48 protein-coding genes and 1 pseudogene (1 of these 49 running past the window's edge) are annotated in these 57,671 nt (G+C 47.7%); 8 read left to right on the top strand and 41 right to left on the bottom strand.

Annotated elements, in window-relative coordinates; all coding sequences use genetic code 11:
- The 6 genes from LKD23_RS06545 to LKD23_RS06520 all read right to left on the bottom strand — a co-directional run.
- On the bottom strand, nucleotides 1-238 hold the start of the coding sequence (locus LKD23_RS06545; protein ID WP_489705729.1) for a glycosyltransferase family 4 protein. It extends 608 nt beyond the left edge of the window; only the first 238 of its 846 coding nucleotides appear in the window; the start codon lies at nucleotides 236-238; its stop codon lies beyond the left edge, outside the window.
- A 43-nt stretch (nucleotides 239-281) separates the two neighbouring features.
- A complete protein-coding gene (locus LKD23_RS06540; RefSeq protein ID WP_227620962.1) occupies nucleotides 282-1,295 on the bottom strand; it encodes a hypothetical protein in 1,014 nt (337 codons plus the stop codon).
- Nucleotides 1,296-1,449: 154 nt separating this feature from the next.
- Nucleotides 1,450-1,887 carry a hypothetical protein gene (locus LKD23_RS06535; protein ID WP_227620961.1) on the bottom strand — a complete coding sequence of 146 codons (438 nt, stop codon included), beginning with the start codon at nucleotides 1,885-1,887 and terminating at the stop codon, nucleotides 1,450-1,452.
- A 50-nt stretch (nucleotides 1,888-1,937) separates the two neighbouring features.
- Nucleotides 1,938-2,642 carry an integrase gene (locus LKD23_RS06530; protein WP_227620960.1) on the bottom strand — a complete coding sequence of 235 codons (705 nt, stop codon included), beginning with the start codon at nucleotides 2,640-2,642 and terminating at the stop codon, nucleotides 1,938-1,940.
- Nucleotides 2,635-4,476 (bottom strand): recombinase family protein, encoded by a 1,842-nt coding sequence (locus tag LKD23_RS06525; protein ID WP_227620959.1) that lies wholly within the window; start codon nucleotides 4,474-4,476, stop codon nucleotides 2,635-2,637. The genes LKD23_RS06530 and LKD23_RS06525 overlap by 8 nt, the downstream gene beginning before the upstream one ends.
- Nucleotides 4,477-4,486: 10 nt before the next feature.
- Complete coding sequence (locus LKD23_RS06520; RefSeq protein WP_176932291.1) at nucleotides 4,487-5,464, bottom strand: AAA family ATPase; 978 nt, start codon at nucleotides 5,462-5,464, stop codon at nucleotides 4,487-4,489.
- A 250-nt stretch (nucleotides 5,465-5,714) separates the two neighbouring features.
- On the opposite strand from LKD23_RS06520, the gene LKD23_RS06515 reads away from it, so the two are divergent.
- Entirely contained in the window at nucleotides 5,715-6,056 is a 342-nt protein-coding gene (locus tag LKD23_RS06515; RefSeq protein ID WP_227620958.1) for a helix-turn-helix domain-containing protein, read from the top strand.
- A 197-nt stretch (nucleotides 6,057-6,253) separates the two neighbouring features.
- Here LKD23_RS06515 and LKD23_RS06510 read toward each other — a convergent pair whose 3' ends face one another.
- From LKD23_RS06510 to LKD23_RS06490, 5 genes are all read right to left on the bottom strand, one after another.
- The gene (locus LKD23_RS06510) at nucleotides 6,254-7,849 is read right to left on the bottom strand and encodes a recombinase family protein (protein ID WP_227620957.1); all 1,596 of its coding nucleotides are present in this window, start codon (nucleotides 7,847-7,849) and stop codon (nucleotides 6,254-6,256) included.
- Nucleotides 7,842-9,533, bottom strand: coding sequence for a recombinase family protein (locus LKD23_RS06505; RefSeq protein ID WP_227620956.1), 1,692 nt, complete (start codon nucleotides 9,531-9,533; stop codon nucleotides 7,842-7,844). Before LKD23_RS06505 ends, LKD23_RS06510 begins: the two co-directional genes overlap by 8 nt.
- Complete coding sequence (locus tag LKD23_RS06500; RefSeq protein ID WP_227620955.1) at nucleotides 9,517-11,046, bottom strand: recombinase family protein; 1,530 nt, start codon at nucleotides 11,044-11,046, stop codon at nucleotides 9,517-9,519. The genes LKD23_RS06505 and LKD23_RS06500 overlap by 17 nt, the downstream gene beginning before the upstream one ends.
- Nucleotides 11,043-12,692, bottom strand: a complete 1,650-nt coding sequence (locus tag LKD23_RS06495) for a recombinase family protein (RefSeq protein ID WP_227620954.1) — start codon at nucleotides 12,690-12,692, stop codon at nucleotides 11,043-11,045. Before LKD23_RS06495 ends, LKD23_RS06500 begins: the two co-directional genes overlap by 4 nt.
- Before the next feature lie 171 nt (nucleotides 12,693-12,863).
- Nucleotides 12,864-13,142 carry a DUF6870 family protein gene (locus tag LKD23_RS06490; protein ID WP_227620953.1) on the bottom strand — a complete coding sequence of 93 codons (279 nt, stop codon included), beginning with the start codon at nucleotides 13,140-13,142 and terminating at the stop codon, nucleotides 12,864-12,866.
- A 398-nt stretch (nucleotides 13,143-13,540) separates the two neighbouring features.
- Here LKD23_RS06490 and LKD23_RS06485 point away from each other — a divergent pair, with 398 nt between their 5' ends.
- The gene (locus tag LKD23_RS06485) at nucleotides 13,541-13,939 is read left to right on the top strand and encodes a plasmid mobilization protein (protein WP_118595978.1); all 399 of its coding nucleotides are present in this window, start codon (nucleotides 13,541-13,543) and stop codon (nucleotides 13,937-13,939) included.
- The gene (locus LKD23_RS06480) at nucleotides 13,902-15,506 is read left to right on the top strand and encodes a relaxase/mobilization nuclease domain-containing protein (RefSeq protein ID WP_227620952.1); all 1,605 of its coding nucleotides are present in this window, start codon (nucleotides 13,902-13,904) and stop codon (nucleotides 15,504-15,506) included. Before LKD23_RS06485 ends, LKD23_RS06480 begins: the two co-directional genes overlap by 38 nt.
- A gap of 45 nt (nucleotides 15,507-15,551) precedes the next feature.
- Here LKD23_RS06480 and LKD23_RS06475 read toward each other — a convergent pair whose 3' ends face one another.
- The 13 genes from LKD23_RS06475 to LKD23_RS06405 form a co-directional block, all read right to left on the bottom strand.
- Nucleotides 15,552-15,737, bottom strand: coding sequence for a hypothetical protein (locus tag LKD23_RS06475; protein ID WP_227620951.1), 186 nt, complete (start codon nucleotides 15,735-15,737; stop codon nucleotides 15,552-15,554).
- A 17-nt stretch (nucleotides 15,738-15,754) separates the two neighbouring features.
- Nucleotides 15,755-16,594: a nucleotidyl transferase AbiEii/AbiGii toxin family protein gene (locus LKD23_RS06470; protein WP_227620950.1), complete on the bottom strand. Its 840-nt coding sequence runs from the start codon at nucleotides 16,592-16,594 to the stop codon at nucleotides 15,755-15,757.
- 52 nt (nucleotides 16,595-16,646) lie between these two features.
- The gene (locus LKD23_RS06465) at nucleotides 16,647-17,285 is read right to left on the bottom strand and encodes a DUF6088 family protein (RefSeq protein ID WP_118629388.1); all 639 of its coding nucleotides are present in this window, start codon (nucleotides 17,283-17,285) and stop codon (nucleotides 16,647-16,649) included.
- Between the two features lie 151 nt (nucleotides 17,286-17,436).
- A complete protein-coding gene (locus tag LKD23_RS06460; RefSeq protein WP_227620949.1) occupies nucleotides 17,437-18,201 on the bottom strand; it encodes a DUF4316 domain-containing protein in 765 nt (254 codons plus the stop codon).
- Between the two features lie 17 nt (nucleotides 18,202-18,218).
- Complete coding sequence (locus LKD23_RS06455) at nucleotides 18,219-18,458, bottom strand: transposon-transfer assisting family protein (protein WP_227620948.1); 240 nt, start codon at nucleotides 18,456-18,458, stop codon at nucleotides 18,219-18,221.
- On the bottom strand, nucleotides 18,455-22,717 hold the full coding sequence (locus LKD23_RS06450) for a DUF3849 domain-containing protein (protein ID WP_227620947.1): 4,263 nt from the start codon (nucleotides 22,715-22,717) through the stop codon (nucleotides 18,455-18,457). Before LKD23_RS06450 ends, LKD23_RS06455 begins: the two co-directional genes overlap by 4 nt.
- Nucleotides 22,718-22,784: 67 nt before the next feature.
- A complete protein-coding gene (locus tag LKD23_RS13035) occupies nucleotides 22,785-32,111 on the bottom strand; it encodes a helicase-like domain-containing protein (protein ID WP_255668144.1) in 9,327 nt (3,108 codons plus the stop codon).
- Between the two features lie 11 nt (nucleotides 32,112-32,122).
- Complete coding sequence (locus LKD23_RS06430) at nucleotides 32,123-33,961, bottom strand: DNA topoisomerase (protein WP_227620944.1); 1,839 nt, start codon at nucleotides 33,959-33,961, stop codon at nucleotides 32,123-32,125.
- Nucleotides 33,894-35,519 carry a recombinase family protein gene (locus LKD23_RS06425; protein WP_223383313.1) on the bottom strand — a complete coding sequence of 542 codons (1,626 nt, stop codon included), beginning with the start codon at nucleotides 35,517-35,519 and terminating at the stop codon, nucleotides 33,894-33,896. Before LKD23_RS06425 ends, LKD23_RS06430 begins: the two co-directional genes overlap by 68 nt.
- A 93-nt stretch (nucleotides 35,520-35,612) precedes the next feature.
- The gene (locus LKD23_RS06420) at nucleotides 35,613-35,795 is read right to left on the bottom strand and encodes a hypothetical protein (RefSeq protein ID WP_005945116.1); all 183 of its coding nucleotides are present in this window, start codon (nucleotides 35,793-35,795) and stop codon (nucleotides 35,613-35,615) included.
- A 227-nt stretch (nucleotides 35,796-36,022) separates the two neighbouring features.
- Nucleotides 36,023-36,262: a replication initiator protein A gene (locus LKD23_RS06415; protein ID WP_005945119.1), complete on the bottom strand. Its 240-nt coding sequence runs from the start codon at nucleotides 36,260-36,262 to the stop codon at nucleotides 36,023-36,025.
- An 898-nt stretch (nucleotides 36,263-37,160) separates the two neighbouring features.
- Entirely contained in the window at nucleotides 37,161-38,738 is a 1,578-nt protein-coding gene (gene mobQ, locus LKD23_RS06410) for a MobQ family relaxase (protein ID WP_044954172.1), read from the bottom strand.
- 269 nt (nucleotides 38,739-39,007) lie between these two features.
- Nucleotides 39,008-39,325 (bottom strand): DUF3847 domain-containing protein, encoded by a 318-nt coding sequence (locus LKD23_RS06405; protein WP_316541617.1) that lies wholly within the window; start codon nucleotides 39,323-39,325, stop codon nucleotides 39,008-39,010.
- Between the two features lie 86 nt (nucleotides 39,326-39,411).
- Here LKD23_RS06405 and LKD23_RS06400 point away from each other — a divergent pair, with 86 nt between their 5' ends.
- The 5 genes from LKD23_RS06400 (at nucleotide 39,412) to LKD23_RS06380 (ending at nucleotide 42,465) form a co-directional block, all read left to right on the top strand.
- Complete coding sequence (locus LKD23_RS06400) at nucleotides 39,412-39,951, top strand: RNA polymerase sigma factor (protein ID WP_223383315.1); 540 nt, start codon at nucleotides 39,412-39,414, stop codon at nucleotides 39,949-39,951.
- Nucleotides 39,944-40,639: a DUF4367 domain-containing protein gene (locus LKD23_RS06395; protein ID WP_005924698.1), complete on the top strand. Its 696-nt coding sequence runs from the start codon at nucleotides 39,944-39,946 to the stop codon at nucleotides 40,637-40,639. The genes LKD23_RS06400 and LKD23_RS06395 overlap by 8 nt, the downstream gene beginning before the upstream one ends.
- A 165-nt stretch (nucleotides 40,640-40,804) precedes the next feature.
- On the top strand, nucleotides 40,805-41,197 hold the full coding sequence (locus tag LKD23_RS06390; RefSeq protein ID WP_227620943.1) for a hypothetical protein: 393 nt from the start codon (nucleotides 40,805-40,807) through the stop codon (nucleotides 41,195-41,197).
- 156 nt (nucleotides 41,198-41,353) lie between these two features.
- Entirely contained in the window at nucleotides 41,354-41,746 is a 393-nt protein-coding gene (locus LKD23_RS06385; RefSeq protein ID WP_227620942.1) for a hypothetical protein, read from the top strand.
- Nucleotides 41,747-41,757: 11 nt separating this feature from the next.
- Nucleotides 41,758-42,465 (top strand): hypothetical protein, encoded by a 708-nt coding sequence (locus LKD23_RS06380; RefSeq protein ID WP_015536562.1) that lies wholly within the window; start codon nucleotides 41,758-41,760, stop codon nucleotides 42,463-42,465.
- Between the two features lie 447 nt (nucleotides 42,466-42,912).
- Here the strand turns inward: LKD23_RS06380 and LKD23_RS06375 are convergent, their stop codons facing one another.
- The 17 genes and pseudogenes from LKD23_RS06375 to LKD23_RS06295 form a co-directional block, all read right to left on the bottom strand.
- Entirely contained in the window at nucleotides 42,913-43,194 is a 282-nt protein-coding gene (locus LKD23_RS06375) for a DUF6061 family protein (RefSeq protein WP_015536560.1), read from the bottom strand.
- Nucleotides 43,195-43,280: 86 nt separating this feature from the next.
- A complete protein-coding gene (locus tag LKD23_RS06370) occupies nucleotides 43,281-43,601 on the bottom strand; it encodes a toprim domain-containing protein (RefSeq protein WP_349138471.1) in 321 nt (106 codons plus the stop codon).
- 90 nt (nucleotides 43,602-43,691) lie between these two features.
- On the bottom strand, nucleotides 43,692-44,324 hold the full coding sequence (locus LKD23_RS06365) for a CD1107 family mobile element protein (protein WP_227620941.1): 633 nt from the start codon (nucleotides 44,322-44,324) through the stop codon (nucleotides 43,692-43,694).
- Nucleotides 44,317-44,598, bottom strand: a complete 282-nt coding sequence (locus LKD23_RS06360) for a DUF4315 family protein (RefSeq protein WP_097776613.1) — start codon at nucleotides 44,596-44,598, stop codon at nucleotides 44,317-44,319. Before LKD23_RS06360 ends, LKD23_RS06365 begins: the two co-directional genes overlap by 8 nt.
- A 19-nt stretch (nucleotides 44,599-44,617) precedes the next feature.
- Nucleotides 44,618-46,639 (bottom strand): C40 family peptidase, encoded by a 2,022-nt coding sequence (locus LKD23_RS06355; protein ID WP_227620940.1) that lies wholly within the window; start codon nucleotides 46,637-46,639, stop codon nucleotides 44,618-44,620.
- Between the two features lie 28 nt (nucleotides 46,640-46,667).
- Nucleotides 46,668-46,988 carry a hypothetical protein gene (locus tag LKD23_RS06350; protein ID WP_227620939.1) on the bottom strand — a complete coding sequence of 107 codons (321 nt, stop codon included), beginning with the start codon at nucleotides 46,986-46,988 and terminating at the stop codon, nucleotides 46,668-46,670.
- Nucleotides 46,985-49,372, bottom strand: coding sequence for a VirB4-like conjugal transfer ATPase, CD1110 family (locus LKD23_RS06345; protein WP_255668149.1), 2,388 nt, complete (start codon nucleotides 49,370-49,372; stop codon nucleotides 46,985-46,987). The genes LKD23_RS06350 and LKD23_RS06345 overlap by 4 nt, the downstream gene beginning before the upstream one ends.
- A gap of 7 nt (nucleotides 49,373-49,379) precedes the next feature.
- Nucleotides 49,380-49,757, bottom strand: coding sequence for a PrgI family protein (locus LKD23_RS06340; protein ID WP_097776609.1), 378 nt, complete (start codon nucleotides 49,755-49,757; stop codon nucleotides 49,380-49,382).
- A 79-nt stretch (nucleotides 49,758-49,836) separates the two neighbouring features.
- A complete protein-coding gene (locus tag LKD23_RS06335; RefSeq protein ID WP_336308449.1) occupies nucleotides 49,837-50,673 on the bottom strand; it encodes a VirB6/TrbL-like conjugal transfer protein, CD1112 family in 837 nt (278 codons plus the stop codon).
- 64 nt (nucleotides 50,674-50,737) lie between these two features.
- Nucleotides 50,738-50,821: pseudogene (locus LKD23_RS06330) on the bottom strand (Maff2 family mobile element protein); the annotation flags it as partial.
- Between the two features lie 91 nt (nucleotides 50,822-50,912).
- Nucleotides 50,913-52,583 carry a recombinase family protein gene (locus tag LKD23_RS06325; RefSeq protein ID WP_005335872.1) on the bottom strand — a complete coding sequence of 557 codons (1,671 nt, stop codon included), beginning with the start codon at nucleotides 52,581-52,583 and terminating at the stop codon, nucleotides 50,913-50,915.
- On the bottom strand, nucleotides 52,584-52,781 hold the full coding sequence (locus LKD23_RS06320; RefSeq protein WP_007047419.1) for a hypothetical protein: 198 nt from the start codon (nucleotides 52,779-52,781) through the stop codon (nucleotides 52,584-52,586).
- Between the two features lie 241 nt (nucleotides 52,782-53,022).
- Nucleotides 53,023-54,360, bottom strand: a complete 1,338-nt coding sequence (locus LKD23_RS06315) for a virulence-associated E family protein (RefSeq protein ID WP_227620938.1) — start codon at nucleotides 54,358-54,360, stop codon at nucleotides 53,023-53,025.
- Nucleotides 54,329-54,973, bottom strand: coding sequence for a CHC2 zinc finger domain-containing protein (locus tag LKD23_RS06310; protein WP_002595104.1), 645 nt, complete (start codon nucleotides 54,971-54,973; stop codon nucleotides 54,329-54,331). Before LKD23_RS06310 ends, LKD23_RS06315 begins: the two co-directional genes overlap by 32 nt.
- 66 nt (nucleotides 54,974-55,039) lie before the next feature.
- Nucleotides 55,040-56,620 (bottom strand): MobQ family relaxase, encoded by a 1,581-nt coding sequence (gene mobQ / locus LKD23_RS06305; protein ID WP_227620982.1) that lies wholly within the window; start codon nucleotides 56,618-56,620, stop codon nucleotides 55,040-55,042.
- A 103-nt stretch (nucleotides 56,621-56,723) separates the two neighbouring features.
- Nucleotides 56,724-57,140 (bottom strand): hypothetical protein, encoded by a 417-nt coding sequence (locus tag LKD23_RS06300; protein WP_002595106.1) that lies wholly within the window; start codon nucleotides 57,138-57,140, stop codon nucleotides 56,724-56,726.
- A gap of 2 nt (nucleotides 57,141-57,142) precedes the next feature.
- Nucleotides 57,143-57,340 carry a helix-turn-helix transcriptional regulator gene (locus LKD23_RS06295; protein WP_002595107.1) on the bottom strand — a complete coding sequence of 66 codons (198 nt, stop codon included), beginning with the start codon at nucleotides 57,338-57,340 and terminating at the stop codon, nucleotides 57,143-57,145.
- Nucleotides 57,341-57,671 lie beyond the last annotated feature (331 nt).

The following is a 57,671-nucleotide window of genomic DNA, read 5'->3' as shown; positions in this document are numbered from 1 at the left end:
TGCCATGGACGGTAACTACAACTCTTTTCCCAAACATCTTCGGCAGCCATGCAAAGAACGCCGGCCCTTCGGCATGGATGTGCACCACATCGTATTTTCCAAATGCACTATAAAGTGCCGCAAATGCGGAGGAGCTGACTGCCGCAAGTCCCCCTGATGTCAAGATAGGGACAAAAAATTTCTCAAAAAAGCAAAAAAATAAGCCCCACAAGGCTTTTCTGACAATTCTTTGAATCATCAGAGCCTTGTAGGGCTATCCGTTATCTTATACTATTTTGTTTTCACACTGCCTGTAATGGGGTGTTCTCCATTGTTTCCTTAAACTGCTCAACTGTCATTTTCGCTTTTGCCGCAGCACGCTCCAGCGGTAAATCACCCTCTCGAACAAGCTGAACCAGCATCCGAATCTCGCCAATTCCGATGCCTTCGATTCTGCCTTCCTGACGGCCTTCTTCACGACCTTCGGCTCTTACGCCTTGACTAAGATTGCACACTTCAAGCACCTCTCTTTCCAGTTCTTCGCTCATTGCAACGCCAAACTCTTCTTCCAGAATCTTCTTTTTCTCAGAACCTGATCTTGTGGAAGATAACAGCACTTCCATAAATTTCAGGATTCCCTTATGATTCTCTGTCCCTGGCTTGCCTAAACAAATCATTACGACACTCATCAAATCGTAGTTTTCGGTTTCTTCCTGCGCTTCTCCAATCAACTGTTCCGGTTTAATGGAGTACCGGGTAAGCGTGTTTTCAAAACCATCTGACGGCTGGGTACAAATCCAAATCGAATAGACCTTACGAATTTTCCCGTATTCGGATTTTGTAAAAATCGGGCCGTGCTGTGCAGAAATCATTCTGCTACAATAATAGATTGCCCGTTTCGTCAATGGGTATCCCGGCTTGAATTTTGTCTGTGCTTCCACATTGATAATCAGACGAATGACTTCTTCCTGTTCTGTGCTGTCCGCAGATTTCGGTGCGATTGCGTCAAAGCGAACATCGTAGAACAATGTTCCCTCGGTCAGCGTAGAATCCTCGTTGTTACTGCCCTTGATTACATCTGTTGACTTTTTGGGTCTGTTCGTATCATCGACATGAACACCAACAGAACCAACCTCCGGGGTTCCCTCGATGTATTTCGCAACAATATCATCTACGGTGCAATCGCTGTATTCATTCACACAGCCTTTCATGATCTGTGCCAGAATCTGTTTGTTTGCCAACAGCTTTTTCGCTGTTCTGTCATATCTCGAATCATACTCTGTCTGATCTATCGTGTGGGCAAGCTGATTTTCCATCGGCATTCACTTCCTCGCAGTAGATTCAACAAGAGCGTAAACTCTCCTATTGTGTTTCCATCTTACCATAATTCACCGCCCACATCAAGCGACTAACTGTAAACTTTTCTTGCGTGGAGTTGTCCATATTATTGCATTCTTCGCCACTGTTATATCATGGACAACTAATTATTCTAGAACCAACTGATGTAAGATTCACATTTTCAGTCAGCACTCTCCCGTTTTCTATCTGCATCGCATCCGTTATCTTAAACGAAACAAGCCGCTGCTGTGGAAAAGCTCTTCCGAGCAGCCGATAGGACATTTTCTTATCCCACCCAGAATCCCCGTAAATCATGCGAACCAATGCCATACACTTGATTTCACCGCTATTGGATTCATCCGGCTTTCCCACACGATGCGCTCCTGATTCTTCTGCTCCACACGCCTGTACAGCTATCTGTTTCATTTTGCGATTATACAGAAACCGATAGTGTGACGGCCATTCTAACGCTTCCAGCGTTTTTCTGAAGACCGTGATTCGTCCCTCTTCCTCGCAGAAACTCATGCCAAGTCCTGCCTGTTGCTCCGTTTTCTGTTCTGTTTTCTGCATACTGCTCACCTCCCGCAAATGGACAGACTATTCCCTTGTGCAACCGACAATTAGTCCTTTCCAGCTTCAGGAACGATCTTTCCTGTCAGAATCCCCATTGACACATACCCATCCATTTGCTGGACTTCAGATTCTTTTCGGTGTTCTTCCACAGGCACGCCAAAAGTTCCCACAATATCATCTGGGTAGAATCCTTTGCGGCTATCCACAGGTTTTGTTGCTGCAACATTATCCTGCGAATCTGCTGCATTCTTTTTTCTTCTCTGTCCTTCATGGAAAATTTCTGGCACAAGAAGATCAAAAACATACAAAGTTTCACCCTCAAATGTAATCCTGTACCCTAACATTTTATATCGGCACTCGCTGTCCCATCCCATTTCCTGATAAACTAAAGTCGCAAATGGCTTGCAGGACATCTTCCGGCTTTTGCGCTTATCCGGTTTTGCCACGCACCAACGCAGAGCGTCCTTGTCATTTTCATCACACCCACGAACAACGATACGCTTCAAATCATTGTTGAACATGACATGAACGTAGACCACATCCTCCAGCCCTGTGATACAGGCTGTATTGAATGTGATACTATCTTTACGAATCACGATTGCCGGGTCACGCAGATGGGCGAACAGTTCCTTTCGCACGACCTGGTAGCCATCATACGAAAAGGCACTTTCCAGTTCTTCCGCCCGTGCGTCTCTATCATCCTGCACAATCTGCTCCTCTGGCGGCATGATTGTTGTATTTTCTTCATTCATCTATATCAGTCCATCCTTCCATTATCTTCTCCGCTTCATGAAGCAGTTTATTTAGACTTTCTGCCGTAAATGTGTTCATTTCCTCTATCTCCGACGCAGGACGAAATACATCCCAGTTTCCTGCATAATTCTCCTGCCGTAAGATACCCACCTGCGCAATACTTGTAATCGGCTGTCCAAATGTTCCAGCCCACTCTGGTGGGAAAATGTAAATCTTCTTTTTGACCGTTTCGCCCTCATCTTCTTCGGCGCTTTCCTTTGGAGGCAGAACGATTTCTTCCACTTTAATCATTTCCGGCTCATCAAAGGCAAACAGCATCATTTTGTTATCACCCTGCTCCAAAAACTGACCACGGAACCGATAACGCAAATCCTCATCCCACTCCATGATGTCAAATAAAGCCTTTGCAAGTCCACGACATCCCAGAGTGCTGGCGCACCAGCGTCCCTCTTTCAGTCTGCCCCAACGTATAGCGTTTGGATTATTCTTGTCACAAGGGCGAATGGCAATGCAGCGGTCAACAGAATTTAACAGCAGCTCCACATATTCCACATTTTCAAACTTTTTTAAGCAAGCTGTGTTAAATCGCAATCGTCCATTAGAAATCGTCATGGCCGGATTCTGCATGGTAGAAAAATACTGCGCCCTGACTACTTCATAGCCCGTCAGATCAAGACGCTTTTTCACATCCGCAGTAACAGCAGCATCCGGTTCTTTCATCACGCTTTCAGAGGCTTCCCGGTATTCTTCTGCCGAAAAGCCTGTCCAATCCTTATCAAAAGGCACATATCCTCGCAAAATCCCATCTTCAACCACGCTTAACACGGGCAAGGGTCTGTTTTTCTTTGAATAATTGCGGGATGCCCGCAGATGATTGGCTGCATTGAAAACTTCTCTGGAAACAATGGCTTCATGGTGATTTTTCTGCCTGTACTGTGTTCGGTCATTATTGTTTTTCTTTGATTTATGTGTCAAAAAGTTCGGTGTAAAGGTCTTTCTTGCCAGTACATCACCACAATGGCGCTCATTTGCCAGAACACCTGCAAGTGTACCGGGATTCCACTCCACACGCCCCAGCTTCGTCTTACGGCTATACTCCATCAAAAGGGTTGCAATTTCCGTAAGCGAATATCCATTCAGGTACAGGTAGTAAATCACCTTTACTGTCTGCGCTTCCTCCGGGTTAATTACAAGGTTGCCTTCCTCGTCTTTATCGTATCCAAGCAATGCAGGGGTCAGGAACAAGCCACGGCTGAACCGCCGATCAATCGACCAGTTCATAATGATGGATTTGGAATGCGATTCTTCCTCTGCCACAGATGCCAGAATCGTCAGAATCATGCGTCCATTGCTGTCCAGCGTATAGATATTGTCTGCTTCAAATTTCACACCCACAGGCGGATTCAGATTTTTCAGAAGTTCAATCACAGAGAGGCAATCAACGATATTTCGAGCGAAACGGGCAATGGATTTTGTAAGAACGAGGTCAATCTTGCCTGCCTTGCAGTCCTCAATCAACTGTTGCATCCCTTTCCGGTGTTCCAGAGATGTGCCGCTGATGCCCTCATCCGCATAGATTCCAACAAATACCCATCCCGGCTGTGCCTGAATATAATCCGTATAATAGTTTTTCTGAAGTTCATACGAAGAAGTCTGTTCATCATTATCGGTAGAAACACGGATATATGCTGCCACACGCCGAATCACAGAACTTGTTTCCAGATCCTCTATGATTTTGGCGGGAATGACCTCCAATTCCGATATATCTACCCCCTTATAGCGGTCTCTGATTTTTTGCTTACGGTCTACTGCTTCTACTTCACCGGTAATCATGTACTTTTCCTCATTCTCCCGTATGGATGCTCCAATACCACTGTCGCATCTTCCGATAACTTCGGATACCGAGTTCTTTCTTCGTATTTTCTGCGGTTCTGCGGCTGATTCCTTCATCTTTCATCCGCATATAGATTTCTCTTGCTCTCATATCGCCATCAGAAAGCAACTTTTTTATCAGATATGCTGCCTTTTCTGTTTTTGACTCAAATTCTGGCACTTCCGTTTGTTCCGATGAAACGAATGTGCTCTTGCACTCCAACCATTGAAACCCCATCTCTGCTGTTATAGAAAACCGAATTTCTCCATCAGACGGAGCCAAACTGTTTTTTATCTGCCGGACAATACGAATATCTGTATCTTCCTGGTCACGCTCCACCTGCAAAACACTTCGCGCAGCAGCAACCACATCTATGCTGCCAAGGCTTCGGTACAAACCTTTCGTTCCCTCTTTCTTATTGAGATGACCAATCAGCACAATGGCACAATCATATACTGAAGCCCACATTCCGAGACGCTGCATCAGTTTTCTGGCTCTCCCTGCAATCTGAAGGTCAGAATCACTTCCTAAATACGCCTGAATCGGGTCTATAACTACAAGCCGTGGGCGAAATTCAATGATTGCCTGACGGATACGCTCATCATCCAACGTTAGGCCACTGTATGTTTCTTCATTGATAAAAGCTACTTTTCTACAATCTGCGCCGCATCTTTCCAGTCTGGGTTTAATGGTATCTGATACTCCATCTTCCGAACACTGGTAGATAATCCTTTGCGGCATCCCAACAGGCTTTCCATCCGGTGTTTTCCCACCCTTAGAAAGTTCCGCAATCAGATTCATCATCATGGTTGACTTTCCATCGCCGGGATCGCCTTGCAGCAATGTTATCTTTCCCACTGCAATGAATGGATACCACAACCAGTGAACAGAAGTTGCCTGCACATCACTATATAATGTAAGAATTCTTTTTTCTACCTTGTCCGCCATTGTCTTTCCTTCCTATTTGCAGTCTTTTCCTACCTCTATTATAAAGCATTCGTTGCGTTTTGACTGCTACCCATCAGGTAGCATGAGTTGCCTTTTGCTACCCAGTAGGTAGCAAAACAGCCTAAGACCACAGAGCAGCTAGCAGTGTGTCCCTTTGCGGTCTTAGAACCTTTGATATAGAGTTGCTCTACCTACCATCATGCGAGATAATTGTACTGCCTTATGCGGGGAATCATAAGGAGAGAAGCACATGTCTATTGATTATAGAACTTTGGGCAAGCGCATTTCAAATGCTCGAAAACAAGCTGGTATCACACAGGAGGCTCTGGGAGAGCAGCTTAACATGACACGAAAACATATTAGCGTAATTGAATCCGCTATCAAACGCCCAAGTCTTGATGCATTGGTTGATATTGCCAATGCTCTTGACGTATCGACTGATGATTTGCTGGTAGATAGTTTGATACACTCGACTTCAACCTCAAATTCCGAAATTCACCGTCTTCTCTTGGACTGCAATGAAATCGAACAGGAAATTCTCACTCGGATGGTAAGAGAGATGAAAGCAATACTGTACGGTTTGGGAATCTGATTTTGTAACCCGCTGATCATATAACAAAAAATCCCGCATAAGCCACAGCTGCACTTCGGATTACACCGGGGTGCTGTCTGTGGCTTATGCGGGCAAAGCCATTCCTACGGAATGAAATGCCCGCCTGATCGAGAAGATTTGCGAATCCTCTCAACCAGACGGGCATTCTTTTTGCTCACCTCGCTGTTTCTATGCGGTTATGCGCCATACTTTTCCAATGCTCTCCGAATCACATCCTCACAGTTAAACTCAACTTTCATCGTTTGATCGTCATACAGATAAACCATGCTGACAAAGGCATCCACACATTCCTTGGTCAGACCGCCTATGTATGTTTTTTGACTTGCCTGCTTTGTCAGGCTGCGGATTTCCTCATCCAGTTCATCTGCGGTTTCCTGCTCTTCCTCTTCTATACGAATCTTCTCTTGCAAATCTGCCAGCTTTTCCCCCAGTCCTTTTTTCTTTTCCAGATATTCATTGCGGGTCAGAATCCCATCTGCATACGATTCATAGAGTTTAATTTGCTCTGCCCGAATCATTTCTGCCTGCTTTTCCAAGTCCTCAATGTCTATGCAGCGCACCGTGATAGACTGCTTTTCCTGCATTCCCTGATTTACCACATCCAGTGCATAGAACACAGTTTTTATCGCACGAGCCACTTTTGCGTTCACCGAATATTCTCTATAATAGCCGCCGTAGCATTTAGAGAACTTTCCTGCCGCCCTTTTATAGCCGCAACAGAAAACCATTTCCCCATACTGCTTTTCGTGCCGAAGCTGCCGTTTGCAGTTTCCGCAGCAAATCTTCCCTTTTAAGGCGAAATCATCGCCTACCTTATACTGAATTGGGGTTACGTTACGGATTGCTTTCTGCGCCTGATAGTATTCATCTTTCGTCACAATGGCCTCATGTGCATTTTCTGCAATGATCCACTTGTCCTCCGGGAGTGTCCGAATTGATGTAGTGTTTACGTCAATTTTCTTTCTTCTCCCCATAACCAACGCACCAGTGTATTCATACCGTCTAAGGATTCTCCACACGATTGCCGCGTTCCATAACATTTCACTGTCCGGGGCAATAATAGGATTGCTGCCCATCAGCAGATTCTTTCGTTTCGCATACAATCCCGGCGTAGGAAGATTTAATTCGTTCATGCCGTAGGCGATCTGCGTTGTATTGCGGCCGGACAATGCTAATTCAAATACTTTTTTCACGCAGGGTGCTGCCTCCGGGTCAATCTCCCACCGCTGCCCACCTTTCTTGTTCCACACATATCCAAAAGGGACATTCGTGCAGGTGGCTTTCCCGTTCTTCCAGTTCGTTTCCAGAGCAGCCCGAATCTTTTTCGCAATATCCCGGCTATACATATTATTCACCAGATTGCTGACCGCCACTTCGATTCCCGGTGTTCCGTTGTTCAGTTTCATGCTGTCAAAGGAATTATTCACAGCAATAAACCGAACTCCCATCAACGGAAAAATCTGTTCAATGTAATCGCCAACACCGATATAGTCACGACCAAGGCGGGATAAATCCTTTACCATGATGACTTTTATATCGCCCTGCTTCAAATCCACGATCATTTTCTGAAAAGCCGGACGATTAAAATTTGTTCCAGTATAGCCATCATCTACATATTCTACAATCTCGCCAAACAAATCTTCCTGCTTCCCAATGTAATCGTGGAGCAGCATCCGTTGGTTCTCAATGCTGTTACTTTCATCCTTGCTGCCTTTTTTCAAATCTCCGTCTGCCAATGATAAGCGGAGATAGATTGCAATTTTATCATTCATTCTGAACCTCCGACATGATTGCAAGCACTTCCTGATAGGGGTCGCTGCACTTAAATTCGACCTCCACAGAATTGTCCATTCCTACATAGATTCTCTTGATAAGTTCATGCACCAGTTCTTCATCAAATTCATTTTGATTCAGAATCCCGCGCATCCGCTCCATCTGCGCATCGCAGATTTTGATTCTTTTTTCCAGTTCCAATGCACGTTGACGCTGCTTTTGCAGTTCATGTTCCAACCGCTGCTTTTCTGCTATGTAGTGTTCCTTTAGCTGACTGTATTCATCTTCGTCCAGAATTTCAGCTTTATAGTCCTCATATAAGCGCAACCGCCGTTCTTCAGCTTCCTGAATCCGAAACAGGATAGAGTTTTCTTTCATTTTGATGGAACGAGCCGAATCCAGATTGCTGCTGCGCATCATGTCTTTTACCAGCTTTTCTTCTTCACACATGGTAGACACCAGATGATGAATCTGATCCATCGCCACCATCATCAGCATTTTCTCCGGCACCGCATGATAGGCGCAGGGAGTCGTGTTCTTCTTTCTTTTGCAAATGAACACTCCATAGTGCGTTTCTTTCACCGTACCATGCACTCTCCGTTCAAACGTCATGTTGCGTCTGCAGCAGCCACAGTAAACCATTCCTGAGAGATGGTTATAACACTTTTCTCTGGTTGCCTTGGAACGAGCCATCGCCATTTCCCGTTTTTCCTTATTCTGTTCCCGCCGTGCCTGCACTTTTTCAAAATCCGATTTCAGAATGATTGCTTCATGCGCGTTTTCAACAATATGCCATTCCTTCTTTTCCACTGGATGGAGGCCAATCCCTTTGTATGATGCAGTTTGCGTTTTTCCAGATACCAGTTCTCCAATATAGGCACTGCTGTTTAAAATACGAAGAACCGTACTGGGGTGCCATTTATTATAGGTAGGGTCATCTCCCTCATGTAATTTGCGATTCAGCCGTTCGTTCGGCCTTGCTACTTCTAAAAATTCCAACCTGCGGGCAATTTCGTTTGTACTCACTCCTGCAAGATACCATTGATAGATCAGTTTGACCCACTTCGCATCCTCAGTCGCTTCAAGCTTATTTCCCTGTTGGTTCAACTGATAGCCATACGGTGTACACCACGATGTAGGGATTCCCTTCTCGCGGCGCATCTGGTAACTAAGGCTGATTTTCTTTGAAATGTCCTTCGCGTACAAGCTGTTTACCATGTTCTTGATGGGAACCGCAAGACTATCCACATCCGACTGCCGGATGTTGTCAAAATCATCGTTGATGGCGATAAAACGAACATGGAGCATCGGGAAAATAGTTTCCAGATAGCTTCCCGTTTCGATATAGTCACGACCAAATCGAGATAAGTCCTTCACTACGATGCACTGAATTTTGCCTGTCCGTATATCCTGCATCATACGCTCAAATTCTGGTCGGTCAAAACGTGTTCCCGTAAAACCATTGTCTGCATAGGTATCGGTCAGCGTCAGTTCCGGGTTTTCCCTGATATAATTATGAATTTGCAAAATCTGTGTGTGCAGGGAATCTTCTGTTTCATGCCCGCCGTTCTCAACCGACAGCCGCGCATACGCTGCCGTGCGCAGAAGTTCTTTTTCGTTTTGCTGTACGGCCTCCTGCACAGCAGCCTGCGGCATCATATTCTTTCTACTCTTTCTTGCCATTACAATCTTCCTCTCCGTTGTTCAGCCATTCTTCCGGGAAGAATCTCTTCCACTCACTTTCTTGTAGGATCACTTCTACCTGTTCAAAATCTACGATCCATACATGGTCAAGCCATTCTTTAAGATGTGTGCGCTCCAATTTTTCAGGAATTGAAATCGCTCGGAACTTCATCAACCAGGGATTTCCATGGCTAAATGCTTTTTCTATGTCATTAACAGCCAGCATTACTTTTTTAAAAGCCGCTTCCTGCTTCTGGACCGCCACCTGATACTGATGTTCATACTCCTCTACCTGTTCTAGTAAAATTGATCCCTGCTCGTATTGCCGATAAACTGCTGTTCGTTCATCGTCCTTGGCCATCAAGTGCGCAACGATCTCATTTGCTCTTTTTCTGTACTGCAACAGTCCAGCATCCATGCACTGCTTGACTTTCTCAGGATTCAAGTCCAGCACCCTATCAATATGCGCAGCTTGCATTTTTTCTTTTTCCAAAGCTGAAAGAATCTCTCGAAAGATTTTCTCGCTTTCGATGAAAGGGGCTTTTCCAGAGAAGCATCTATACCCCTTGTCAAACGAATAGATTTGCTGGCTTTCATCTTCTGATGTTCTGCACAGCAGACCTTTTCCACTTTCCTTGTCATAGATTTTTTTGAAGAGCAGATTTGGTTTTTTTCGAGCCTTTTTTCTCGAAGGCAACCTCGTAGATTCCAACTTTTTCTGAGCTTTCTGAAATTCCGTCTTTGAAACAATCGCCGGAACCTCCAATTCTCGCTTTGCCTTTGCCAGTGTCAGCGTACACTTTCCGATATAGAGTGGATTTTTCAAAATCGAGCGAATTGTTGAATCCTGCCACTTATTTTTTGTTCTTGATCTTTTTTTCTTTGCCATCTGGACTTGCGGTGTTTGAACGCCCTGTACATCCAATGCTCTTGCGATTTCCGGGATTTTCATATCTTCCAGATACATCTGAAAAATCAGCTTTACAACCTGTGCGCTTTCAGGATTAAGAACAAGGCTTCTGCGATCTTCCGACAGCGCATAACCATATTTAGCCTGTCGATGGGTCAATGTACCTTCTTCAAAGTGATTCTGGCGATTGGTAATAAATTCCGAACGAATCTTATCAATGGTCTTTCCATTGAAATACTCTACAACTTCTTCGGCAGTTTTGTCTATGCTGCAAAAGTCATCTTCCACAACTGCAAATTGGATACCAAGCGGATAGAACGTCCTCTGCAGTGCTTCAATGGCAAACGGAAGGGTTCTTCCACAGCGGAAGATAGAATCCACAACAACTGCATCAAATTTCCGAGCCATCCCATCCTGTACCAATTTGTCAAAGCCCTCTGTGGCTTCTGCTGTTCTCTTACGGTCACTATACTTTTCGGATATGCTGGACCCACGCTTTTTTAGATATTGTGCTATGCGCTCATTCTGTTCCGCAATCGTATTGGATGGATTTTCTTCTCCGATCCTGCTGGAAATCGACCTTGTATAACTGACCCATTTCATTCCTCTGCCACCTCATTTCCGTGATGTGTTTGATATTCCATAAATTTTTCTGTGATACTGTGCAGTTCATCCTCGAAGCAGAAATGAATTTCAATCTCTGTTTTGCTATGAACATCTATGTGGTCGATCAGCTCTACCATGACCCTGCGTTCGAGCGTTTTGATATGTTCGTACTGCTTAAATTCTTCCAGCCAAGTGGGAAGCAGCGTATCGTGCTTTAATGCCTCCTGCTTCTTTTCGCGGATTTCCTGAATCTTATCCTGTGCCTCTTTTATCTTCTGCGCAAAGCGAGTATTCATTTCTCCGTACTCTTCCCGACTGACTACATCATCGCATAAGTCCTGATACAGACGGATTTTCAAATTACTGTACCGTTCCAATTCAGCTTCCAGTGCAATGATCTGGCTGTCCAGAATCTTTATTCCAATCTGCTCGCCGCTTGCCAACTCTGCATGGGAAAGTACTTTTTCCGCTTCTACAAGAAGGGTCACTTGATGCCGAATCGCAGCCAGAACACTTTCCGTCAGCTTCTCACTGTTTATCATGTGCGGTGTGCAGCCGCCGCCATTCTTATAGGTAGAGCAGTGATAGTATTGATACTTCTTTCCGTTTTTCGTCACCGTGCGGCGAATCATATTCTGCCCGCAGTCTGCACAGCGCAGAAAACCTGATAATGGATAAACTGTTGTCTGCGATGGTGCGGTACGAGTGTCCAGTTCCAACAACTGTTGTACTTGCTGGAACTCGCCTTTGCTGATAATGGCATCATGCGCATCCTCCACCCGAATCCAGTTTTCACTTCCAACATCATGGCTCTTTTTTACTTTGTAATTGATTTTCCTGCGTTTACCCTGAATCAATGTTCCCGTATAGGATTCATTTTTCAAAATACGATTGACGGAAACCACTGTCCACTTCTGATTCAGCCCAGCCTGAAAACCGCAGGTATAGTTGAATCCATTGGCTCTCTTATACTCGTTCGGCGGCAGGACACCCAGTTCGTTCAAGTGACTGGCAATGCGCTGTGAACTCATTCCGTTCAATTTCTGTTTGAATATTTCCTGCACAATGCCCGCAGCATATTCATCTATAATCAGATGATTTTTGTCTTTGGGGTCTTTGCGATACCCATACCCTGCGAAACTGCCAATGAACTGACCTTCTTTTCGTTTCACATCCAAGTGACTGCGAACGCGCAGCGAAATATCCCGGCAGTAGGTGTCATTGATAAGATTGTTGAACGGAATCAGAATACGGCCCTTATCATCGTTTTCCTCTGCACTGTCATAATGATCGTTGATGGCGATGAAGCGCACACCCATGAATGGAAAGATTCGTTCCAGATAACGACCCGTTTCAATGTAGTTTCTGCCGAAACGTGATAAATCCTTGACGATGATGCAGTTGACGTTCCTTTTTTCAATGTCCTGCATCATCCGCTTAAAATCCGGGCGTTCAAAATTTGTGCCGCTGTAACCATCGTCCACATACTCGTCGAACTTGTGCAATTCCGGGTGCTTCTCCATGTAATCGTTCAGCAACGCTCTCTGATTTTTTATGCTGTTGCTCTCCTGCTGGTCGCCATCCGAACGCGACAATCGAAGATATGTGGCACAGTTGTATTTTTCATTTCCCTGAAAAAACATAAAAAGCCGATAACCTCCTAATCTATTTGTCGTTCTGACAATAAACCAAGAAAATTATCGGCTTTAGTTAGCATATTCTGTTTTGACCCAAAGCCATTATCTCATATTTCGCGGTCTATGTCAACGCTTTAATGTGCTAAAGTGCAAATTTTCTTCTGCTTTCTTCTTTTTTTATCTCCTATGTGTTCGTGCGCATTTTTTCAGAGTGTCCTCTAATCTGTTCTCTCCTGCAAAGCTGATCTTCACTACCATGCCCTTGTCAAGATAGCAATAAGGGTTCTTGATCTGCGAAATGAAATCGACCATCCGCTCCCGCTGCGACAAGTCTTTTCTGATTTCTACCTCGTTGATGTCTACCAGTTCCTCACGGTTCACATTACGGAGATTGGTCTGTGCCATCTGGCGCAGGCTTTCCACGGTGTGATAGGTTCTTGCAGTTGTTTCGGTCATTCACTCATTCCTTTCTGTTTTTTGGGGTGGTGTGTCAGCCTCTTTCACTTATAGAATTGGAGAAAGGTCATTTCGCAAGGTATTTCAAAAAATTTTTTGATTTTTTTCAAAACACCTTGCGAAACACGCTCTGCCCGATTCTAAAGATAGAAGAACCCGAAAAATGCGTAAGGCTACGGCTTCCACCGTAAGTAGCGCAAGATTCGCCTGCGTAGACCAAAAACTCCCTTTCGGGATTTTTGTTCTCTGGCAATCTTGATGGGGATTCCGTTCCCCATTCCCACGGCACGCGCAAAATCACAGATTTTGGCTGTCTGGCTTCCACTAAAGTGGTCGCAGCCGACCGCCTACGGCTTGTCGGGATAAATCTTTTCTCAAAAAAACAGGAGGATACCACTATGGCAAGACCAAAAAACAAGCAGCCCATTCAGAGAACCCACGATATTCATATCCGTTGCAGCGAGATGGAATATGAAATCGTATCCGGCTACGCTGAAAGTGCAGGACTACCCACCAGCACATATATCCGAAAGTGTTTTCTCAAGGAAGCACCAGCAAGCACTCATTACATCGTTGCGGACACGTCAGAAATCCATCAGCTAGTTACAATCGCTGCCGGCATCGGAAACAATCTGAATCAGATTACCCGCTATTTGCACAGTGGTGGAAAAATCACCGTCAGTATCGTAGACGAAATTAAAAAGTGCATCACAGAGGTTCGGGAACTCCGTCGAGAAATTGTTCACTTGGGAGGAATCTATGGCAATCCTAAAACACTTCGCAGTAAAAAACGCTGACTATGGTGCTGTTATTGATTACTTGAAATACCAGCATGATGAATTTCACCTCGTTCCTATCCTTGATGAAAACGGCAATTCCATGCTCCGGGATGAGTTTTATTTTGATGGATTGAACTGCAATCCTGAAGCATTCGATCTTGAGTGTGAATTGCTCAACCAGCAATACCATAAAAATCAAAGATATGATGAAATCAAATGCCACCATTACATTATCAGCCACGATCCCATGGATGTTGCCGATCATGGTTTGACCGGGGAACAAGCACAAGCTATTGGCATGGAATATGCCAAAGCAAATTTTCCTGGGCATCAGGCACTTGTCTGCACTCATACAGACGGCAGCAACAACTCCGGTAATATCCATACCCATATCATTATCAACAGCCTACGAAAAGAAGATATAGCCTCTCAGCTTTATACTGAACGTGCCATCGACTGCAAGGCCGGATATAAGCACCATCTGACAAAAGAGTATCTCCGTCATTTACAAGGTTCTCTTATGGACATCTGCCAACGCGAGGGATTGTATCAGGTCGATCTGCTCTCTCCTGCTGCAGAAAAAATCACACAGCAGGAATATCATGCCCAGCGCAGAGGACAGCTAAATCTTGATATGGCCAACATGGAGATTATGGCAGAAGGCATCGCACCCATGAAAACAAAATTTGAAACCAACAAAGAAAAAATCCGCAATGCCATCAACGACATTGCGGAACGTGCGAAATCTTTTGAAGAATTTCAGCGGCTACTCAAAGCAGAATACGGAATACAGGTTAAAGACCATAGAGGGCGATTCAGTTATCTTCCCTCTGACCGACAGAAATTCATCTCTGCCAGAAAGCTGGGAAGTCATTACGACCGAGAATACCTTTTGCAGCTCTTTGAAGAAAATGCACTCGCCGCTGAACAGAATCAGGCGCAATGGGTGCAGGATGATCCTATCACCATTCTGTTCATCAAATCCGACCTGCGTCTTGTGGTTGATTTACAGAATTGCATTAAGGCACAGCAAAGCCGAGCCTATGCCCAGAAAGTAAAAATCAGCAATTTGCAGCAAATGGCTAAAACTGTTGCCTACATTCAGGAGCATGGGTATGATACTCAGGAAAAATTGCAAGATACCACAGATACGATTCAGTCCAAAATGGCAAAAGCCCGCAGCGATGCCAAGCTCACTGAAGCCAAACTGAAAAGAGTGAACGAACAGATTCATTATCTGGGACAGTATCTTTCTACAAAATCGGTCTACGCTGATTTTCTGAAATCCACCAATAAAAAGGATTCCCGGCAGAACCATGCAGACGAGATTGCCAAATATGAAGAAGCGTTGCAATTTCTAAAGCAACATTCACCAGACGGGAAACTTCCAACCATGAACGACCTGCGTTCTGAAAAAGAACTTCTGGTACAGCAGAAGAGCGCACAATATGAAACCTACCAGTATTTCAGAGACTACCATCGTGAATTACAAACGGTCTGCGAAAATGTAAATCACATCCTTGATATCTCACAACCCAAACAGCAAGAACAGAAAAGATTACATCAGTCGGAACACTCCCTATAAAGAAGAAATCAGCCTTGGTCTCTTTTCCAGGCCAAGGCTGATTTCTTATTTAACGTATCCTCGCTTTGCCATTAGTTCACGAATCTTTTCAATATCTGTGAGTGGTCGTCTTATTGACGAAGCCGTTTGCCATGCAGGATCATGGCTAGATGCTTCAAGTGCATCTATAAATTTCTCTGCTTTTCCTGGATCGTTAATCACAATATTTGTAAAGATGCTTGATGTAGGCATTTTATCTCCCTATCTATTTACTCTTTGAACCAATCACTTTCTGCAATCTGCTTCAGCGCACCGATTACGGTATCATACGACACCTTTTCTTCCAAGAGCTGCGTAGTCAGTGCATCATAATCTGGTTTGTACGCTTTTTCCTCTATGATTTTTCTAATCAGCTTTGGTATATCCACCTCTGCCGCCGCCGATGGGCAAATGCTGGAATGCGAACGGACTTCTCGAACTTCATGTACTAATTCTTTGAAGTCCTCATTCTGAGGCACAAGTGGAAGAAGCTTATAAATGTCATATAAGTGTCTGGAATGCTTCGTCACTTTTCCCTCCAGATAATAGTCACACACAGCAAAAACCTTGTCTGCAAGGGTGCGGTCAATGCCCTGCACCTTCATTTCAAACGGAGTCAGCATAAAATCTGAAATTGCATCAGGAGCTTCTTTCTCCATCATCTCTCCGATATAACTGTGTACGGGGAGCAAAACCGTTGGGAACGATACTGCCGTATAAGATGTTTCCAGCAGCACTGCTGATTTCAGCGCAGCACTCTCCATTGGGATCACCGAATCATAAGCAATCACATAGCGGTTATAGTCACGACGGCTGCGGGTATCTTCCAGATTTTCAATCACCATACCCAGTTCATCTGCCGAATCCACGATTGCCTGTTTTACCTTTTTCTTCTGTCCCTGCGAAAGCGTTGTGTCGATAGTTATATCAATATCTTCCGAAAATCGCTTAATGACCTTGTGGCATTTGCTGAGTGATGTGCCGCCCTTGAAAACGATATACGGAATCTTCTCCGACAAAAGTTTTAGGAGCATCGTCACATAGTAGTCTTTCTCGATGGCCTGAACCATAATTCCGGTCTGGTCATACGCGAGATATATTGCATCCTTAAACTGTTCCCTGTCACTGTGCAAGTAAGCCATTGTAAATCACCCTCGTTTCCACCAGATTTTTATATAGCTTATCAGGATAATAAGCAAAGTACGGTTCCATCTCCGAAATGCTCAAGTTTGCATCATCCATATAACGGTACAGTCGATCCTGCAACGGCTTTCCCGTCACTTCCGAATATACATCTACATCTTTCAGCATATCCAAAAATTGAAGTGCTTTATAATTTTTCTCTGTTACAGGCACTTTCGGCTTTCGCACGATCACGCGGGATTTTGCCAGAGATGTTTCTCGATAATCATTTGTTGCCTTGTTCGACACAACCTCATACATCATAGGGACCTGCGTAGTAAGCCCCATCTGGTTAAAGAACATCAGGCCGCTCACATAGCCACAGCGTTCATCTTTATCTCGCAGATACTTACATTCCAGAACTTTTTCCGGTGCGAGCTGTGAGCCGGACTTAAAGATTGTCTTTTTTGGTAAAAAGTAAATTCCATTATCAAAGCGTTTTACTTTACCTGTATCTGTCAACTTCTTGATTTGCTGCCGGACATTCGTGCGGGTCATTCCATCAACTTGAAGGTCTGCAAGGAAAATCGGCTCATTTTCTTTATAGTTATCTAATAGGTATTCATATAAAGTTTCCATACTTTCCTCCTGTCACAGAATCGTGTATCAAGTTTTCTGTTCTGTTATCATTATACCCACTTTTCTCTGAAATATCAAGCCCGCTATTGTAAGCAAAAGAAAAAAGGCAGCTTCCTTTTTAGGGAAGCCACCTTTCTCTCATTACGGATTATCAGTTCTTGCGGGTTCGTTCCTGCTGCTGAACCTGCGCATTGTCCTTTCGCGCTCTTTCCGCCTGTTTGATATGCAGGCGATCCAGAACCGACACTCTGCCGCCGATTACTCTGGGCTTCTTCGGCACATTGTTTACACATCCATCTATCATGTTGTAATTCTGCTCTGTGCCAGACTCCCTTGCTCTTTCTGCTGTGCCATTTTCCAAAAACTTTTCATGGTGAAGCAGTTCCCGGACTTTTCGGACGGTCGCATTATCAAAACCACCGGAAGTCGTTGTCATAAATTTTCCATCCGACTGTACTACAATGCTAGGCAGCAAGTCCGGTTTCTGTTCACTCACCATCAGCACAAAGCGTTGCTCGTCTATGGTTTTCTCATCCGTTACCATCCACGTTCCTTTTTGCCCCTCTACCTGATAGCTTTCCTCGTTCAGAAGTAGGTACTCGCCATTGGGCAGCTTCGTGAAAAATCCATTGAACTTGATAAGCTCCTTTGGATTCACATAATAGGACTGCGTTTTGCCGCCAACGGACGTTACGATCACATCACTGACACCGAATTTTCGGACTCTGAATCTATCAGGATTTAGCTTTTCCATGCGTTCCCGAATCTGCCCCGGTGTAACGCCTTGAATCAGAGATGCCTTATAACCCAGAACATAGTTCTCACTTGTCACCATGAAGCTGTTTTCAATCTGGTACTCATACGGGCGGCAGCGATAGTCCCGGCTCTTTACCAAATCATTGATCTGGTAAATCATAAAAAGATTAGCACTCATCACGCTTTCTCCTCTTCCGGGGCATCCGGTCTGTATAAATCCAGTTCCAGATTCTTGAACTGCTCATCCGGCAGATTTTCCATTTTAGAAATCACCTGCTCCACCAGCAGCCTGACTGCCATATCATCTGCAACATAGGGAAGAACCTCTTCCAGTTTCTTTTTCGTGTTTTCAGCCGTGTCCTGCTCAAACATTGCCATAATCATCAGTTCGTTCTCATCAAAATGCACCTTGCTCACAGTTCCATTTCTCCTTTCTTCTTAGCCTTCTTCGGTTTTGCCTGTTCCTGATTGGATTGCTGCTCCTGCGACTTTTTGCGATTCTTCAACGCTTCACGAACAGACTGCCGGGTGTTGGGGCGTTCTTCCAACTCCCTGCTTGCCTGCCGCTTTTCCAAAAGCGTTTTCATATCCGAAATTGCTTTCTGCACCAGCGGGCTTTCCCGGTAATGCTGGATATGGTTGACAACCTCTGCCTGCACTTCTCCGCCTACCATCAGGTCAAACATTCCCGAATAGATGCTTCCATCTTCAAGAGAAAAGCCAATGCTCTTGATTCCGTTCATCCGCTCTGCCGGAATCTTATCGTAGATTTCCAATGCCTGCTCCAATGTCAGATTGTCATGGAACTCTCCCATCACCGGAAACTCTGCACACTCTGCCACATAAAAGCTGATGTTCGCTTCCGGCGCAGGCTTCTCTGCTGCCAGCTTTTCTTTCATTGCTTCTGCCCGCTGTGTTTCTGCGCGGTATGACTGTTCCTGAAGAAACGCAGTACTAATCACACCACACTCAGAAACGCTGTGTCCGTGTTCTGCCAGAACTTCTTCCATCATTTCCTGCACGAGTCTATATCCATCCACTTCGATGATACCGCCGTCCATTACCGTGAAGTCCTTATTATATAAGGTATAGTCGTAGCCATCCTCGCTGGTCTGGATGTAAAAATAGCCATCGTTGATTTCATAGGCTACCGCCACATCCTGCACTTTCAACGCTTCTGCCACCAGTGCGACCACCTGGTTCTGGATGTATGGATTATCCCAGCCCGGAACTTTCTTGTAGTCCTCTACGATCGTGTCAATACCGTTCTTACACTGCACAATGTCCAGACTGCCCGGAAGTGGGTCAGGCGTTTTCTCTACGCCAAGGGCTTTCAGATGAAAATTCGGAACCTGCTGATAGCAGGACATTGCATCATCGAGATTCCCGAACTTCTCAATTTTCATCGGATTGGTCTGCAAATCTGTCACAACATAGAACTGCCGGACAAACGGTTTTTCTGGCTCCCGCTGCTGTTCAGCCGCAAGTTCTTTACGGTACATATCCACAAACCCGTTCAGCACAGCCGGGTGACTGCGCACGATCCAGTCGGTGCGGATATTGCTACCCCGTTCTCCCTTGCAGGTGGTGTCTGCCCATTCCTTATTACTGTGTGAATAGCGTCCGTCATGGTTGTTATAATTCAGCGTGTACGCCAGAATATAGCCCATGCGCTCCATGCCAAACTGTTCAACGACGGACTTCGTAGCATCATCTGCAAGGTTCATTCCGTCGAAGTTGTCTGCAATCGCTTCTTCAATGGCGTTTCTGCACTCTTCATTGAGCTGTCTGGAAATGCGGTACAAATCCACTTCGCCATTCTCTGCTGCATAGCCGAAAGATTCGTAATAGACCGGGACATCCGAATCATCCGTGCGGCTTTCCTCCTCCACAGGCACAACCTGTTCTTCTTTTTGTGAAGTCGGATTCTTTTCAGCCAAATACTCCTTTACGGCATCCTGGAAATCCTCATCAAAGCCATTCCACAAATCTTCTGCCACAAGTTTTCCCTGCTCATTGACCGCAACGCAGGCAGCTTCATCCCCGTATTCCTCATGCTCCAGCAGGAAGAACTTCTCGCCGCCGACCTCCGTTTCATCAATCGCATACCATGTACCAACATGACCCTCAACTGCAATCTGGTCGGAGTCACCGTGTATTAAGCCATCCTTTTTATGCTCTTGTTCTTCCATAAACTCCCGCACAGTCAGCAATCCACCCGTGAAGTTCAGCCCTTCCTCGCCCAGTTCCAGCCGACCGCCTGCGCCAAGGTCAAGTTCTTCTGCCATCAGAACAGATGCCGCATGGTTTACGATCACTGTTTTCTCCACCAGAATCGGCTGCCCCGGATCATAGTCCGACCCGCGCAGGTCATAGCGGTACAATCCATCCGGCACATCCTCATCCCGCAGTCTGCTGTTGCTGAAAAGACCGGGCTTATCAAAGATTTCAATTTCCTGCAACTGTTCATCCAGAATCGTTTCTTTCTTCAAATCCATCTTTCTTTCCTTGAAAAAATCCGGCAACTCTGCAAAGCCGATGCTGTCCACATAGCAGGCTTTGATCGACTTGCCATCGTTCAGCACCACAACATCACTGACGGAAAGCGAATGCCCGGTAAAATCCGTTGGACGCTGGATATTGAAACGTTCGTAAATGGCTTCCAGCGTATCTTTTTCTGTAAGAGGCGCGGTATAGGTCAGTTCATAGTCTGCACGGTTTACTTCCATCCCGTGCCGCTTTACAAAGTCCAGATTCATAAAACGGTAGTCATGTTCCGGGTCACGGGCAGTGATCTGGTAGATGCCAAACTGCTTTTCGCTGCCGGAAAGCAGCTTCTGCTCTTTGACTAGCGTATCCAGCCGGGTTATCAGCTCTGCCGCCTTTTCTGCGGACTCTCCCTCTGCTTCCTCCACTGCAACCTGCAGCCATTCCCTGATCGGTTGAACATCCCCAGCCTGAATCTGTTCTTTCAGTGCTTCAACCGCCTGCTCCCGATCCTCCACGCTGTCCTTATAGTGGTAGAAATCAAAGTCAAAGGCGAAATCATCAAGGTCTGCCGCCAGCTTTTCAACGGGTGCTTTCTCGCTGTTTTCCATTGTTTTCTGCTTGTCTTTTTCCAAATCTTCCTTGGCAATCTGGAAATAGTCACTTCCACGTTCGATTTCTTCACGCCCTGTGACAAGAACCGGCCACGGGCTGATACGGATAAGATAAATCTGCTTGCCCTCATCAAACAGCCGCAGAGCCTGCTCCCGGCTTATCACCGTCAATGCAGCGTCCGGGCGGGTATACTCATCTTCCAGATACTCTTCGTTCTTTTCCAGCAAAATCGCACTCCATGCGTCTGCCTTGATTCCGAAAATGCCATCATGCTGTTCGATCTCTTCCTGACTGGCGAAGTCTCCTGCCGTGCCATCCTGAAACAGCGGGTAAATTCGTTCGCCCAGCCGATGCCACTCGCGTGCGCCTTCCTTTGTCAGCGGCAGAACATCATCTTTCAGATACCCGTATTCGTGCATTTCCGAAAGACCGATCATGCCATCCGGCAGACTTTCGATTTTCTCTTCCGCTTCCCACATCAGGCGGTTGACTTCTTCCGTGTTTTCAGCCGCAACCGCAGCCGCCAGATTATTCGCCAGTTCTTCCGATGCCGCCCGATCATCCAGCTTGTAAGCAAAGTTCACAATGAGATTTCGCTGGCTGTTGTCAAAAATGGTTTTCTCCTGTTCCTTGTCCGCAATCAGCTTTTCTGCATATTCCATCGCCGTTATATGCTCCACACTCCTTTCAGCCACCGCCGTTTCCAGCTTTTCAAGAAAATCAGCAGCGGTCAATCGAATCGTATCCATCGAATCTTTCAATTCTTTCAGTTCCTTGCCGCTTGCCCAGCTTGCCACATACGGAAATGAGTAGTCCGAAGTATCAATGCCAAGTGCCGAGCAAACTGTAAATGCAATACTCTCCGCTTCTGTTTCTTTGGTAAGCTGGTCTTTTTCCTCGCCGCGCTGTTTCATCTGGTCGCTGTCATGCAGCATGGCATGAGCAACCTCATGGATCATCGTCTTGATGGTCTGGCTCTCGCCCATATCGGCACGAACACAGATTTCTTTGTCCATGTGGCTGTAATAGCCTTTTGCGCTGTCCTCGATTTCTCCAAAACGAATTGGCACAGGAGATACCTGTTCGATTGCCTCTTTCAGCAGGGTATAATCCTTGACACGGGCAGTCAATTCATTCACTTCCAGCGTAGGCAGCGGTTCTCCATCTGTCTGGGCATAATCGAAAACCGTTGCTACCCGGAACCGGGGAATCACCCTCTCCACCACTTCGATTTCCGGCTCCCCGTTCTCATTCAGCACCGTAAGCCCGGTGTCCTTGTCGATTTTCTCCCGTTCTTCTCGTTCCTTTACCGGAGCAGGTGCGATAATCTGGATGCCCTTTTCACCCTTTTTCACATAGCGGTTAAACTTATTTTTCCAGGCATTGTACCCAGCCACCAACGTAGCATCTGGACGCTGCATTGCGATCAGCAGTGTATTATTGAAGCTATAATTATGGAACTTCGACATTGTGAGCAGGTACTTCGTATACATTTCCGAAGTAAAAATGTCCTTTACGCCCTGCTCCAACCGTTCCGTGATTTCTTTGAGCTGGTCTGCCCGCTTATCTGCCATTCATGCCCTCCTTTACAAAATCTGCCCCATCAGATTCCCTTTCGGAGATCTGACGGGGCATTCTCAGTTACAGTTCCATATCGTGACTTTTCTTTTTCTGCGGTTTCGGCTCTGCCATGCGTTCCGCCTGTTTTTCGTGAAGCTGTGCAAGGATCGACGGTCGTTTCACACTGTCTGCACTCCGCTCAATCTCACGCTTCGGCGCAGGAAGTTCGCTATCCGGTACTTCCTCATCCATGCCAAGAGCCGCATCATCCCCCTTTTCGTCCATATCCAGCAGGGCATTCAATTCTGCAAGCCGTGCAGATTTTTCGTTTAATTCTGCCTCCTGCGGGAACGGACGCTGCACTTCTTCCTTTGCTTCTGCCAACTGCTGCTGTAAGGTTTCCAATCTGCGCTCCACCTGCGGCAGTGTCTTTTCGATGGATGCCAGCGCATTGAGAATACGCTGGATATTTCCAGCCGGGTCACTGCCAAGTTCAATCGTATAACTGCTCTGCCGCTTGATGGTCAGTTTGAATGTCTGGGCGAACGCATCAAACCGGGAACTGATTGCAAACCCTCCCAAATCTGCGATTTGTCCCTCTGTCTTAGCGATCTTCATTGCGGCGCAGGCTGCAAGAATCGCCGAGCCTGCTTCCTTGCGGTCGGTATAAACCCTGTCCTCCACCGTGATGGAGAACTTCTCCTTATCCTGTTCCAGCAACGGCTTTGCCACTGCAAGGTCAGCTTTCAGACCTGCTATGCGCTCTTTCGCTGCCGTGATCTCTGCCGGATACCGCCGTGCAATATCCGATTCCAGGCTGTAAATCTGGCTGGTATGATTGGCCCGCATCAGCTTCAGCTTGCTGACCTGAATATCCAAATCCATCTTTTCCTTGATGTAGGGATTTCCCGTTGCCAATGCTTTGATTTCTGCATAAGTCAGTGCGGTATCGTCCACATCATCACAGGCACGGACAGGAGATTTCGAGGTCATGATTTGCGAGATGAACTTCTGCTTATTTTCCAGAATTTGCCACATATACGAATCGAACGTATTCTCTGTGACGTAACGGAAAATCTTCACTTTCTGGTTGCGGTTTCCCTGACGAAGAATGCGTCCTTCCTGCTGTTCCAGGTCAGAGGGTTTCCATGGGCAATCCAGATGATGCAGGGCAATCAGCCTGTCCTGAATGTTCGTACCAGCACCAAGTTTCGGGGTCGAACCGAGCAGGATACGCACCTGACCGGAACGCACCTTTGCAAACAGTTCTGCCTTTTTGGTTTCGGTATTTGCCTCATGGATGAAGGCAATCTCCTCACGGGGGATTCCCTTTGCCACCAGTTTTTCCCGAACATCATCGTACACATTGAATGTTCCGTCTGCTTTCGGGGTCGATAAATCACAGAAGATCAACTGGGTGGATTTGTCGGGCGTGGATTCTTCCCATACCTGATAGGCATTCTCCACGCAGAGATTGACCTTGCTTTCCGGCTCATCCGGGAGCAGGTCATTGATAAGCCGCTGATCCAAGGCCAGCTTTCTACCGTCATTCGTGATCTTGAGCATATTGTCAATTTTGGGATTGACATTGCCGTTTCGCACCTGCTCTGCACGGTCGGCAAAGCTGCTCACCATTTCCTGCTGTGTTTCACTGGGTTTCAGCACCTCATTGATGTACTCTGCTTCCGGTACAGGCAGATTCAGCATATCCGCTGTCTGTACGTCTGCGGACTCCTTGAACAGTGAGATCAATTCCGGGAGATTGAAAAAACGGGCGAACCGCGTCTTTGCACGGTAGCCCGTTCCCTCTGGGGACAGTTCAATCGACGTAACAGTTTCGCCAAACGAAGCCGCCCAGCTATCAAAGTGTCCAAGATGAAGTTTCTGCAATGTGTCATACTGCAAGTAACGCATGATGGTATACAGCTCTACCATGCTGTTCGATACAGGTGTACCTGTTGCAAAGGTCACACCCTTGCCGCCAGTGATTTCATCAAGATACTGGCACTTTGCAAACATATCCGAGGATTTCTGCGCATCGGTCTGAGCAATACCAGCGATATTCCGCATTTTTGTGTAGAGGAACATATTTTTATAGAAATGGCTCTCGTCCACAAACAGTCGGTCAACGCCAAGCTGCTCAAATGTAACTACATCGTCCTTGCGGCTCTGGTCATTCAGCTTCTGAAGTTTTGCCTGCAAGGTTTTCTTCGTTTTCTCCATCTGCTTGACCGTGAAACTCTTGCCATCGTCCTCCGCTTTTGCTTCTGCAATCGCAAAGGTAATGTCTTGAATCTGCCGCTCGATCATGGATTTCTGCCGTTCCGGGGAAAGCGGAATCCGCTCAAACTGCGAATGTCCGATAATGATGGCATCATAATCGCCCGTAGCAATCCGGGAACAGAACTTCTTCCGGTTGGATGGCTCGAAATCCTTTTTCGTTGCCACAAGCACATTGGCATTCGGATACAGCCGCAGGAAGTCTGCGCCCCACTGTTCCGTCAGGTGGTTCGGCACAACGTAGAGATTCTTCTGTGCCAGACCCAGACGGCGGCTTTCCATGCCGGCAGCGATCATCTGGAAGGTCTTGCCCGCACCAACACAATGCGCCAATAGCGTATTATTGCCATACAGGATATGCGCCACTGCATTTTTCTGGTGCGGCATCAGACTGATCTCCGGGGTCATGCCCACAAACTTGATATGACTGCCATCGTATTCACGGGGACGAATCGCATTAAATCGCTCATTGTAGACCTTGCAAAGTTCCTCTCTGCGGTCTAAATCCTTGAAAATCCACTGTTTGAACGCATCCCGAATCGCTTCCTGTGCCTGCTGCGCCAGCATGGTTTCTTTTTTATTCAGCACTCTCCTTTCTTTTCCATCCTCATAGACGGTATCGTAAATTTTGGTATCCCGGAGATTCAGCGCATCTTCCAGCAGCCGATAGCCGTTAACCCGCATTGTGCCGTAGGTATTCGTCACACGGGGATTACTCCGGTCAAGCGACTTGCCGCTGATATTCCATGCGCCGCTGATTTCCGAATAGGTTGCCTTAATGGAACTTCCGATATAATAACTCGGCGTTTTGAACACCTGCTCCATGAAGTCCGTGATGTATTCTGCCTTGATCCAGTTTGCACCCAGCCGTACTTCAATCTCCGAAGCGTTCAAGTCTTTCGGCTGTACCCGCTTGAGATACTCAACATTGACCTGATACTCCGGGTGGTTTGCAGCAAAGGTTTCTGCTGTTGCCAGCTTTTCCCGGACGTTGCCGGACAGATATTCGTCTGCCGTCACCCACACCTGTGTGACAGGATTGCGGAAGATAACGCCTGCCAGTTCTTCGGTTACTTCCTGCTCTGTCTTTCCGCAAAGTTCTGCCATAAACGGCACATCGACCTTCGCTTTTTCTCCAATGGAGAGTGCAAGAGCTTCACTGGGCGTATCCACCGAGGTAACAGGTTCCGGCTTGCGAATGGTACGTTTCGTGAAAATATCTGCCAGCCGCTTGAGGTTTTTGTCCTCGTCCAGAATTTCCAGCGATGCCAGGAGGCAATAGCTGCTATCCTGCCGGAATGCCCGTTTGTTGGCGGTGCTGTTGATAAGACCGTACTGTGCAGTGAACCGCTTATACTGGTCTTTCAGCTTTCCTTGCAGCAGTTCCACTTCGGCATCTGTGCCATCGTGCAACTGGCAGTCCAGCAGCTTCTGCGTGATTTCTCGCAGGGCGATCATGCCCAGCACACGCTCTGCCGTGACCGCAGGTAGGTCAACCTTGTTCATGTAGGAGTTTTCACGGTAGTAAACCTGTCCATCCACATTGGTGTAGCTGAAATTCTTCACATCCGGGTCTGCCGGGAGCGGTTCTGCACTCTGGTCAAGCTCATCGTCCGTGATTTCCGGTTCTGTGATTTCCGCGTGAATGTTCTCGACAGCAGCCTTTAACTGCTGTGCCAGGTCTGCACCCTCGATGGGCTTGACCGTGGTTTCCTGCTTGCCGTACTGGGTGCTTTCGGTGGTGATCTCGCCCAGCACCATTTCTGGATGCTTTGCAAAATACTGGTTGATAGAATATCCCTCCGGCGTTGTGCCAAGGTCTACCCACTCTGCCCTCTCGACTGCCGCCCGGTCACGCTTCTGTAAGAACAGAATGTCCGCCACCACACTGGTATTTGCATTGCGCTGGAACGCATTGCTCGGCAGGCGAATCGCGCCGACCAGATCAGCACGGTTTGCCAGATATTCACGCACCGAGGAATTTTGCTTGTCCATAGTGCCGCTGGAAGTGACCACAGCCACCACACCGCCCGGACGGACAAGATCAAGGCTTTTTGCGATAAAGTAATCGTGGATCAGGAAATTGTGGCGGTCATACCGCTTGTCCGGCACTTTGTAATTGCCGAATGGGACATTGCCCACCACGCAGTCAAAGAAGCTGTCCGGGAACTGCATCGTTTCAAATCCCTGCACAGCGATTTTGTTCTTCTGATAAAGCTGCTTTGCGATTCGTCCCGATACGCTGTCCAGCTCCACACCATACATCTTGATGTTCTCCATGCTTTCAGGCACAAGACCCATGAAGTTGCCCACTCCACATGACGGCTCCAGCACATTGCCTTTGCTCAGACCCATGTTGGAAAGGGCTTCATACATTGCCTTGATAACCGTAGGTGAGGTGTAGAAAGCATTCAGCGTGGATGCCCGCGCTTCGCTGTACTCATCTGCCGGGAGCAGAGATTTCAGTTCCGCATACTCCTTTGCCCAATCCGCATTCTTCTCATCGAATGCCTGCGGAATGCCGCCCCAGCCGACATACCGGGAAAGGACTTTCTGCTCTTCTGCGGTCGCTTGCCGCTGTTCCGCATCCAGTGTTTGCAGCAATCGGATAGCTTCAATATTTGCTTTGAATTTCGTCTTAGCTCCTCCTGCGCCAAGATCATCGTCTGTGATACGGAAATTGATAGGCTTCTGGTTTGGCTGTGCAGGCGGCTTCTGCGCGGTAGCCGTGTCCAGCGGCAGATTCTCCTTTTTCCGTGCCTGGTTGACCTCTTCCGGGGTCATAGGCTTGCTGGTAAGGGGCTTAACAGCATCATCTGCCGCCGAACGATGGATAGCATCTGTCCGGGTCTGCACATCTGCGATAAGCTGCATCTGTTCCGGGCTAAATTCAGGATTCAGCAATTCTTCCAGACTGCCGCCCTTTTCTGCCACGGCATAGATCACATCCATCTGCTCCGGGGAGAAGTCCTCGTAAGCGACCTGTGCTTTGTCCAGGGATTCAAAGACTTTCCGCTCAATGTCGTTATGATATTGCATATCACCCATTTCATACAGGTGACGCACATACTCAAGCGGCTCAGTACAGAAAATTGGATACCGTACTTCTTTTGCGAGAGTCATATCTTGTAAACTGACGGTTCTATTCTTGAAATCGACCGAATCCACACGAAATTCTCTACCGTCAATCTCAATTTCTGCGTTTCGAGGAAGATATTCTTCCCGACGCAGATATTTGGTTTCATAGTGCGCTCCATCTTCCCCTTGACCGGAAAGATAAACACTCTCACCCCCTTTCCAGAGTTCCTTCCCATAATATGCCCACTGCTTACGAGAAAATCCTGTCACTGGAATTTCTCCCTGTGTAGTTTCCTTATCGAGTAGCTTTGTGTTAATCAGTTCCGTTACTCGTCTGGCGTCATCCCCATAAAACTCAAAAAAGCCATTCTGCTCAAAGCCGACCAGTGCATCAGGGTAACGTGCTTTTAATCCATGATACTCATTTTCTGCTTCAACAGACAGCGGCGGCAAGCCTTCCACTGCGTCTAAGCGATGTGCTTTCAGCGTCTGCTTTGCATCTTCCAGAGTGTCAAACGGGCCTGCGCTCCCTGCCCCCTCGCCCCTAACATCATCAAAACCGTAGTGGTTATAATATTTTCCGTTCGGATATTGCAGAATAGCGATACGCTCCACATGACCGTCCTCCATCTGTGAAGTCGAACGGTAGTAGGCTTTCAGTTTCGGTTCAGACGGAGTTTCCTGTTTTTCTCCTTGCTTCTTCTCCGGTGCTGTCTTAATTTCCTGCGACGTAGCTTCTGCCATCATGCCACGCACCCATCGGGGGGCATGAATGTCATTCTGGTAAAGGGCAACTGCATCACGAGAATCTACCACCATATCCTGATAGGTGCGCTGGAAAATATCTTCTACCAGCCAGTCTTTGAAGTTTTCCCAGTTCTCGCTGGCTTCCAGATACAGCGGGGCAGCTTCCGCATTCTGTTCTAACAGTTCGTCGATTTTGTTCCGAAGTTCCTTTTCCGCTTCATCTGCATCCACATCTCGGTCACGGAGATACGGATAGATTTCACTCTGCTGCACCGCATCCAGCATGAAATACAGACATTCTTTGTAAACGCAGCGACTATCTTTCAATGCAGATTTCTGCCCTGCCAGAAGATAATCATTCAGCGGATTCTTTGCCAGTTCTGCATCATACTGGTTCGGTCGAAGCACCCGCGCCGCCCATGCAGGACGCTCCATATCTTTCAGATAGATCAGAGAATCCGTGACACGTTCGATTTTATAAAGGCGGTCATCTTCCAGATAGAGATAATCTCCGATGTTTCTGCCGTACTTTGCCGCCTGCTTCTGGGATTCTTCAACCACTGCGGTGGTTGAATGCTCTTTCGATTCCTTCTCCTGCGCCCAAATATCGAAAAGCGATATTTGTCCTGTCTCAGAAACAGAAATCTCAACAGCCTTTTTCTTTTCCGGGAAGATCGTGTACGTTCCCTCAACATACTGGTGCAGTTCAGCAAGCGTCTTTGATTTTTCCGCATATTCCGGGGAATCCAACGGAACGGAAAGAAGTGCTGCGTCCATCTTTTCCAGAAGTTCTGCCGCCTGTTCCGGGTCAGCCAGCATGACGGGCAGTTTCTTTCTGGCATCCTCATTCAGCAGTTCCCGCTCAAACGGACGTTCCACTTCATCGGGCAGACGATGGTAGAAACCGATTACCCGATTTGCCATCTGCTCACGCTCGTAACTCGGCATCCGGCTGTAATCCGCAGGTTTCAGATACAAACCCTGGTCAATGAGCTTTGCAACTCGTTCAGCCGCCTGATTCCAGTTCAGCTTTACAAGCGCATCCGGCTTTCCATAGATGCCCCGTGCCAGTTCAAGACCTCTGCCGTCATAGCTGGCATGGGAATTATCTGCACGGGAAAGTGCATGACTGCTGCCACCCACACCGTATCGGTCTTTCAAAAATGCCGCGCGTTCTGCTTTCTCTGTATGGGTAAGGAAGAAACTGTACGTTGCCAGCCTGCCATCCGAATATGGCCCGCCGCCTGCAAGGAAAGCGTTAATTTCATCTTCCGTGATAAAGACTTTCTGCTCATTCCACTGAAAGCCCTCTCTTGCCTGATACGGCCGGAACGGGAGGGCGAACTTCTGAAACTGTTCCGATACCTTGTCCGGGCGGTAGAACTGCATCCGCATCACACTTTTATCTTCGGCGTAAGCTTCTGCCAGTCCCAAAAGACGTTCGTTCAGGTCAGCCAGAAATTCCGGCTGGTCAAGCAGCTTTGCAAGGCGTTCTGTAAGTTCCGGGTATCCGCCGGAGAAGATGGACGTATCGGCAAAGACCATTTCTGCGATACCCTCTGCCATATCACGTTCCATATAGCTCAGGGCTTCTGCGTGTTCATGCAGGGCATTTCCACGGGCAGCATCCAAAACCGATTTTGGTGCATACTCTCCCTGCTGCAGAAGCTGATGGATTCTGCAGCTGACATCTTCCCAAGACAGAAACGCTTTGTTTTTGGGGTCGTTCCGAACCGTATCGCCAACGGCAATCTGCATACCCAGCTCATCGAACCAGACCGCATATTTTGTGCCGCCGATCTCAAAGCCCTTGCCGCCCTCGCCATATTCCTTTTTGACAAAAGCAGTATACTCTTCCGGGGTCTGTTCGGTCATAAAGTTATAGATAAGACGGAGCTGACTTTTGTTTCGATTGCTACCCGTCCGCAGGATTTCATCCACAACTTCTGCCGGAATCGTGATCTCATCGGCATACTGGGCCTGCATCGGGGCTTCGATTGCCCGAATCTGCTGTTCCACGGTCGGCAAACTGGGCAGAGAAAAAGCAGAGGCAATTTCTTCCTCTGCTTCGCTCAAATCCTGTTCGGTTGTGTCAGCGGTTAGTTGTACACCAATTCCTTCAGCACGATCTCTTCCGCCATCGCGGTCAGATTGTTCTGGTGTGCCACCCATGCCATCTGTTCGGCTTCCTTGTTCGGAGCCGGATACTTCTCGTTCAGGCTCTCGATCAGTTCTTCCATCCGGTTCTCCGCCTGCTCGTCGATCTGCGCCAGATGCTGATTCAGCCTGCCGCTCATCAGCATACTCTGATACCAGTTCTTCTTGTTCTCCCTCAGATAAGTCCTGCGCAGCATCCCGTACTTCCCAATGCTCATCGGCTTGTCTTGTACGGTCAGGTTCGGAAACAGGTAGTCCCCCTTGCGGTGATAAGTCAGTTCCATACGGTTTTCCTCCTTCGGTGATGTTCGTTTCAGTTTCGCGCTTTAATGTGCTAAAGTCCATACTGGCATTATACAACCTGTCGGCAGTTTTTGCAAGATGTTCTGTAACTTCTTTTCGGTAAATTTTCTGCATTTCCCGTCCGATGTCACGGAGAACCGCTTCGCATTGTTCCGAAACGGCATTGCCCAGGAATGTCAAGACCGGAAGTTGGTTGAAATCCACGATACGGATAAAATCCTCATCGTCCAGAACTTCCAACGGTTCCTGTCCGCAGCGTCGGGAAAGGATATAGAAAATGCTGTTGGTCATCAGCTCCCGGAAACGGACACGGAGATTATCTTCGTCCAGTCCTTCCAGAAATGTGTCTGCCACCTCATATTCCAGACCATCCATCGCTTCTTCCAGATTCTCAGCGGTCAACTGCTGTGCCAGTTCCATCAGCGCAGCATTCATGCTGTCCGTCTGGGTCAGTGCATAGGTATCCGCCAGATGGTCGAGGATCATCTGCTGGTGTTCCGAATAATCAATACGCCAGAGGATCGGCGTTCTGCCGCCCTGCACCAGATGCGTGTCCGCAATGTCAAACACATAGCGCAGCTTTGCCCGTGGACTGGCATCGTCCAGAAGTGCAATGCCCTTTGCACCACGGTTTACCCAGCGGTTCATTTTCTTGTTCCAGACTTCCAGCTCTGCACAGGCAGTCGCGTCAGGACGCTGGGCATGGATCAGCAGAGTATCTTTGAACGAATAGCGGTACAGTCGTGCCGCCACATCCAGATAGTTCATCCAGTCTTTCGGAGAATTGCTAACCCACCGCGCATTCTGCTGGGCAAGTTCCCGAATATCGTTAAATTTTGCCAACTGTTCCCTCCTTACTTCTTAGCTGGTGTTTTCGGAAATTCAAGACTATACTGCGCCCTGCCGTTTTCTACCTGCATCACAAGGTCTGCGGCAAAAGTCTTATCTTTCTTTGCGGAATAGAAATCTTTTACATGAGTGCGTCCTTTCTTCAAAAGGTCAGTTGCCATTTTCTTCGTGAGCGTTTTTTTCATGCCAGAAAGGTATTTACTTTCTTTCCAGAGGGCAAATTTGCACTCCCGGTCAGAGCAGTAAAAGTTCTGCCTGCCCTCGCAGACGGGTTTGCCGCATACCGGGCAGTCCCCGATAGATACCTTATTATAAATAGGTGATTCCTGTACGGTCGGAATCTGCCGGAGGTCTGCCAACATCTTATCCAAAAGTCCGTTGATTTCCCGCATGAAGTCGGCGGGCTTTATTTCGCCCCGTTCCATCCGCAGCAGTTCATTTTCCCACTCGGCGGTCATGCTTGCCGATTTCAGGTAATCCGGGATATTTACGATTGCCGTAACCCCCTCTGCACTGGGAAGAATCTGCTTGCCTCTGCGTTCCACATAGCCAGAAGATACCAGCTTTTCCAGAATCGCTGCACGGGTCGCAGGCGTTCCCAGTCCTTTCTTTTCCGTGTCTTTTTCAAATTCCTTGTTGCCTGCGGTTTCCATTGCAGAAAGCAGGGTATCTTCAGTAAATGCTTTCGGCGGGGAGGTAAAGCCCTGCTTTTTCTCCGCACTCACTACAGGAATCACCGCGCCCTGTTCCAGTTTCTTAGGGAATGCCACATCCTTGCTTTTTTCCTGTTCTGCAAATGGAACAGGCATTGCGGTATGGCCTGCCTGCAAAACATTTTTGTATTTTGCAGTGAATTTCCTGTCCTGACAGCATACTGTTACCAGAACATCCTCGTAGATGTACGGCGACTGCACTGCCTGCTGCATCTTCCAGACGATGAGGGCAAAGACCTTTTCTTTATCCCCGGATAGGTTATTCTGTTCACGTTTGCAGCTTTCCAGTGTCGGCAGAATCGCATGGTGGTCAGTGACTTTTTTGTTATTGACCACCTGCTTTACTCCATCTGCTTCACCGCCATAATGTTTGAGCAACTCTGTCATGGTCTGCTGCATATCTTCCGTGATGTACTGGCTGTCCGTTCGCGGGTATGTCACCAGCTTTTCTTCGTACAACTCCTGTACGATCTTCAATGTCTGGCTGGCGGTAAAGCCATAATAGCGGTTGGCTTCTCGCTGCAAGGTCGTTAAGTCGTACAGCTTCGGGGCGGACTGCTCTTTCCGCTTGTGCTCAATGCTGCAGACCACGGCACATTGTCCATCACAAGCTGCCCGCATGGTATCCGCATCCTGCTCCTGTGCCATCCGTTCCGATTCTGCCACGATGCCATTTCCCGTGATTTCCACCTTGTAGTACGGCTCTTTTACAAAGTTCTGGATTTTGCTTTGCCGTTCCGTCAGCATTGCCAGTGTCGGAGTCTGAACCCGTCCAATGGTCTGCCGTCTGCCGTATTTCTTTGTGAATGCCCGTGTGCCATTCATGCCAATCAGCCAGTCCGCCTTTGCCCTGCACTCCGAAGCGGCAAACAGGTTGTCGTACTCTGCGCCATCCTTTAAGGAATCAAAGCCTTGCTGGATAGCGGCATCTTCCATGCTGCTGATCCACAGCCGTTTAACCAGGAGTTTGCTGCCTGCCAGCCCGTACACGCGGCGAAAGATTGCTTCACCCTCACGCCCTGCGTCTGTAGGATAGTTCTCGGAGGTGACTTTTCTGACTTTGTTACTCGATGGCATCCAATGGGCCGATAAAGCGGTAGAAAATCTGGATTTTCTGGACGTATTCGCCATCGACCTTTTCCGCTCTGGATACCAGAATCTTGTCAATCAGCTGATGCAGAATCTTATAGTTCAGTTCGGTGATACCAGCGTACTTGCTGACTTCATCAATAAAATCCTGAATCTTGTCCAGCTGATCGTGTTCAGCACGGCCTTCCCGCTCGTACTGCTCAATCTTCTCGGTCAGTTCAGCCTGTTCTTTGTCGTAGCGATCTGCAAGCATTTGAAAACGTTTCTCCGGGAGAAGTCCCTTTGATACGTCCTCATAAAGTTTTGCATACAGGTCTTCGATTTCTGCGATTCGTGCTTTACACTGCTTCAAATCCCGTTTGTGCTGCGCCCGGTCAGAGGACACCCGGAGGTGCATCTGATTTGCAATCTTCTTCACAAGGGCTTCCCGATTGCTCACAGCGGCCTTTGCGTGTGCCTGAATGTCCGCAAAGACAGCTTCATGCAGAACACGGGCTTCCAAATTATGCGAGTCACAGGCTTTCGCACCATATTTCCGATAAGTGCTGCAACAATAAAAGGTCTGATCCAGAACACTGTTACGTTTGCGCCTGTGCTCGACCTTGACTAACATCGTTCTGCCGCAGTCTGCACAGCGGACGATGCCTTTGAAGATATTGTCGTAGTCGGTCTTATCGCACATAAAACTACTGGAACGGCTGTAAAGGATTCGCTGCACGTTCTCCCAACGGTCTTGTGGGATGATTGCTTCATGTGTATTCGGAACGATAGCGCGTTCTTCAAACGGAATATAACGCCGCTTTTTGGATTTCATGGACACGGTGGGCTTGGCTTCGTAGATGATGTGTCCGGCGTAGACTGGGCTGTGCAGAACCTGACTGATATAGGCACTGTCCCAATCATACATCTTTTCATCATCAATAAAGCGGCCAAACATCTCTTTCTTGTAGTAACACGGCTTCAAGACTTTTTCATCGTGGAGCCGCTTGGCGATGCGGTGAAGCCCCAGCCCTTCCTCTGCCATTGAATAGATATACTCAACAACGGGGGCGGTGTTCGGGTCGATCACAAGGTGATTGTGGTCGGCAGGGTCTTTCTGGTAGCCAAACGGTGCGCCGCTGGAGATATACTTTCCACTTTTCTTGCGTGTCCGAAGGGCACTCTTGATCTTTCGGGAAGTGTCTTTGGCGTACATTTCATTGATGATGTTTCGGAACGGGGCAATATCCATCTGAGATTGCTCGTTGGAATCATAACCATCGTTGATTGCAATATAGCGGACACCGTGTTCAGGAAAGAAGATTTCCATATACGTTCCGGTTTCGATGTGGTTGCGTCCAAGTCGGGACTGGTCTTTGGTAATGACTGTTGCCACCTTTCCTTCCCGGATATCATCCAGAAGTTCCTGAAAGGCAGGGCGGTCAGAGTTCGTACCGCTGTAACCATCATCAACATAGTACTGGCAATTCCCGAAACCGTTGCGTGTGGCATACTCCATAAGCATTGACTTTTGAGTGCGGATGCTCAGGCTTTCGCTGTTTGAACCGTCATCTTTTGACAGTCGGCAGTATAAAGCAGTTACTTTTTTGTCCTTTTCCATGTGTACCTCCATAATGGAAAAGAGACCTCATCAATCACATTGTAGCGGATGCTGCGTGACGATGCAAGCCCTTTTCCGCAGTAAAACGTCCAATTAGCCAGCGGCGAGATACGATTCGGCAGTTTTACGAATTTCTTCTTCCACAAGCCGCTGAAAAAGCGTATTCATCGGCACATTGCCGATATAATGGCGTTCCACGATCAGGCGCACGGACTTCGGACTTCTCGGCGCACGTTTGCGTGTGGTGGGCTTCTTCTCAGATTTTTCTTTGTTCAAGGGCAGACCTCCTCATTCATGTGGTGCAAATACGGAAAGGAATGGATGGATGGATTCTATTCGTTTTTCTCTTTTTGTTTTATTACGTTGGTTAGGTGAAAGTTTTCTTTGATACAGTCTTAAAGGCTGCTATACTGCATAGGAAAAATATCTTTTGCGGATGCCATTAAGAATCTGCATCACAGAATCGTGATTTTGGCGGTTCTTGAATCGTGAAAAACGCAGAACTATTCAACATTTGGAATTTTCACAAAGATGTGATTGGGCGAAGAAAACCGCGTTCGTCTGCGCTCAATCAATCCCGCAGCGTCCAATTCCTTAAGCGCACTGGAAACACTGACAGTGCTGCGCCCTAGCTGCTCAGCCAAAGAGCAAATCGTAAAAATGACAAACACGAATCCACGTTCATCTATCCAGAGATTTTTCTGCGAGAGTGTGGCACGGTCGAGTAGCAACACATAAGTCATTTTTGCAGTCTGACTCAGGTCAAGTTCCAAAAGGAAGCGTGGGTATGGGAGAAACGGCGGCAGCGGAGTTTGCGTGGTAAGATATTCTGAAATGTTGATCACCTCCAGCTGAAGCAGAAATCAGGAACAAAGAGTATGTAACGAGAATTGGAGGGTTCCAATTCTCCAGTCGCAGAAAAGCACGAAACAAGTGCTCAACTGCGTTAATAAGTTAAGGTCTCCCATATTGGTCCTCGACTTCCCTAGGAGTGGGGAATCGTCCGGCGGCGGGCTTGCACCGCACCATTGGCATTTCAGCCACCCCGTCTTCGTTATGACCGGGCTGCGAGTTACAGAAGTACCTTTTGTGAAGTACCGGACGATTGAACTATTCACTTGTCAAGGAACATATGGAAGATTTCTGGACTTTGACGGACGAAAAACATCCTTCTACTTGGTAGCCGATGAAAAAGGCCATTTCGTAGCATTGCAAGCAATTTTGTAAACAAAACGTCATAATAGTCCGAGAATGGTCTTGAAAAAGATGCCCTACACTTGGTAGGCATCGAGAACGCCTGTTTCGTAGCATTGGTGAGAAACTTGTAATTGAATTGTAATTCTTGAGACCAAATCTCCGCTTTTGAAAAAATCCTCTCAATAGGTAGGCAACGAAAACAGCCCAAAGACAACCATCTTTTTGAGAATTAACAAAAAGGTCACAAATGACCGGCTTTCAAAGAGGCGCTTCTACTATTAACAGAAAAAGTGGCCTAAAATGGGGGGTGTTGGAGAAAATTTCTGCCTTAAAAGTACGCCTCTACTCACTAGCCAGCGAGAATAGCCAAAAGCCAGCAAAAAACAAATGAATTATGTACTTCTGCCACTGATTGCAACGGCATATCGGTGACAGAAAGATCGTTTAGAGCGATTCTTCGCGGTTTGGGGTGGTAGAAATCGTTTTGTAGTTGGACTTTTTCTGCTGAAGCTGCTCCAGCTGTTTCAGCACCGATTCCTTCTCCGGGGGCTTGCCGCCCGGTGTGGAAAGCTGCTGCTTATTCAGCACCATGTCGATATACTTGCGGATATTTTTCAGGGCAGAGACATCCGGCTGCAAGGTTTCCAGTTTGGTACGCAGTTCTGCGCTGCCGGATTGCAGCGCAGAAAATTCGGCATCCAATGCCGAAAAATCTACCGCTGTGCTGCCGTTCAGTTTCATCAGAGTGCGGACAGCTTTATTAAAGGTGTCCAGCTCCTCTTTGTGCTGGGCGGCATAAGCGTCCTTGGTCAACTTGAAGTTCTTCTTGATAAAGGTGTCGTGGATGGGCTTCAGCTTGGCATGGGCGGCGGCAGCATCCTTGATCTGGGCGATTGCCCGCATACGGTTTTCGTTCTGCTTCAACTGCCTACGGAGAGGGGCGGCGGTCTGGTTCAGGTTAGAAATTGCGGTATCCAGATCCTCGATGGTGTTCAGAGAATGGGCTTTCAGATAGTCCACCGCCCGTTTGACTTCCTCAAAGTCTCGGACAGTGCATTTCAGTTTTGCCTTGCCAGACCAATCGCTGCGCTGCTCGTTGCGGAGGTTGAAGTAATCCACCAGCAGGTCGGACAGCATTGGCTCCTTGGCTTGTTCCAGTGCATCCAAAAGAATCTGCTTCTTTTCATTCAGGTCTGCGATCCAGCGTTGCAGCCCACGAATCGCACTGCGGATGGACTGCATCAGGCTATTGGCGGCGCGAATATCCCGGTTCAGGTTGCCGAGAAAAGTTTCCACTCCACGCTTTTCCATCTGGTGTGCGGCGGGACCGAGATGCACGGTCGGTATCTGCTGGATGCCCTGTCGCTCAAAGGAGCGCAGGTCAACACGTTCCGGGCGGCCAGCCGCTTCCAAATAGCGGTTGGTAATGGTCTCCCAGCCATGCCGCCAGACCTCGGCATACTTCTGGTCGTTCCAGTCCACCGTGTTTTCCTTGTGACACTTCCAGTTGCCGGAAGCGAGCCGGATGCGCTCACCGTTCTCGTCAAGGTCGTAGACCTTGCGGGCTTTCGGGAGCCACTTGCCGTGTTCATCTATTGCCCGGAGCGTCAGCAGAATGTGAGCGTGTGGGTTTCCATCTCCCTTGTCGTGGATGGCAAAGTCGGCAATCATCCCTTTGGAAACAAACTGCTCCTGACAAAACTCTTTTATCATGGACAAATACTGCTCCTTCGGCACCTCCACCGGGAACGCCAGCACGATGCGCCGGGCAAGCTGGGAGTTCCACTGGTTCTCCACAGCTTCTACGGCGTTCCAGAGGGTCGCCCGGTCTGCATATCCGGGCGGCGCATAGGATGGCAGCATGATCTCAGCGTGGACAAGCTCTTTCTTCTTGTTGTAGAATTTTGTTCTCTGGTCGTACTCGCTGAACAGCCGTTCGCCGCTTTGGTAAGCGGCCCCGGCAACAGCGGACTGCCCTTGGCTGCGCTTGACGATGGTAATTTTGAAATGCGGACACGGAATAGGCATCACCCCCAAACAAAAAGACCGCCCAGCAAGATTGCTCTTGGTGAACGGTCTGGAATTGTATTCGGTTTTGCTCGCCGCCTTAGAACGGAGTGCCATGCGCTTCGATCTCAGGCGGGAGCCGCAAAAGGATAGCTGCAAAGCAGCGCAAGGAAAATGCAGTTTTCCTTGGGATGGAATCGGGCTGGCGCACAAACGCCAGCTTCGATTTCATCGAGCCGTCTGCAAGACCGCAATTTCACCGGAACGGTGTATAATTGCGCCCTTTATTCTAAAGGGTGCGGAACGCTGCGGCTTTCGTGCAGGTCGTGAATCATCTTTGCAAGAGCCAGCGCAACTTCCGGCTGACGGAACGCAATTTTCAGCAGCTCCATCACCTGATCGTTGGTGAGTTCTTCCGGCGCAATCAGAAAACTTTCCAGCATTCCGGCACGGGTACACAGCCGATGCACACGGGCCTTGCGGGTCAGCTCTGGTATCTGGTGTTCCAGAATTTTCTCCCGGTGCTGGTAGTAGCGCAGCTGCTGTTCTGCTTTGGCTTTCTCGCTGCGGAGATAGGCGAGATCGGTTTTCGGTTGGGTCAATGGCATCACGCTCCTTTTCAAAAGTTGGTTGTATTCGACATTTTTATTGGTTCGTGGTACACTACACACAATCAATGTGAATAGAGGTGACTGCGTTGCTTGCGTTATATCTAAGTGTGCTTGATGATCGAAACTTTGAAGAAGATTTTACCGAGGTGTACAATACATACAAACGGCTGGTTTACCATACCGCTTACAAAATCATGGATGATTCGTATCTGGCAGAGGATGTGCTACAAGAGGTATTTTTGTACGTTGCAAAAAATTTTTCTAAAATTCATCGAGAAAACTGTCACGAACTCGCTGCTTATCTCGTTAGTTGTAGTAGAAGCCGTGCATATGATATGCTTCGCAAACAACGAGAAGAATTGCTGGAAGATGTCCCAAACGAACCAGATGCCGCTCCGGTGCCGGATGATGCAGCAGTTAGCACCGATAACATTGAACGTCTAACAGAACTGATTGGCCAAATGAAACCGATGTACCGTGATCCGCTACGCCTTTTGGCAATGGGATATACAAACCGTGAGATTGCAAAATCGCTGGGATTAACGGATGAAGTGGTACGAACACGGCTCTTTCGAGGACGAAAACTATTATGGAAGGAGATGAACAGCCATGAGTGAGCGGACAGACATTTCATTTGATGCGGCTTTGATGATGGCACTTCGTGCAGATGCGCAAAGAGAACTGGATTCGCTTCCAACGCCAAAGCAGTTTGAGGAAATCTACCCAGATACGTCCCAATGGGACGAACGAATGACAGAGGCCTTAAAGAAGAAAAAGCACCACCCAGTGTTGAAACGAGTACTAATTGCGGCATTGACACTCGTAATGCTGACGGTTGGTGCTCTTGCGGTCAGCGCTGATTTCCGCAGGGCAGTCTATACGATGATTCAAAAATTTCTGCCCATTGAGATGCAGCTGACTTATCAGGTGGATGGCGAACCGCTGGAGTGGCTCCCGGATGGATACAGCGACCATTATGTGCCGAACGGCTTTGAAATGGACGATGTGCAGAAATTTGAGCGAGCAGAAAACTTTTTACATGTTTACTCGTCAAAAGAAACAGAGGAAAGCTACACAGTCCGTTGCTCAATTATCCAGCCAGGGCAGCAGTCCCTGTTTGATAATGAGCATACAGTGTACGAAACCGTAAAGGTCGGAGAAGCAGATGGTGTACTTGGAACCAGTACGGATGAACATGGAAAGAATGTTTATACTCTAAGTTGGGAACATCGGGGGATTACACATACCGTTATGGGAAACATTCCATACGATGAGATTATGAAAATTGCGGAAGGTATCCGTTAAGAAAGCTGGACACTTGTGAGAGTTCACAAATGTCTGGCTTTCTTTTTGTCTGAACTTACAAAGATGGAAAATTTGAAAAATTTTCTCCTGAAAATTGAAACGAAGCGAATGCGAATTGCGTTGATTATACAAAGGCTCTTGATGGGAGCAAAAAAACGGAGGTGTATGTCTATGTCGAAAAAGCGTTTGTTGTCCATTGTTGTTTCAGCGGTGATTCTCTTGAGCTTTGCCTGCACCGCAATGGCCGCTGAAAAGTCTGAACGGTATGTAGGCGATAGTACGGTCAACGGATCTATTTACCAAACATACTATCAGGTTGATGCCCAGACTCGAACTGGAGTAAAGAAAATCAGCGTTTCAGGCGTTCTCTATGAAAAGGGGACAATTGGAACATGGCAAAAAGTAAGTAGCTGCTCAAACAGCAGCACGACCTCAACCTGCATGGTGAGCAGTAGCTTTAACACTAAGCCCGGAAAATCTTATAGGCTTGAGTATTCTGCGACCTTTAGCTATTCCGATGGACGGAGCGAAACCATTACCGGAAGTACCAGTAGATAAGTGGAGTTTGTTATATATTTCAGCAAGTTAGAAAGGTGTGAGGTAATTATAAAGGCGAGACCAACGCGAGTTATCCGATACCTAGCTATAGTCGCACTGTGCTTGCTTTTGGGCTTTATGCTTGGAAGAAAAAGCAAATATGAAAAACGAGATTATTTGAAACAATTCAAAATTGGAAAAGCAACATACTCTGAATCGTTGATATATGAGGCTTATGGCGGATTGCAAAATGATGGGATAATGTTAGCGGTATACTACGATGTGGATGCAGCCAAAATTATTCATCAACTCGATTCATGGGAGAAAATTAATGATTCTCCAACCATATCTTCTATATTAAAAAATGTGTCGTCATATTTTGGATTAGATTTTGTGATTCCTGAAATTGCAAGTGGAAATTTTTTTCTTTATGATAATAGTCAGCATAAGGAACTACGCTCGGAAGCCGAAATGAATACATTGCTTTTACATTCTGGAGATGTGAATTTTAGTCTCGTTGTCTGGGATGATGAGAAGCACACAATTTATATAGTAGAGTACAGAATTTAAGGAGGTTCGTTATGAAGAGGTTCGTATCATTAATTCTTTCAGTGTGTTTTTTGTTTTCGATAAATACTGTGTCTTATGCTGCTAACATAAGCAGCCGTAAAGCTAGCAATCCTGTTATTCAAAGCATGAATGATAAGTATCATGTTGATTTTTCGGGAATGTCGATAGATGAATTAAATAAGTTTATCGATAAGATGAAAGATGAAGATCAAACACGTGCATCTGGAAATTTGTTAAATAATACACAGCTTGCATGGTTGGCAGCTGCGCAAATTGCACGGGATAAGGGATATGAATGTGCGGCTCTTATGGTTGAATTCTCTGTATATAATATTGACTATTCTGAGAGTGTGACGGATTCTTCGACGCCATTGCTTGACAAGTTAAACACGACAACAGTTTTTAATAATTATAAAAACAAAGTACTTAATAGTGGCTTGAAAGATTTTAGTGGAGGAAGTTGGTCTTTTACAATTCAAAAGTCTGATAATGCAGATTTATTCTATGCATTGCATAGGGTAAGCACCTCTGGAACAGGCTTCATGATTGGTAATTCTATAATGTATTACTTGATTACCGTTCATGACACATTTGATTTTGCATATGACAACAACTATGACGACTTGTTTACTACTACAGTGAACAATTGGGCTTGGTTGTGCCAGCAGACGCATGTGTTGAATCCCATAGAGATAAATCTTAGCACGGCTATTGGATAAAAAATCAGTGGTATTTATTTTTTTGCGAAAGTAAAAGTTGAAATCTAAAATAAGGATGGCTCTAACGTATGAAAAATTTTACGGAGGTGTTTCCAATGCAGAGCAACTGATGTATAAGAAATCTTGTGTATTTAGAATTTTCTCAATAATCAAGCCCCCAAAATGGCAAACTTGAAATCATCGAGAGATACATAAAATATAGGGTTAAATCGACTTTCGTGTCGAAAAAACAAGTGCTAGAAATAGCAAAATCCATTGAATTTTAGAATGACATTTATAAGAAACCAGTAGATTTGCCTGATATTTGTGATTTCTTTGACCGTTGGGCCATTGATTTTGCACTACATTGATTTTGCACTACTATGAGCAAAGGAAAAACTTAAAATAAGCAAACAACCCGCCATTTGCAGCGACTGCAAGTAGCGGGTTGTTTGGCCTATTTAGAGGTTAGTCTTTCAGTTTGCCATGGTCACAGCCAAGTGAGAGATAATGCTCAATCTCACCACTCAGCACAAGCTGGACGCACTCCAAGGGCTTGTTGTATAGTAGCCAATCAAGTTCAGCTCGCTGTGCCGGGGTATTGCCGTATTCGTCCTCGATGGCAAGGCAGTCAATGGCAATGGCAGAGCCATCAGCGAACTGGGCTTCCGCTCGGTTGGTGTCCATATTATAGTGCCAAGAACGTGCTTTTTGAGAACTATTCTGGTCAAAAATTCGATTTTGTTTCATTTGAATGCCCTCTTTGATGCTTTTATGATTTAGTTTTTTGACGAGATGAGGTCTCTTTTTTCTTTCTCTTGAGTCACCCAACCGCACTATCCTGCATCACAGGCATTTACCACATAGTCAAAATCTTTATTTCGGAGCAGCTTACGCAGGACATGGAACTGCGTTTTCTTATCCTCCGAAATCAGCAGTTTCCATTCTTCCGGGAGAATGGGAAGGTCATCAAACCGCCACACCTTATAGCGTTCATCGTAGTGTTCCGGGGAAGCGTACTCTGCCAGGTGTCCCAGACACCAGCTCACCACACAATCCCCACCCTCCAGATACCCGTCCTCATGTTTGTATGCACCGATCACTTTGGAAATCGAACGCGCCACACTCGGTTTCTCTGTTATCACAAGATATTTCATACGCCCTCCTGCTGTTTTGAAAAAAGCAGGGACAGTCCTGAATCAGACCATCCCTGCACCACTATGTCATACGGTTCAACCATTTCTTATTCATTCAGAATCTTCCGATTCTTCGTCCTCGTTCTTTGTCGGCAGAGCTTCATATTCCAGATTTTCTTTCGACACTTCCGGCTCACTCTGCTTCGGCTTATAAATGTAGAAATAGAAGAACGCGCCTGCACCGCCCACACCCAGAACAAATACGATTGCCAGAATCTTGGTCAGCTTTCCATCGTCCTGTTCCGGCTCTTCGATCTCAATATCCGGTTCCGGCTCAGGTTTGGTTTCTGGCAACACGACTACCGGCTTCTCCTCTTCCTTGCCGTTGCGTTCCTCATCGGTCAGGAACTCCTGCAAATCGTACTCGTCGATCATGGAAAGCATATACACATTCTCGCTGTTCCTTGCCCGGTCAATCACCAGAAAAAAGGTGTTGCCACCCTTGGTCTTGACCGTGAAGAACTCCTTACTGGAATCATCCGTGATGTTATCTTCCACCTCGCCATTGCCCGCAATGGTGAACGGAATCTTCTCTTCCTCGGTGGGTTCCTCTTCCTCAATGACCTGTGCAGGCTCTTCTTTGACTTCCGGCTCCACATAGGCAAATGCCGGAGTGGAAAAGCCTACCGCCATCAGCAGGGTCAGCACTGCACTGGGAATCACAATACCCAGCTTTTTAAGCATCTTTCGCAATCACATCCTCCATTTCTGCTTCTTCCGAAGTCTTATTCTCGTTATTCACAGTTGTCTGGAACGTCACATTCCCCGCCTGGATATTTTCCAGCAGTGCCAACAGGTCACGTCCGCCCAGCTTTGTGCTGCGGATAGCCCGAACGATCTCATTGTCCTCTTCCTTTTTCTGTGCAGCCCGGACATTTCTCAGGTACTCTTCCAGTTCCGCGATCTTGCTTTCGGTTTTCTCTGCATCATTCAAAAACTTCTTCAGCTTTTTGCTCATCTAGCTTCTCTCCTTTCCTCTACTTGATTCTGCCAAAACCAAGGAAGTGGTTCTGCCAGTAGGTCGAATTGATGCTGGTATAAGAAATCGGGTCGCCGCAGTGAATCATCATGCCGTTGCCAACATAGATGCCAACGTGCGACGCGCCGACGGTATTATAGGTTTTTTCAAAGAAGATCAAGTCACCCGGCTGTGCATTTGCAGGAGAAACGTAGCTGCACTTGCCGCGCAGTCCGTTTGCTGTCGTGCGTCCGACATTCCAGCCATTGCCGCAGTTATTGATGACCCAGCAGACAAAGCCAGAGCAATCAAAACTGGTGCTGGGCGAACTTCCGCCCCACACATACGGCATACCCAGATACTTTTCGGCTTCTGCAATCATCCTTGCAAACTTTTCATCCGACAGGGCTTCTTCTGGAATATCATATCGGAAACCACCGCCGGAACTACCGCCTGTTCCACCCGAACCGCCAGAGCCAATGCTTCCTGTTGTGCCGCCGCTGTATGTAGGTGAGCCTGCACCAAACAGTTCCGGGCGATTGCCATAGGTCAGATTGTAGGCATCATACCGCCCAGTCTGCTTCCGATCCATGTTCTTTCTGGCAATGGTGTCAAAGCCCTTATTTTTCAGTAGGACGTTGAGGATTTTGTACTCATACTCCACTTCTTCCTGATAGGTATAGGTTTCCATGCTGACGTTTCCAAAAGCTTCAATCGTTGGCCGAATCCCTACTCTGGTTTCCATGCGTGTGCGAATCTCTATCGTTTCCCAGACTTTCAGGAGATACTGCTGCTCAAACAGCGACTTGATAACGGTTTTCACCTGTCCTCTGGTGAACTGCTCATATACGGCAGTCAGATGAGAGATCAGCTGATAAGGGTCATGCCCAATTTCGTCCAACTGGTAACGGTATTCGTCATAGCCGGGATGTGTGGACTCCATCTGCCGTATCTGCTCATCCAGCTTCTTTTCCAGTTCCAGATAATCTTCTTCTGCACCTTTCATGTCAGCATCCTTACTAGGATACGTCGTTCCGATAAAGGTGCTGCCCGTTCCCTGGATCGCTGCGGAACAGCTTGAAAATGCGCCCATAATCAGCATGAGCATCAGTGCTGCGATGCCAAGTCCCGCCCACAGGGTCTTGTTCTGCACAACGATTTCCTGCACCGCCGCTTTTGCTTTTTCGGCAAGCGTGTTCGCCGCCGTTGCCGCCTGCTTGCTGGCAGCGTTTCCAGCTTTCCGACCTCGCTTGGCTGCTGCATAGGCATCCTTATACTGCTTTTTCTGATAGAATTTTGAACCGACTGTCTTTGTTGCTTCACCTCCTGCGGCAGTCGGTGGTGGCAGGTGCGGTTTCTTTTTCAGTGACGTTTCTGCCACTTCTTCGGCCATGCCGCCCTCACTCTCCGAAAATTTCAAACGGTTGGATTTTTTCTCAACCTCGACTTTCTTCTCAGCTCTGGCAGATTTTTCTCTGGTCTTTTTCCTGCCTTTAGAGAAGCGGCACAAGCCTTCCAGCGTTTCTTCGCTCTTGTGTGCCGACTCCACGCCGGAGTTTTCCTTTTCGACCTGATGCACCTTGTTATGGGCAAAACCAGTGGCGGTATCCACTCCTTTCTTCGCCACCTTCTTAATGCCCAGCCCTGCGCCCCGGACGATGCCGCCCTGCTGCTCATCATCAAACGATAAGCGGCCCTTTTTCTTCGGCGCAGGCTCTGCATCTTCGTCCACTGGCGAAGCATCTTTTTCTTTCGCTTTGCCATCCTCCTGATGGGCTTTATAATATTCTGTACTCTGCTTGGCGGTGCTGCGCCGGGGCTTTTCCTCCTCTCCATCCTCGGCATCCATGCACACATCTTCTTCCACAACAGGGGTTTCTTCTGCACTTTCCGCAGCGTCTTTTTCCGAATCTTCCTGCTTCGGTGGTTCTTCTTCAACTGCGGACTTGGTTTCCCCGGTGCGGAGATTCTCTTCCACCAGACCGTCTTTGGTCATTTTCTGGACGATTTTATCTCTGCCCCGGAATCGCTTGTCTGCCATCGGATTCACCTCCCGTCCGGCAGGAAACTCATGCAATCAGGACTGCATGAGTCTCCCATTTATCGAGAATCCGCTCCAGCTCCCTGGCAAAAGCGATCAGCCGGGAATTGACCTCTGTGCGGTCGATGTAGCCCCGTTCTTCCATGTGGAATCCGTGGGTCAGTTCATCTGCCAGTGCGCCGACTGCGTAAAAGTCCTCCAGCACCGTATGCACCACCGATTCCTCATCGTGGAAATTCAGCATTTCCACTTCCTGATAAGGCAGGCTGGAATCGCCATCGTATTTTGCTGCCTCAGCACGGTCATGCAGCTTCAGGATCATCTGGCTCAGTTTTTTCTCGTTCATCATGCGTCTTTCTTCTCCCTGTATTTTGCAATTTCATTCGGTTTCGTGGTCATAAGGCCATAGAGTTTCAACGAAGTATCGAACTTATCCTTGAACGGAATAATGATATTGCCGTAGAACAGCAGCCCCTCGCCCTCGTTGCTGTTCGTCACATAGGAAAGCTGGAATGGCGAAATGTTGAGCTGCTTTGCAAGAATCTGCCTATCACCGGATGCCTGATTCAGCATATAGATGAAATCGCTGTTCTCAAAGATGTTCTCGATCTCCCGGCTGGCAAGCAGATCTTTGATGTTCTGCGTGATGCCCGTAGGGATGCCGCCCCATTTTCGGAAACGCTTCCAGATTTCAACACTGTATGCGGCAGTCTGCTCTTCCTTTAAGAGCAAGTGGAACTCATCAATGTAGTATCGTGTATTTTTCTTTGCATTGCGGTTGATGGTAACACGATTCCACACCTGATCCTGCACGATGAGCATACCCAGCTTTTTGAGCTGCTTGCCCAATTCTTTGATGTCAAAGCAGATAAGGCGGTTATCCAGTTCCACATTCGTCTGGTGGTTGAACACCCGCAGCGAACCATTGACGTAGATTTCCAATGCCGTGGCGATACGCTGCGCCTGCCGTTCTTTCTGCTCCCGCAGGCAGTCATATAAATCACCGAGAATCGGCATATTTTCCGGCTTCGGGTCATTCAGATATTTCTGATAGACCAGCGGCAGGCATCGGTCAATGACAGATTTTTCTTCCGGCTCCATGCCATCCCGTGCGCCCATGATAAGTTCGCACAGGGAAAGGATGAAATCCGATTTCATGCCAAGCGGGTTATCATCGTCCGCGTAGTTCAGGTTAATGTCCATCGGATTGATGTAGTCCCGGCTGGTGGATGAGATATGAATGACCTGCCCGCCCAGGGCTTCGACCAGCGGATAATACTCGCCTTCCGGGTCTGCGATGATAATATCGTCCGTTGTCGTGAAGAACACGTTTGTCATTTCACGCTTTGCGCTAAACGACTTACCACTGCCCGGTGTTCCAAGAATCAGACCGTTCGGGTTTTTGAGCTGTTTTCGGTCTGCCATAATCATGTTGTTGGACACTGCATTCAGACCGTAGTAGAGGGAATCGCCCTCCATGAAAAGTTCCTGTGTGGTGAACGGCACGAAGATGGCGGTGGAAGTTGTAGTCAATGCCCGCTTGATGGGAACCAGATTATTGGCCAGCGGCAGACTGCTCATAAGCCCCTGCTCCTGCATATAGTCCAGTCGATTCAATGTGCAGTTGAACTTCTGAGCGATACCAGCCGTCTGAAACACTGCACTATCCAGCTCCTGTTTGGTTTTCGCAGCATTGAGGAACAGCACCGTAATAAGGAACATACGCTCATTGCGGCTCTGCAAATCATCCAGAATCTTCTTGGCTTCACCACCATAAGTTGCAAGGTCACTCGGAATAATTTCCATATCATAGCCGGAACGCACCGCCTTTTTCTGTTCCTCGATCTTCATGCGGTCAAGGTCTGTGATCTTGCCCTTGATGAGTTTGATTGCCTTGAGCTGGTCTACCGACTGCACATGGATGCTGACCACCAGATTCTTGTCCATGTCCAGAAACTCTGCCAGAACCTTATCCGTCAGTTCCGGGGCAAGGATGTTCAGATAGGATACTGCGCCGATAGTATCTCCCATCTGGAAGTCCTTGCCGCTCTTGAACAGAAAACTGGTCGGAGCAATGAAGTCCTTGGTAGTCATGCCGCTTTGCAGGATGCGGTCATAGCTGAACTCAAACTTCCGTTCTTCCTCCTGATGGAACATCTCGTACATGATCTGTAAGCGTTCCACACCATTCAGCGGATATGCTTTTACGCCCAGCACCTTGAAATTGTTGAGAATATCGGTTTCGATACGCTCCAGCCGGGGCTTTGCTTCTTTCACGCTTTTGGCTTCAATGCTGAACGTGATGTACTTCGTCCGAACCAGACCGTTGTTGCCCTTGGCAAGCTGCTGTTTCAACATCTGCGCATATTCCATGCGTACATCATCGAACTGGTCATGCTGCGGCTCAATCTGAATGACCTTGTTGTATTCGCTCATATCACTTTTGTGGTTAATGAACGAAAGCTGAAAGCGGATGCTGGAATCAAAGTAGTTGAGGAAGTCACACCAGCTTTCAAAAATGGTGTTCTTATCTTCGTTTTGCGCGAGCTGATAGTTGATGTCATAGAAGCGGACGGTTTTGGAATACAGATGTTCCTCCACCCGGCAGATGCCGTCCCGTCCCATTTCCAGATACGGAATCGACCGTTGCACGGTCAAGTGATGCTCTTTCTTCTTTTTTGCTTCTGCCTTTACAGACGGCTTGAAGAATTTCTGGAAGATGCCGCCGAACAGCGGCTTCTTATCCTTTTCTTTTCCCAATAATGCCTCCCTTCTTCACTTTTGGTGTTACAGGTTTCTCCGGCTCATATTCGTACAGATTTTCGATCTCGTAGCGGCGAACCGCCGGACGTTTGAAACGGACATTGATGAAGTTCGTCAGGATGGTTTCAAGGTGCATCCCGTTTTTCTCGAACAGCGCAAAGAAAAATTCCGGGAGCATCAGCAGCACCATGCCCGCCGCCGCGTTGCTTGTGCCAAGTGTTCCCCGTGTGAGAAAGTAGAACGGAACACCGATGGATGCCGCAAAGCCCATACAGATGAGCTGCCGCTTTGTCAGGTTGAGAAAGACCTTGTTTTTGACTTTGGACAGGTCTTTCGGGATCGTTACATAAGCCATTCTTCACCATGACAGCCAGACACGCCGCCGGGATACGGCTTTTGTCTGCTGTCTTTCCTTTCCTCGGATTTTCCCGGTTTTAGTGACTGCCGAAGATCTGTTTGGACAGACTTCCCGTTTTCATCAGGCTGAAGCACAGAATCACGGTATACGCTGCAACGCCGATCAGTGCGGAGTGCATATTGCTGGAAATCCGCACCGAAGAAATCAGTGCTGCGTAAATCGCCACACAGACCATCATCAGAAATGCCTGAAATGCAAGGGCGAACAGTCCTCTGAAATAGTTGGTTCCTACATGACCCCATTCACGGTTGCTCATCGTTGCGAACGGGATCGGGGCAAGCGATGTATAGAGATAAATCTCTATCATGCGCCCATAGACAATGACAGTTATCACCACCGACATAATTTTCATGCAGAAGCTGACAAGGAAGGTTTCAAGAGCCAGCACTACCAGTTCACCGATCTCCATGGTTGCCATCGCCGCCTGCATCTGCATGGACAGCGAACTAACATCAATGGCAGTCTCGCCGTTGATGATACCGGAAGCCGAATTAACTACCGATTGTCCAACGTCAAAGACTGCCATTGTAATTGTGAACGTATTGCTGACCAGATAGATTGCGACCCATGCCTTGACAAAATACTTGAAGAACATCCATGTATCTACATCATGCAGGTTGTTTCGCTCGGTCAGCATCGAGATCAGCTCATAGCAGAGTACCAGAGTGATGATGATTCCGGCAATCGGAACTACCACCGACTCTGATAAGTTCTGAATCATACTGAAAACGCTGCTGTTCCAGTTTTGTGGAGTGCGTCCAACCTGAGCCGCGATCTCACTTGTCTTTTCATTGACATCCGTGAACATCGTACTCATGTTGGACTCCACCATTCCTGTCAGAAGTTCCCGCATCCATTTTTCGATGGCTGCAAAGATATTATCGAACAATGGCGGGAGTACCTCCTATCGCGGGTGCTTAGCCGAACAGACCAGAGAGCAGAGGGATCAGCTGCGTACCGATGAGAATGACGCCGCCACCGCTCATGAGCTGTTTTATCCCCAATTAGGTGTAAAACTCTGCTCGATGGCGGGCGGCGGCGTACAAAAAATCTATATGGTATTTTTTAAGAGAACCGTCCCGGCGGGACAGGTCAGGCAGTGACCTGTTCCACCTCCGGGATGGGTTTGAGATTAAAATGAATTTCGATAGAAATGTGTCTTGTTTTATCTTCGTCAATGCGCTCATGCACGACGATTTCTTTGATTAAGCGGTTGAGGGTGGCTGCGTCCAGCTCTGTGATGTTGGCGTATTCCTGAATGGCTTCCACCCATTGTTTTGCGTCATTGGCAAGCTGGACTTCATCGGACAGCCGCTTTCTGCCCTCGGACACTTTTGTTTTAAGCTCCGTCTGCTCGGTCTGTGTCTTTTCCAGCATGGTGTTGAAATTCTGCTCACTGATACGCCCTGCAATCATATCCTCATAAAGCCGCATGACCATTTTGTCCAGAACCTCAATCCGTTCCTCGTCCCTTGTAAGGGAGCGTTCCATTGCTTCCCGCTGTTCCCGCTGCTCGGCTTCACAGGTATTGGTCAGGCGGTCAGCAACCGCTTCCCCGTCCATCAGGGCAGCTCTGGCACATTCCCGGATTTTCCGCAGCACATGGCTGTAAAGGGTGTCATAGTCAATCCGGTGCTGGGTGCAGTGGTTCTTTCCAAAGGCATTGTAGGTCTTGCAGGAGTAAATCCGCTGGGGATGTTTTGCGTTTGTGTAGCGTATCGTCAGCGACTTCCCACACTCGCCGCATTTTATCAGTCCGGCAAACAGGCTGATTTCATTGGTCTGCCCCGGACGCTGGCGGGATTTCAGCTTGTTCTGCACAATATCAAAGCTCATGCGGTCAATCAGCGGTTCGTGCTGTCCCTCAACCACAACCCAGTCCTCCGGTTTCTTTTCCCCAATCGTGCCGATTTTGAAGCGGTAGTCTTTTTTCTGGGAAGCAATCGCCCCGGTGTAGACGGGATTCATCAAAAGGTCTTTGATAACGGAGAAGTCCCACATATACCGCCCGTTTTCCGGGTCTTTCTTTTCCCATTTGGTGCGGGTATTGCGAAGCCCCCGTTCCCGGTTCCACCATGTGGGGCAGGGGATTTTTTCTTCCTCCAGCCGTCTGCGGATATAGTTCGGACCATGACCGTTTAGGGCATATCCGAAAATCAGCCGCACAATCGGGGCGGTTTCCTCGTCAATGAGCAGATGGTTTTTGTCCTCCGGGTCTTTCCGATACCCAAACGGGGCAAGACACCCGGTAAACTGTCCTTTCTGCGCTTTCAGAAGATAAGAGGAATGGACTTTCTTGGAAATATCCTTGCTGTACATCTCGTTCAGGATATTCTTGAACGGGGCAATGTCGTTGTTATCCCGTAAGGTGTCGATACCGTCATTCATGGCGATATAGCGCACCCCGTTTCTTGGGAAAAAGTCCTCAATCAAATGCCCGGTTTGCAGATAGTTACGCCCCAGTCGGCTGAGGTCTTTCGTGATAACAAGGTTGATTTGCCTGCGCTCAATGGATCTCAACATTCTCTGTAAATCAGGACGCTCCATATTAAGACCTGTGAAGCCATCGTCCTGATAGACTGCCACAACCTCCCATCCCTGCTTTTCGCAGTATTTTTCCAGCATATCACGCTGGTTTGCGATACTGGCACTTTCGCCTTGCAGGTCATCGTCCTTTGACAGTCTGCAATAGACCGCTGCACGATAGCCCCCGGCAAGTGCCGAACCGATTGTTCTGTATTCCATTTCGTTCATCATAGCCATTTACCCACACAATCCAGACGGTATCCGGCTCTTTTGAACCTCATCTTCATTATACTTCAATTCTTTCTTTTTAGCAAGATATTCTTTTGTATTTGACTTGCCGTATTTCTGGGAAATCAGGCTGACGAACACATCGGTGGCGTCCAGCTCCCCGTCAAATACAGTGGTCACATGAATCTCTGTTTTGTTTTTTGCCATAGGCAGTTATCCTCCATACATGAAAATAGCCAGACAGAGGGTGTCGGCAACGAAGTCCGGCAACGGGCTTCAAAAGACCTTGCAAACAATCTCAATCTGGCGGTGGTTACTATTTATACTTTTCTTTTATTTTTCTGTTGTTTTGGTTGTCATAGGGGAGAAAAGCCCGCAGTTATGGTTTTTTCCCCGGCAACCGGCTCGGCAACGGGATAGCAACGAAGTCGGCAACGGGCTGTCATTTTCAGAATGGAAGCTCCATCTGCTCCGTGACCTCCACAAAACCGTCCATAGATTTTTCGGGCGGGTTGTCGGTGTCCGTTGCCGGGATTTCACGCTCCCAGCCCTTTTGTCTGCCATATTCCGCAAACATTCTTGGATTGGAAAAGTAGTTCCACCCGGTAATGCACTGGTTCATTATCTCGTTGATTTCCCGGATTTCCCATTGCTTCGGCTCGTCAAAGGTGTGATTTAAGGCTTCCTTGTAGAGCTGCTTGGAACAGACCGTTTCCCCGGTGTACTTATCAAGGTAAGCCTGTATCATCCCGGCTTTGGTGTCCTCCGGCATAAAATCCCGCTGGTGTTCTTTGAGATACCGCTGCATGGCAGGGCTGAAAGCCAGCTTGTACCTGCCGCTTCGGTAAATCTCCATTGCTTCCGCCCACATCTGGCTGATATAGGCTCTGGAAGCGGCTTCGTCCTCCAAAATGTGAACCTCGGCTTGCTCCGGGTACACCATGACCGGGATAAATCGGCGGTTGCCGGAACGGTCAAGGGGGAGAAAGTCAAGGGCGTTGGAAGTACCGCCGAACACGCACTGACGGGGACGGTCTGCCGGGTGGGTTTCATAGGGTATCTTATAAACCTCTTTCTGTCGGCTTAGAAAAGACTTGATTTCCTCAATGCTCTTGGCATTGGCGGTTGCCATCATTTCCGACATTTCAATTATCCAGTGACCTTGCAGCTTGCGGTACACGTTATCATCGTCCAGCTTCCGCAAATCATCGGAAAACCACTCGTCCCGGACTGCCAGCAGACGGAAGAAGGTGGACTTGCCAGCCCCCTGACCGCCTACCAGACACAGCATGATTTCAAACTTGCTTCCGGGCTTAAATGCCCTTGTAATCGCCCCCAAAAGAAACAGCTTTAGAGCTTCATAGGTGTAATCGTCCACATCCGCCCCCAGAAAGTGCCGCAGACAGAAGCGGATGCGCTCCGTCCCGTCCCATGCAAGGCTGTTCAGAAAATCCCGGATGGGGTGGTACTTATTCTCATTCGCCACAATCCCGATGGCGGTTTCAATCTTTTTCTCACTGGTCAGCCCGTAGGTTTCCTCCAGATAGAGAAGCAGATACTTCATGTCTGTATCGGTCAGGGCTGTGCTTTCTCTGTGAAAACCGATGGGCTTTATGATGTCCTTTCGGTCGGTCAGGATGTTATAGGCGATTGCCCCGGCAAGCACCGGGTCACGCTGGAATACGGTCAGGCAGTTCCGTATGCTCTGGCGGACACCGCCTTTCTCGGTGGTTTCCAGAGTTGCCTTTACTTCCTCAACGCTCTGGGGCGGCTGCATGGCGTTCATGGTGTTTTTTAGTTCTTGCTGCGTCTGCGGCGGCAAGCTCTGCCATTCGCTGTTCAAGCTGTATCACATCCTTTCCATGTTCCGTAATCAGTGAAGCGATTTCCTCCGTATCCCCAAACAGCAGCACATCCAGCAGATATTCCACATGGGCTTGCTTCTGCAAGGCTTCCACGAACCGGGGATGAAACGCTTCCTCCGGGGAGTGCGGGGCATAGTCGGTTTTCCATACCCGTAAGAGGTGTAGATAATCGGCAAGGACACGGAAGCAATGTGCCTTTGCTTCCCGGAACTGTTCTTCCGGGGATTTCTGCCGGGGCTTGGGCTTCCTTGCCCTGCCCGGTGGCTTCCAGTCCTCATAGGCAAGCCCGAAGTCACTCGCCAACTGTGCGGCGGCTTCCTTTTTCCCCAGCCCGTACAGGGCAGCTACAAAATCAATCACATCCCCATCTGCACCACATCCGAAGCAGTGGAAACGCTTGTCCAGCTTCATGCTGGGGGTCTTATCGTTGTGGAACGGGCAGCAAGCCATCCCGTTTCTGTTTACCCGGATTCCGTAATGCTCCGCAGCCTGTCTTGTCGTAACGGACTGCTTCACAGCTTCAAATACATTCAAATCAATTCCTCCTTGTAAAAAAGAAAAGGCACTTATCATTCTCAATCTGAAAATGGCAAGTGCCTGTTAAAGTTCCATATCCTGTTGTTTGTGTTTCGTCTGCGCCGGGGCGTTTTTCTGTGCTCTCTTCTCGTCAGCCTTATCCTGCAAGACTTCTTTGAGGGGCTGCTTCTTGGGCGGCTCTTTGCTTTCCTCTGTGCCGGGTGTGGCTTTCCGTACCCAGTAGCGGATGTCCCACAGCTTCTTCAAATCTTCCTGCACCTCGGTCAACGGTACTTTCAAGTCTGCGATTTCGTCCACAAGCTTCGCCTGTTCCTGCAAAAGCTCCTTTTTCGTGCTGTCCTTATCGTCCGGGTGCTTGGCAAGGTAGGCACTGGCTTTCTCAAACCGGGCAACCTCCGGGTGTTCCAGCTTGAATTTTTCCTTAGTTTTCTTGAAAAATATCTTCTGGTATTTCTCATAAACGGGCTTACATTCCTTACAGTCCGTCCGGGCGGCAAGGATAGCGTCAATCACGTTGCTGCGGGTTTCCTTTGGCTTCATCTGCTTTCGGTAGTCGGCGGCAGATTTCCCGGACGTTTCTATAAAGTTTTCCAAATCCTCCACGGTGGAAAGTCCCTTTCTCTGGAGATAGGACAGGGCTTCGCTGACTGCCTTTAAGTCTTTGGAAGTCCCCCGGCTTTGTCCCGCCCGTGTCCAGCTGCTCCGTTCTGCCTTTCGTATCTCCATATACTTCATCAGCAGATTGGGAAGAAAGACCGCTTCCTCCGCAGCTTTTTGGGCAAGCAGTTCATTCCGCTTTTCGCTAAGCTCCGCAATCCAGCCTTTGAGATTTTTAATAAGCTGCCGGATGGACTTCATCAAACTATTGGCGGCTTTGATTTCTCGGTTCAGGTTGCCGATGTTCGTCTGAATCCCACGCTTTTCCATCTGCCGGACAGCAGCCCCTTCATGGACGGTAGGGATAATATCAAGCCCCTGTCTTTCGTAAGAACGGAGATCTACTCGTTCCGGGCGGTTGTTGGCTTCCAGATAGCGGTTTTGGATGACCTCCCATTCATGCCGCCAGATTTCGCCATATTTGCGGTCGTTCCAGTCAACCGTATCTTCCTTGTGGCTTTTCCACCTGCCGGACGGGAGCTTGATTCGTTCCCCGTTCTTATCAAGTTCATAGACCTTGCGGCTCTTGGGAAGCCATTTTCCATGTTCGTCCATTGCCCTCATAGTGAGCATGATATGGGCGTGGGGATTGTGTCCCGGCGGATGGGGGTCATGGATTGCAAAATCAGCAATCATGCCTTTGGAAACAAACTGCTGCTCACAAAACTCCCGTACAAGGGCGGCGTACTGGTCGGGCGGTATCTCTCTGGGAATGGAAAGCACCCACCGCCTTGCAAGCTGGGAGTTCCATTGCTTCTCAACAGCTTCGGCAGCGTTCCAGAGGGTGTTGCGGTCTGTGTACTCCAGGGGAGCGTTTGCCGGGAGCAGGATTTCATTGTGGACGATACCACGCTTTTCCGGGTAGTGTTTTACTTCCTGGTCATATTCACAGAACAGCTTTTCGCCGCTCTGGTAAGCAGCGGCGGCAACCGCAGACTGGCGGTGGCTGCGCTGCACAATAGAGATTTCGTTGTGTGGACAGGGCATTTTGTGTTCCTCCTTTCCGTTTTTGGACATAGAAAAAGCAGGATACCTTTTCAGATTTCCTGCTTGTTGTGCCGCTGGGGGCGGCGGGTATTTAGTAATACATTTACATAGTTTTGTGCAAGTACCAAAGTCGCACAATAAATACAATTTGTCCAATAGCATAAGCCCCAATAATAGTGAAACATGGGACTACTGTCATATATCCGGTGAAAATCAAAGCAAAAATAGAAACAGCAATCGTAACATTCATTACCTTGAAGCCACTTGCCATAGCAGCATTACTAAGCGAAATATTTCTCTCGTCATTTTCCTCTATTTCCATTTCTTTGGTTTTCTTAACGAACAAGTCGCACACACCAGATACAATCAGCAAAATTCCAATGAGAGATGTACCTACTACTATTAAGTCGGGACGTGGCACAGGTATTATTTCATGTACTCCCAAACCGTATGTTAGCAATCCTCCCAGTAGAATAATCATTCCTGTAACTGTCATTAAAATCAACAACCTTTTTTTCATAATCAATCCTCCTCGTAAATAAAAATTTCTTCAATACTCATGTTGAAATATCTGGCAATCTTAAATGCCAACTGAATAGATGGGTTATAGCGTCCGTTTTCCAAAGAGCCGATGGTCTGGCGTGATACTTCCAATGCATTTGCTAAATCTTCTTGCTTTATGCCTCGTTGCTTTCGTAATTCTTCCAGGCGATTTTTCATGTCATCCTCCTCTCTTATGGAAAGTTAACTTTCCATGCTTCCATTATATCACATAGTTCTTTTATGTCAAGTTAGCTTTCCATTTGCATTATATTTTATGAAACTTATCGGCTGGGAACAGCTTGCAACGCAAGGTGTCCCCAGATGGCAAGTCCACAAAAGGGTAGCTGGCGGCAGCCAGCGCAGGGGAAGCGTAGCGTCCCCTGTATGATTTGGAGCAGACCTTGACTGCGGAAAATCACAGCCCTCCGGCAAGGAGCCTTCGGAGAACGCAATGCACCAACCTCTGGGTGGTGTATAATTGCGCCCTTAGTAAACTAAGGGGTTTCCG

Source organism: Faecalibacterium butyricigenerans (assembly GCF_020687345.1).
Lineage (GTDB): Bacteria > Bacillota > Clostridia > Oscillospirales > Ruminococcaceae > Faecalibacterium > Faecalibacterium butyricigenerans.
This window is presented reverse-complemented; position numbering and strand designations above follow the sequence as displayed.

Bases quoted from the DNA above. Each gene is read 5' to 3' on its own strand.
- LKD23_RS06325 (WP_005335872.1), bottom strand. From the start codon at position 52,583: ATGGCTATGATGAACGAAATGGAATACAGAACAATCGGTTCGGCACTT.
- LKD23_RS06465 (WP_118629388.1), bottom strand. From the start codon at position 17,285: ATGGAAACTTTATATGAATACCTATTAGATAACTATAAAGAAAATGAG.
- LKD23_RS06355 (WP_227620940.1), bottom strand. From the start codon at position 46,639: ATGGCAGACAAGCGATTCCGGGGCAGAGATAAAATCGTCCAGAAAATG.
- mobQ (WP_227620982.1), bottom strand. From the start codon at position 56,620: ATGCCCTGTCCACACAACGAAATCTCTATTGTGCAGCGCAGCCACCGC.
- LKD23_RS06315 (WP_227620938.1), bottom strand. From the start codon at position 54,360: ATGAACGCCATGCAGCCGCCCCAGAGCGTTGAGGAAGTAAAGGCAACT.
- LKD23_RS06460 (WP_227620949.1), bottom strand. From the start codon at position 18,201: ATGATTTACCAGATCAATGATTTGGTAAAGAGCCGGGACTATCGCTGC.
- LKD23_RS06535 (WP_227620961.1), bottom strand. From the start codon at position 1,887: ATGCAGAAAACAGAACAGAAAACGGAGCAACAGGCAGGACTTGGCATG.
- LKD23_RS06375 (WP_015536560.1), bottom strand. From the start codon at position 43,194: ATGAAACAAAATCGAATTTTTGACCAGAATAGTTCTCAAAAAGCACGT.
- LKD23_RS06480 (WP_227620952.1), top strand. From the start codon at position 13,902: ATGGCAATCCTAAAACACTTCGCAGTAAAAAACGCTGACTATGGTGCT.
- LKD23_RS06450 (WP_227620947.1), bottom strand. From the start codon at position 22,717: ATGGCAGATAAGCGGGCAGACCAGCTCAAAGAAATCACGGAACGGTTG.
- LKD23_RS06470 (WP_227620950.1), bottom strand. From the start codon at position 16,594: ATGGTTCAGGCCATCGAGAAAGACTACTATGTGACGATGCTCCTAAAA.
- LKD23_RS06320 (WP_007047419.1), bottom strand. From the start codon at position 52,781: ATGGCAAAAAACAAAACAGAGATTCATGTGACCACTGTATTTGACGGG.
- LKD23_RS06380 (WP_015536562.1), top strand. From the start codon at position 41,758: ATGAAGAGGTTCGTATCATTAATTCTTTCAGTGTGTTTTTTGTTTTCG.
- LKD23_RS06295 (WP_002595107.1), bottom strand. From the start codon at position 57,340: ATGAAAAATCGCCTGGAAGAATTACGAAAGCAACGAGGCATAAAGCAA.
- LKD23_RS06340 (WP_097776609.1), bottom strand. From the start codon at position 49,757: ATGGCTTATGTAACGATCCCGAAAGACCTGTCCAAAGTCAAAAACAAG.
- LKD23_RS06430 (WP_227620944.1), bottom strand. From the start codon at position 33,961: ATGGCGAATACGTCCAGAAAATCCAGATTTTCTACCGCTTTATCGGCC.
- LKD23_RS06510 (WP_227620957.1), bottom strand. From the start codon at position 7,849: ATGAATGATAAAATTGCAATCTATCTCCGCTTATCATTGGCAGACGGA.
- LKD23_RS06525 (WP_227620959.1), bottom strand. From the start codon at position 4,476: ATGATTACCGGTGAAGTAGAAGCAGTAGACCGTAAGCAAAAAATCAGA.
- LKD23_RS06540 (WP_227620962.1), bottom strand. From the start codon at position 1,295: ATGGAAAATCAGCTTGCCCACACGATAGATCAGACAGAGTATGATTCG.
- LKD23_RS06500 (WP_227620955.1), bottom strand. From the start codon at position 11,046: ATGAAATGGGTCAGTTATACAAGGTCGATTTCCAGCAGGATCGGAGAA.
- LKD23_RS06475 (WP_227620951.1), bottom strand. From the start codon at position 15,737: ATGCCTACATCAAGCATCTTTACAAATATTGTGATTAACGATCCAGGA.
- LKD23_RS06490 (WP_227620953.1), bottom strand. From the start codon at position 13,142: ATGACCGAAACAACTGCAAGAACCTATCACACCGTGGAAAGCCTGCGC.
- LKD23_RS06495 (WP_227620954.1), bottom strand. From the start codon at position 12,692: ATGTTTTTTCAGGGAAATGAAAAATACAACTGTGCCACATATCTTCGA.
- LKD23_RS06485 (WP_118595978.1), top strand. From the start codon at position 13,541: ATGGCAAGACCAAAAAACAAGCAGCCCATTCAGAGAACCCACGATATT.
- LKD23_RS06335 (WP_336308449.1), bottom strand. From the start codon at position 50,673: ATGCGGGAACTTCTGACAGGAATGGTGGAGTCCAACATGAGTACGATG.
- LKD23_RS06300 (WP_002595106.1), bottom strand. From the start codon at position 57,140: ATGAAAAAAAGGTTGTTGATTTTAATGACAGTTACAGGAATGATTATT.
- LKD23_RS06530 (WP_227620960.1), bottom strand. From the start codon at position 2,642: ATGAATGAAGAAAATACAACAATCATGCCGCCAGAGGAGCAGATTGTG.
- LKD23_RS06395 (WP_005924698.1), top strand. From the start codon at position 39,944: ATGAGTGAGCGGACAGACATTTCATTTGATGCGGCTTTGATGATGGCA.
- LKD23_RS06370 (WP_349138471.1), bottom strand. From the start codon at position 43,601: ATGAAATATCTTGTGATAACAGAGAAACCGAGTGTGGCGCGTTCGATT.
- LKD23_RS06350 (WP_227620939.1), bottom strand. From the start codon at position 46,988: ATGATGAACGAGAAAAAACTGAGCCAGATGATCCTGAAGCTGCATGAC.
- LKD23_RS06520 (WP_176932291.1), bottom strand. From the start codon at position 5,464: ATGGCGGACAAGGTAGAAAAAAGAATTCTTACATTATATAGTGATGTG.
- LKD23_RS06390 (WP_227620943.1), top strand. From the start codon at position 40,805: ATGTCTATGTCGAAAAAGCGTTTGTTGTCCATTGTTGTTTCAGCGGTG.
- LKD23_RS06425 (WP_223383313.1), bottom strand. From the start codon at position 35,519: ATGGAAAAGGACAAAAAAGTAACTGCTTTATACTGCCGACTGTCAAAA.
- LKD23_RS06515 (WP_227620958.1), top strand. From the start codon at position 5,715: ATGTCTATTGATTATAGAACTTTGGGCAAGCGCATTTCAAATGCTCGA.
- LKD23_RS06365 (WP_227620941.1), bottom strand. From the start codon at position 44,324: ATGCTTAAAAAGCTGGGTATTGTGATTCCCAGTGCAGTGCTGACCCTG.
- LKD23_RS06415 (WP_005945119.1), bottom strand. From the start codon at position 36,262: ATGACTTATGTGTTGCTACTCGACCGTGCCACACTCTCGCAGAAAAAT.
- LKD23_RS06505 (WP_227620956.1), bottom strand. From the start codon at position 9,533: ATGGCAAGAAAGAGTAGAAAGAATATGATGCCGCAGGCTGCTGTGCAG.
- LKD23_RS06360 (WP_097776613.1), bottom strand. From the start codon at position 44,598: ATGAGCAAAAAGCTGAAGAAGTTTTTGAATGATGCAGAGAAAACCGAA.